The following is a 56,003-nucleotide window of genomic DNA, read 5'->3' on the forward strand; positions in this document are numbered from 1 at the left end:
CCCGCGACGGCCGGGCTTCTCGATGGTGATCGGGCCCGTTGATGGCATGGGCATGGGGAGGAACTCCGACGTGCGTACCGACTGGGAACAGGATGAGCTGATCAGCAGGTGGACCCTGGTCCTGGCACCCCGCCGCCGTACCCACTGATCAACCGAGTGGCGGCTCGCCGGAGTCCCGGGCCTGCCCGGCCGATTCCCGGCTCACCCAAACCATCCCGAATTATTCCTTGACACGAATATTCGTACTGGCGAATACTTCTGCCTATGGAGACAGCGGACGCACTTCTCATCGCACTGGCCGACCCGGCCCGCTGGCGGCTAGTGACCCTGCTGGCCGAGCGGCCCCGCTCGGTCGGCGTCCTCGCCCAGCTCGCCGAGGCGCGCCAGCCGCAGACGACCAAGCACCTGCAGACCCTCGAGCGCGCCGGCCTCGTCACCTCCCAGCGCACCGGCCAGCGCCGCGTCTACGCCCTCCGCTCCGCTCCGCTGCGCCACCTGGCAGCGGCGCTCAGCCGGCTCGCCGACACCGCAGAGCAGGTCGGCGGCCCGCGCGAGACCTACGACCGGTACGGGCTCAGCCTCCAGGCGGAGCGACTCGCCGCGGAGGAGCCGGGGTGGGCCGACGGCCGCTCGTTCAGGTTCCTCCGGTCGCTGACGCAGCGCCCCGAGCTGATCTGGCGCCACCTCACCGAGACGCCCCTGCTCGCCCGCTGGTGGACGCCCGAGGACCTGCGCGTCTCCGAACTCGTCTTCGAGGCGCGACCGGGTGGACGGATCGTCCTGGAATACCGCGACGCCGAGGACGCCGACGGTTCCGACCTGGTCGCCGGGCGCGCGCAGGGAGTCGTCGACGACGTACGCCCCGGCGAGCGCCTCGCCTACCGCTCCTCCCCGATGCTTCCCAGCGGCGACATCGCCTTCACCGCCCACGTCGCCTTCGACCTACGGCCCACCGACACCGGCACCGACCTCGACGTTCAAGTCCGGATCACCGACAGCACCGTCGACTCCGCGGACTTCATCGCGGGCATCGAGATCGGCTACGGCCAGACCCTCGACAAGCTTGCGGCGACCCTCACCACGTACAACACCAATACAAGGAGCACGAAATGACGAACACAACCGGCCGCAGGGTGACCGCGAACCTGAGCCTCACCCTCGACGGACGCTACAACGGTCCCGGCGGGCCCGGCGATTTCGCCGCGTTCGCCCCGTATGCAACCAGCGACGTCGCCCGCAACCACATGACCCGCATGTGGGAGCACGCGACGACGGCACTGCTCGGCCGGATCAACGCCGAGGGATTCCTGGGTTACTGGCCGTCGGTCGCCGAAGACGACAACGCCGATCCGCGCGACCGCGGATACGCCAAGTGGCTGGTCGACACGGAAAAGGTGGTCTTGTCGACCACCCTGACCGACGCACCGTGGGAACGCGCCCGCGTGGTGAACGCCCCCGCCGCAGACGTCGTCACCGAGCTCAAGACCAGCGGCGAAGGCGACATCCTCGTCAACAGCAGCGCCAGCATCATCAAGCCACTCCTGTCGGCAGACCTGCTCGATCGGCTCTACCTCATGATCTTCCCCGAGATCGCCGGAGGCGGGCAACGACTGTTCGACGACGGCCTGCCGGCTACGAAATGGACGCTCACCCGCCAGGAGACCGGCGAGCTGGGCGAACTCGCCATGGTCTACGACCGAGTCCGCTGAGCCGGCACGTCGGCGCAGCCCGTAAACAGGCTGTGGGAACGGTCAGCTCTCCGCCGAGCCAACGTTCGCGGCCACCTTGGCGACCACTTTCTCGACCGCCTTCAGCGCGGCGGCCAAGCGCTCACGATCGCCCGGTTCCAGGGCGGCCTCGAGGCCGGCCGACTGTCTGGGCATGTCGTGTGGTGGCGCTGCTGGTCGCCGTTGGGCGGGTTGCCGTTAGGGTTGCCGGGGACGTGGCGGGCATGTCGTCGTCGGCGGACGTTGTGGGAGGCCCACGTAAGCACCGGCGAGCGAGCAGGGCGAGTGCGGCAAGCAAGCAATGGCGTACCGCTGGTAGTGGCGCAGCTCGTTTTCGATAGTGGCCAGGTAGTGGCCGACGTAGTTGCCGAGGCTTGCCGATACGGCGACCCAGAGTGCGGCACCGAAGTCGTTGTAGGGGCTCGGTAAGAGATTTGGAACGGAATCCGGCGCAGCGCGGTTCCCGCTGGTCGTGTAGCTGATCCAGTCGTCCTTCCCCGGCAGCGGTAAGCGCCGAATTCCGTTCCAGCGCACAAGGGCATTGAGCTGAAGGCGGGGCCAGCCCGGCCGGGCTTTCGGCCCTCATGAGCTGAGAAGGGGAGGTCCGCTGCTGTGGCACTTGCCGACGCGCTGGGCCGTACAAGGTCCACCGCACCCCGGACGCGACGACGGTCCGTTCCAGTCGCGGGTGCTGTTCGCCAGCTCATCCAGGCGTGGAGAACGCGACCGGTCGGTCAATCGCGAGGCTTCGGCTCCCAGTGTGTCCGTCCGGCGGATCACGCTCAACTGCCGCCGGTCTTGCTGGGGGTCATGCTCGGGATGTTCTGCGGCTGGTGCTGCTTGCAGGCCTCCTCGGCCTTCTTGAACTGCGGTGTGTTGTCGTCGAGTTTGAAAGCGCCGCTTGTGTCGGGGTCGGGGAACGACGGCACGCCGTTGCTGCGCATGCACACGGCGTACGCCGTTCTCGCGGACGCACTTGGCGAAGGCCACTGAGTCGGCCTGCTTAAGCATCGCGGACGTGCCGGATTCCTGGTCGCTCCCGCAGGCCGCGCCGGCCAATGCGACGGCGGCCAGCGCGACGGCCGGCGCGATGCTCCTGCGCGAGCGCTTCTGATTCGCGGCGTTTTCCATGTCGATCTCCATCGTGTTCGTGTTGGGGTCGTCCGGACGCCGGGGGCTACCCGGGTGGGGCTGTTCACTTCTTGGGTACGGGTGTGCCGTCGCAGCTGCTGCCGATGAGGCCCGTGTTGCAGTACGACACGGGTTCAGTGGCGCAGTTGGGCACGCGCGGGACGGATCCGCGCACGTAGGGGTCCCGGTAGCAATGAAGAAATTTTCAACGAAGTTGCGTCTGACCTGCAATAACGCAAGCTCCTCCGACTGGCGTCTCGGTTTGATCACGGTGTTGGATCATGACGCTAAGGACGGTTTGCGGCTCGGGTATCGGCCAGGGACTACGGCCGTTCCTTCGCATCGTCGGCTCCGGCGCCGCACAGGATGTCACGGCATCCTCGCCATCGATACGAGTCGCTCCCTTAAACGGGGTTAAAACACCAGGTCAGGAGGGATGAACCTCCTCGCGCGGCCCGTCTCTGGCGTATTCCGGCCGCCCCCTTGTAGAGGTGGAGGTAGTCGACGTAGATGTAGAAGAACATGAAGCTGGTCCAAGCTGCCGTGAGCTTGGCCTGCACGGGGATCGGCGGGTTGTCGAGCACGCTCGGGGTGTTCGTTCGGATGGTCATCGGTTCTTCTTTCAAGAGGAGCGGTCTCCCCGCCGGAGTGGCGGCAGGTTTGGGCGTGAATACGCACGGGTGGTCGAATTCGAGGCTGTGGCTGCCATCCCCGGGCGGCCCTCCACGGAGTCCTCGCCAGCGTGCGCAACCTCGGCGCCGCCCTCATCTCGGTCACGACCGGACGAGGCGCACGCCGGTCGCGAGCAGCCCGACGAGCCAGGCGACGAACCCTAGGAGCCCGACGAAAATCAGCGGCGAGCCGTCGGCGATCGCGAGGTTGCCCAGCCCCGCGGCGAGCAGCAGGCTCCCGCCCACCATGCCCAGCAGGCGCTGCCAAGCCGGAGTCAGCCCGCTCGCGTGCGCGGCGAGGGCCGCGCCGATGCAGGTGGTGCCGAGCATCGGCAGCGCCAGCGCGAACGCCGCCGCGTGAATCTGCCAGACGAGCCCGAACGCGGGCGTCGGCTCAGCGAGCCCGCCGGCGGAGAGCGCGAGCCCGATCTGCAGGACGTTGACAAGCACGAAGATGGCCGACAGCGTCGCGCCAGCGGCCAAGGCGAGGCGCGACCAGTCAGCGCCCGCTCCGCCGCGCCGCTCCACGAGGCCGTGCAGGGCCGTCACGAACACGAGCAGCAGCGGCAGGTACAGGGCTACCAGACCGGACACGATCGCGACCGCGTCGCGGTTGGCCGCGTAGTAGGCCAGCACTTCCTCGATCGGAGCGCCGTAGGGCAGCGCGCCCGTTACCGCAAACAACACGTTCTCTATCACCACCAACACCGCGAACGCGATCGCCGCGGCACCGACGAGCCGGCCTCGAACGAACCAACTGCGGGCTGGCGTGGTGGCGGTGTTCTTCGGTGATCTCATCTCTTACTCCTTCGTTGCGGTCGGATGACCGGCGGGTTGTCGAGCAGGTTCGGGGTTTTCGTTGGGATGGTCATCGGTTCTTACTTTCGAGAGGAGCGGTTCGTCCGCCGGAGTGGCGGCAGGTTTGGGCGTGCACACGCATGGGTTGGGTCGTTCTCGTCGGTGCGGTCGTCAGACGGTGACGACGACCTTCCCTCTGGTGTGGCCGGCCGCGATGTAGCGGAGGGCGTCGGCTGCTTCGTCGAGGGGGTACGTGCGGTCGATGGCGGGCGTGACCTGCCCGGTCGTGAGCAGGTCGGCCAGGGTGAGCAGGTCCTGGCGCTTCCCGGCCGACGTGAAGGGCTTCAGCTGCTGACGGGTGAACCCGGACAGCACGCGCGCTTTGACGATCCGGCCGAGGGGGCCGAGCCAGCGGCCGCCGCGTCCGCTGTTGGGGATGAGGGTGCCGGTGGGCGTCAGCGCTCGGCGGACAGCCGCCAGGGGCTGGGCTTCCACGTTGTCGAGGATGACGTCGTAGCGCTTCTCGGTGCGGGTGAAGTCGGTCTCGGTGTAGTCGACGACGTGGTCGGCGCCGAGCGACCGGACCAGGTCGACGTTGCGGGTGCTGCACACACCCGTCACCTCGGTGCCGAAGGCCTTGGCGATCTGTACGGCGAAGGAGCCCACGCCGCCCGACGCGCCCGTGATCAGCACCGTCTGGCCCGGTCGAACGTTCGCGATGTCGCGCAATGCCTGCAATGCCGTCATGGCCGACGTGGGCACCGCTGCCGCGTCCACGTCCGACAGGTTGGCAGGCACGGACACGAGGTGGTCCGCCGGGACGCAGGCGTACTCCGCGAGCGTTCCTGTGGTGCTCCAGCCGAACACCTTGTCGCCGGGTCGGAGAGCGGTGACGTCCTTCCCGACCGCTGCCACCACGCCAGCGAGGTCCCTGCCAGGGATGCCGTGGCGCGGCCGGCGGAGCCCGAACACCAGGCGCACCACGTACGGCTCACCGGTCATGACGAAGTAGTCGCCAGGATGTACTGAGGTCGCGCCCACCTGGACGAGCACATCGCCTCGACCGGGCAGCGGTAGCCCGACCTCGGACGACTTGAGCACCGAGGGCGGGCCGTAGCGGTGCTGGACGGCGGCCCGCATCGTCGCCGCCCCGGCCGGACTCGCCCCCGGCACCAGGCCGTCTCCGGTATTCGATCGCTGTTCGATCCCCACAGAAGCCTCCTCCTCCGAACCGCGACACTCGCTGACTCGTACACCGTACGTCGTACGCCGTACGAGTGCGTCTGCTGTACTGTGCTCGTACGCTGTACGATTGTCAATCTGTACGAGCAAGCGAGGAGACCCGTGTCCGGGAGGGAACAAAGGCAGGTCGCGTCCGACGCGGGGCTGAGCAAGCAGCGGGTGGTGGTGGAGGCGGTCCGCCTCGCCGACCGCGAGGGGGTCGACGGGCTGAGCATGCGCCGGCTGGCTCGCGCGCTCGGCGCGGGCGCGATGTCGCTCTACTACTACGTGGCGAGCAAGGACGAGCTGCTGGACGCCATGATCGACGTCGTGTTCGAGGAGATCGAGCTCCCGCCCGAAGGGACCGACTGGCAGTCGGCGATGCGACGGCGGGCGGTATCCGCCCGACAGGTTCTCGCACGCCACCCGTGGGCGAACGGCCTGATGGAGTCGCGGACATCGCCCGGGCCCGCGAACCTCCGCCACCACGAAGCGGTCACCGCCTGCCTGCGGAGGGCCGGCTTCTCGGCCTTGATGGCGACGCACGCCAACTGGTTGCTCGACAGCTATGTCTACGGTTTCGCCCTGCAGGCGGCCAGCCTGCCGTTCGACACCGCCGATGAGTTCGCGGACATCGCCGAGGACGTCTTCCTGCCCCAGCTCCCTCCTGACGAGTTCCCCTACCTCAACGAGTCCGCCGCGGCGCTCGTCTCTGCCGGCTTCGACCCGGCGAAGGAGTTCATCTTCGGCCTCGACCTCGTCCTAGCCGCCCTCGAGTCCCTGAGGGGGCCAGACCAAGTACGAGAGAAAGGGGCAGCGTCCCCTCCCACTCGGAGAAGTTCCTGATCAGTGGGTACGGCGGCGGGGTGCCAGGACCTCGGTGACCTTGGCGATGGCTTCTGCGCCGGGTTTGACGTAGCGCAGGGCGGTGCGGGGGTTCTTGTGGCGGGTCTTGCCCATGATGAGCTGCAGCGGCACTTCGGCCTCGCCGAGGTGGGTGGCGGCGCTGTGGCGCAGCTGGTGCAGATCGAGCCCGGCGTACTTCTCCAGCAAGACGCGGGCGCGGTCGTAGCCCAGGCGGGCGCGGCCGGTGTGCGGGCAGATGTCGGCGGCGGCCGGGCGGCGGGCGGGGACCGGGCGCCGCTCGGACAGAAACAGCGGACCGTGCGTGCGCGTGCTGCCGTCCGGTAGGCGTAGTAGCCGGGGCAGCAGGTGGGCGGTGCCGCGGTCCCAATACACCCACTCGGTGGCCCCGCCCTTAGAGCGGACGGGGGCGCGGCGGTGCTCCAGGTCGAGGTCTTCGACGTTCAGCGCCAGGATCTCCGCTGCCCGGGCCGCCGTCTCGTACAGCATCCGCCACAGCGTCTTCTCCCGGAGCGGGATGTCGCGGCGTGACAGCAGCTGGTGGATGGTGGTCTTGGCGACCGCGCGGGTCTCGTCGGCGCTCTCCTTGCGGCGTTCGCTGTCGGCCGGGACCGAGGGGGCGGCCCAGTGCTTATTGGTCTGGCACCAGGCGAGCCAGGAGGTGATGGCGGCGCGGTTGCGGTTCCAGGTCGCCGGCGCGCTCGCTCCCCACAGTTCGGTGAGCGCGGTGCCGATCTCGGTGTCGGTGACGTCGGCGAGCGGCCGGTCGCGGCCAAGGAGTGTGGTGACGCGGTCGATGGCTGAGGCGTAGGCGCGGTGGGTGTTGGGGTTGGCCGTGTGCGGGGTGGCCAGGAAGGCGTCGGCCGCCGCGGCGAGCGTGACGTGCCCACCGCGAAGGGCGGTGATCTTCGGTGCGGCGCTCATGCCGCCCCCCGCGCGACGCCTGCGGCGATGTACCGGATAACGTGCCGGAGTCGCGCGCCGCCGCGGCGGGCAGTTCGCCTGGTCGCGCCGCCGCCGTGATCGCTCATGTACGTGATAATAGATGATTATCACGTACATATGCGTGACCTGGGATGGGATCGATAGCCGGTCTGGCCTGCCTGGAGGCCTCACGCCACGTGGGGGCCATTGCCGTGCCGGCGCGGCGGCCGATCAGCGTGCGGGACCTGCTCACCTCCACCAACGGGCTCGGCATGGACATGACCGCGCCGGGCACCCCGATCATGGGCGCGCTCTTCGAGCGGGGTGTCTACGGCCAGGAGGACGGATGGCTGCTGCCCGCGCCGGACCCGGACGAGTGGATGCGCCGCCTCGGCACGTTGCCGCTGATCTGCCAGCCCGGCGAGCGGTGGATCTACAACATCAGCAACGACGTGCTCGGCGTGCTGGTGGCCAGGGTCACCGGCCAATCGTTCGAGGAGTTCCTGCGCGAGCGCATCTTCGACCCGCTGGGCATGAAGGACACCGGCTTCCACGTACCCGCCGACAAGATCGACCGGCTACCGCCGCTGTACGCCCCCGACTGGCAGACCGGCGAGTTCCACGTGGAGGACCCAGCCGAAGGGGGCCACCACAGCACACCTCCGGCGTTCCAGTCCGGCGGCGGCGGACTCGACTCCACCGCCGACGACTACCACGCCTTTTTCCAGATGCTGCTCAACGGCGGGATTCACGACGGCGAGCGGATCCTGTCCCGGCCCGCGGTCGAGCTGATGACCACCAACCAACTTCCGCCCGAGCAGCTGGCCGCCCGGGAGGCCTTCGGCCGCGACTCCGTCCATCGGGGGTACGGCCTGGGGCAGCACGGCGGCTGGGGGTTCGGCATGGCGGTGCGCACCTACCGGGGCGACTACGCGCCCGTCGGCCAGTTCGGCTGGGACGGCGGCAGCGGCACCACCGTCTACGCCGACCCGCACCACCAGCTCGTCGGCATCCTGCTCACCCAGACCGGCATGTCCACCCCGGATTCGGCGCGGGCCATCCACGACTTCTGGACCACGCTCTACCAGGCCATCGACAACTGACAGCCCATCCTGCCTGGTCGAGTCGGTCCAACAGAAAGACTTGACCAGGCTCCGGCCTTCGAGCGCGCACCCTTGTTGGTCATGTCCGGAAACGGGGAACTGTGACTCAAACGATCAACAAGTTGCCGTCATACGCCGCCGAGCCAGCCGAGACCACCGATGCTCAACCGGGCGTTCAGGTCGAGGCGGACCTCGCCGTACGGGCGCACGTGCAGCCAGAACAGCGGGGTCAGGCCACGCCGGTCGACCGGGGCCCTGTCATCAACCGCCTGCGCCACCTGTCTGCAGGGAGCGGGGCGCCGAACCCGTCAGGGCATCAGCCCCAGCTCACGCAGCTGTGCGGGCCGCAGCGGCCGCCAGCCGCTGGTGTCGAGCTTGGCCAGCTCCGCCTCGACGTCCACATTGATCACGCCGAAGAAATTGATATTGTCGCTGTGCCCGGGCGAGATGTGCGACAAGATCTCATCGGGCACATCCCGGCCCTGCGAACGCAGCTCCAGCACCGCCCGAGAATAATATTCGGTCGTCCACGCGACCACCGAATTGGTCAGCAGCGTCAGACACCACGCCTGCTCCGTCTGCTGCTCCAGATGCGGCCGAGTGATCGTGCCCTGCTGTGCGTAGTGCAGGTCACGGCGCAGCGCGTGCAGGCTTTCGCCCTTGTTCAGCTGCCGCGAGATCTTCCTCCTGAAGGCCGGGTCCGACAGGTACTTGGCCAGGTGCACGGTCCTTCTGAGCATGCCCCACTCCTTCAGCGCGGCGGCCAGGGTGTTCTGCCGCGAGGCGGCCGACCACTTGCCGACGATCAGCGAAGCGGTGGCCTGGCCGTACTTCAGCGACCCGGCCATCCGCAGCAGGTCCGGCCAGCAGCCGGCCACCAGGTCCTCGTTCCAGCGCGCGCCCAGCAGCGGCCCGGCGTGCGGGTAACGCTTGGTGATCTCGGTCGGGGTCTCGTCGCGCACCAGGGTGACTCGGGTCAGATCCCGCAGCCGCGGGGTCAGCGCCTTGCCGACCAGGTCGAACAACGCAAAGTTGATCAACGTGGCGCCGTGAGTATCGGTCGCATGCTCGGCGATCGGAAGGTCGGTCGTGTTGCCCAGGAAGTCGTCCAGGACGAAGTGCGCCTCCCGCGCCGTCGGCACGATGATCTTCGTGCCGTACGTCGACCACTGATCGGAGACATGGGTGTAGGTGGACAGCACTTGACCGCCGTGAATGACCATGTTCCGGCCGGTCACGGTCTTGCCCCGGACAGGGAAGCGCTGGCCGTCGGAGGAGCTCATGGTGCCGCCGCCGAACACCTTGGCCAGCTCCAGGCCGTAGTGGTGGTCGACGATGACCGTGTTGGCCTCGCGCAGCGTCTCCTCCCGCACGTACCACTCCATCGTCCAGGCCAGCACGTCGTAGGACACCCCGCACGCCTCCGACATCCGGGCCAGGCCCAGGTTCGTGGACATCGCGATGAGCACGGCCAAGATGTTGCGCTTGGTCTCCACGGACGTGCTGAGCTTGCGCCCGCCGGCGTGGGTGAAGCAGTCCAGGAAGTGCGTGCGCGCGTCCAGCTCGATCAGCAGCGAGGCGATCGGCGCGAACGGCAGCATCGCGGCCAGCTCGTCCTTCAGCGCCTTGGCCTCAGCGGGCACGTCCTCGGCCGACAGCGGCGGCACCACCAGATGCTCGTCCTCATCCAGCCGGACCATGCCGGTGTCATCTGGCAGCGCCTGGGCCAGCGTCTTCTCCAGCTCCTGCAGAGCCTCGTGCAGTTCCTCCTTGCCCTGCTCCAGCGCCTGGGCCGCGTTCGACGGCTTGCCCACCAGGCGGCAGTACTCGGCGCGCCGGGGCGCCCACTGCTCGGGCGTGTACAGGTAGGTGGCCGGGTCGGCGTAGCGGCGCGAGCCGGGCACGAACACGTCCCCGCTGCGCAGCCCGTCCCGCAGGGACAAGATCACGCACAGCTCCCAGAAGTGCCGGTAGGCGGTGTCCTCCCCCGACTTGCTGCGGGCCTTGGCCAGGTAGTCGGCGTACTTGGCGGGCACGAAGCCGGTCGGCGCCCCCGCGGGCACCTTCCGGCCGCCGAGCCGGTTCATCTCCTTCAAGAGGGCCACCGCCTCCATCAGCTCGCCGGTGCCCGGCCCGCCCTGGAAGTCGATCGCGGCCAGCACGTTCGGGGTGAACTGGCGCAGGTAGGTGTAGGAGGACTCCAGCTCCGACAGCCGGCCGTGATCGCGGGGCAGCGGCTTCCACGCATCAGAGGTGATCTCCCGCAGCCGCTGCATGCCGATCCGCTCACGCAGCATCCCGCCCACCTCATCGTCCGGGATCGACGGGTCGGCCAGCACCGGCAGGATCAACTCCATCACCAGTTGCCGGGCCTCGCCCTTCTTGGCCCGCTCGACCAGCGCCTCATCCGTCTTGGACTTCGCCCGGGACTCCCGCGCGCTGACGGCCTGGTCGAACAGGGCCACCACCTCATCGAGCTGGTCGACCGCGGCCTGGGCCACAAACGCCAGCAGGATCGGGAACTTACGCTCCTTGCGCCGCTCCAGCCCCTGGTTGGTCGAGCGGCGTGCGACCTGGGCCAGGAACCGACGGCGCTCGTTCGGCAGCACCGACACGTCCATCTGGTGGGCGTCGATCGCGCGCAGCCAGGTCAGCTTGTCGATCGCGGTCTTCACCGACGTCGCTGAGGCGTCCCGGGCCGGGCTGACCAGCCACTCCAGCCGGGTCATCCCCAGCCCCGCATCCACCACCAGCATCCGTTCCAGGTCAGCGCGGACCTCAGCTGTCAGCAGGTGCCCCACCAACTGCGAGGTCAGATCGGCGGCACCCTTGCGCGCGGTGCCGACCATCTTGGCCAAGATGAGCACGCCGGGCCGGATCACCTTGGCCGCCATCAGATACTCGCGCGCCAGGTTGAACAACAGCGTCGGCGAATCGTGCTCCATCGCCCGGTCCAGCAGGAACTGCTCCAGCTCCTTCATCGCCTGGCTGCCCGCCGGGGCCGTCTGCCACTCCAGATACTCGGCGACCAGGCCCAGATGATCCGAGCGGGTCTGATCGCGCTTGCCGTACAGCCGCAGCGCCGCCAGCGCCACGCCCAGCCGCTCCGCGACCCGGGCCACGGCCGCCGGCGGCGCCGAGGCCACATCATCGGGCACGAACCCGAGCCACGGCAGCGTACAGAGCTGGACCAGCATGCCCAGCCGATCGACAGGGCCCCGCCCACCGGGACTCACGAACGCCACGTCCGCCGCCGTCGGCGTGAAATACCGGATCAACTCATCGCCGGTGATCTCCGGGAACGAGCGCAGCTGCTCCAACTACTCCTCGGAGAACATCTTCTCGGACAACACACCTCTCCACGTGCCGTACCGGACAAAACCGGAACGAACGTAGCGGCGGTGATCATCAACTCGCCACCGGAGGTGGACTTCTCTATTTCCGCAGGTCAGACGCTACTTCGTTGAAAATTTCTTCATTGCTACCGGGACCCCACGTAGCCGGTGGCGAAGACCGTGCCGCCGTTCGCGGCGTGCACCTGCTTGGTCCACAGCCAGACCGCTTCGTAGCAATGTCCGGCCGGCACCAGGGATCCGCCGGTGTGGCGGACCTTGGTCTTACACCTGCTGGTTGAGGTGGGTCATGCGCCGAGCCGAGCCGGCTGCGGTCCTCGTTGGAGAAGACAGTCTGGCCCATGATCGTGTTGAACCGCTCCGGGGTGTCGGCCGGTGGGCCTTGGAGCTCCCTGCCCGAGCGGTTCCTTCAGGGCGGTCGGCGCCCGGTGTCGCTCTCTTTTCGCGTCTTCTGAGCCTGGGCGAGCTGTGGTCAACATCCCCTGGTGGCTTCAGGCAGCGTGTCGGGCATCAGGATTGACCGCAATTTTCCGGGCAGAGCTTGACCTCCGGGTACCGCGTTGACGGCTTGTCCAGGAGTGGCTGCCGTCGCGCCTTTAGGTGCTGGTCGAGGAAGGCTGCCACGTATGTGCGGGCGATCTCGGCGCTGCGCTTCGCGGGCAGGACACCGTAGACGGGCTTGATGCCGAGGGAGGGCCCCACCAGCGGAATGTCGGTGAACGCCTGGTGGTCTGTATCCGTCACCACGAACCAGCGCTTCCACCCGGTCAGCAGCTTCCAGTCACGGTCCCACGAAGAGTCGCTGCCGCCGGGGACGTGCTGCTCCGAACCGATGAACATGAACGGCCGGGAGAATCCGCTCTTGGGGATCCGGGCGTAGGTGCTGCCATCCATGTCGATCCCGGCGCGTACGCGGGAGTCCTTCACCATGGCCGCCATGGCGGCGGACCCGCCGATCGACTGGCCGACCATCGCGATCCTGGACCTGTCGATCAGGCCGGAACCGTCCCACTTCGCTGTCAGCTGGTCGAGCACGAAGGAGACGTCGGCCGCGCGGCCCTGGACCACCCTCGTGCCGAAGCCAGGGTCGGTGTCGCTGTCGCACGCGAGGCACTCGGCGACCCGCCCAGCGGACAGGGTCGTGACGTAGCTCTCGTAGGTGTGGTCGATCCCGGCCACCGCGTACCCCCGGCTGGCCAGCTCCTCCGCCAGGGATGTGAGTGAGCTCAACGGCTTGGTGAAGCCGGGAGAGAGCACCACCAGCGGAAGCTTCTCCCCCGCGGGTTCGGCGTCCTTGATGGCGTTCGTCCGCGTCTTGCTCAGCGTGTCAGACGGCACGCCCGCGATCTCGGAGCCCTTCAGGAAGAGCTCCGACTCCTTCGGCGTCATGTACGGCGCTCGCTCTCCGTCCTCCTGCTCGGTCGGATACCACAGGGTGACCTTGAGCTCCCTGGTTTCGACGTTGAGGTTCCAGGGATCGGGGCGGGAGGTGTCGTTCACATACAGGATGGTGGTGCCGACCGGATGGTCGCCGGTAGGCGCGGGCAGGACGGCCGGGCCGGTGGGCGTGGCCGACGGGCTGGTAGCCGACCGGGGCGGCGTGGGCGCGGAGCAGGCGGACGCGGCGAAGACGACCAGCCCTGCGGCGACTGCCAGGATCTGTCTCATCGAGAGGTCCATTCACTTCTCCAGCAGGGTCAGCGCCTTGGCCAGGGCGGGGTCGCGCCCGGCGGCCGCGTCCTTCGGGGTCAGGGGCACGTAGTGGTCGGGCGGCACGCCGATCCGGTCGAGCGTCTCGCGGTTCGGCCCCAGGTGGTGCCTGGTGGGGAAGGCCAGCATGGTGTTGTTCCTGAGCTGGAACGGCTCCGAGGGGCCGGAGATGGCACCGGCGGTCCTGATGCCGACCAGCCGGCCGATGCCCATGTCCTTGACCGCGGAGCTGAAGTGCTCACACGCCGAGGCGCAACTGCGGTCGGTGAGCACCGCAAGCGGCAGGTTGAGCAGCTCGACGGTGTCGTCGGTCCGCAAGGCTTCGCACTTGGCGTCCACAGTGCACAGGTAGGCGGTGACCTTGCCATGGACGAAGGCGCTCACCAGCCGGATCGCTTCGGGGGCGCTGCCGCCGCCGTTGCCCCGCAGGTCCAGCACAACACCGGTGAGCGTCCGGCCGGTGCGCAGCCGGGAGATCGCCTTGAACACCCTGTCCCCGGCGCCGGGAGTGAACCCGCGCAACCGCACATAGGCGATGCCGTCTTCCAGCAGCTTCGACGTCACCCCTTGCAGGGCGGCCAGATCCCGCTCGTAAACGCCGGGCTTGAGCGTCACGCTCCAGCGGCGGCCGGTGCTCTGCCGCAAGAGCCGCAGCTTGACCGGGCCGGATTCGGGGTACTGCGGGTAGAGGGCGGCGATCGCGGGGGTGGGCTTCCCGTCGATGAAGGGCGCCGATCCGTCGATCGATTCGATGATGTCACCCGGACGCACTCCAGCGGCCTGCGCCGCGCCGCCCTCCACGGTGGTGACGAACAACGGGGGAAGCGCGGCGCCGGGGTTGCCGTTCACCTGAGCTCCGTTGACGCTCGCCTGAAGGCCCAGGCCGTAACCGTCGCCGTCATAGTAGTCGGGGGGCGCCCCTCCGACGTCGTGCACCCACCTGGCGTGATTGTCGCCGAGGGCGGCCACGATGGCCTCCAGGGTGACGACGGCCAGCTTGTCGCTCAGGTCGGGGACCTGAGCGGTGACCTTCCGATAGACGGCCTCGAAAGCGGTCCAGTCGGCTTCCCGGTCACCGGTCAACGCCGGCATGGTCGCCTCAGAGACATCACGCCCGCTGAGGTTGAGTTCCCGCGTCAACGCGATGAACCCGGCGGTCAGCAGCGAGCGGGCGTCCATTGTGGCGCCGCTGTAGTAGTTGCCGAGGATGCAGAAGTACGTTTGCTCGATGACGTCGATCGTCGTGGGCGTCTGCGCCGGGAGGCGGCCCTGAGGCTGTGCGCAGACCGTACTGCCTGCCGCGCTCGCCTCGCTGCGCGGCGCCGTCGGCGCCGTACAGGCCGCGGCCAGCAGGAGGGCGAGCCCGGCGGTCGCGGTCCTGATGACGGTCATGACAGGCGCCGCCGGATCCACCAGAACGACAACCACGTCAGGCCGACGGTGAGCAGGGCGTAGATTCCGGTCTCGATCCACTGGAACAGCCAGAAGCGCTCAAGGGGCTGGTAGGTCACCTGCTGCCGGTAGCCGAGGCGGTTGACCTCGCCCAAGCAGCCGTCCCCGGCGCCCGCCGCCGCACTCCCCGGTGCGCAGGGTCCCGACGTCGAGGAGACATTGATGACGGCTCCGGCGCCGCTGCTGCCGCCGGAAGTCACGCGTCCGGATGGGTCGAGCAGTTCGTTGGCCAGGACCCAGGAACCCGGCTGGCCGGGAACGGCCTCCCTCAAAAACAGCCGCGGGGCCGCGCCTCCCTCCTGGGGGATGCTGAGGCTCTCCATGTTCGCCCTGCCGAGCTCGAAGGTCGCGGTCACCGGGGCCATCAGATGGGGACGGACCATCGTCGGCAAGGCGAGTTGGATCGCGGCGAAAACGGCCAGCGTGAGGGCCATGGCGGGCAGCGTGCGGCGCACCACCATACCCACGGTCACGCCGAGCACGAAGGCGAAGGCCGCGTACCCCATGGGGGCGATGCCGCGCGCACCGAACACCAAGGGAGCCATCAGGGCCATGCCCTCGGCGGCCGACTCGTCCAGGGGGTCGGACCACCAGGTCACCATGAGGCCGCACAGGCCGGCGGCGGCCACGGCCACCAGCCCGGTGAGCCCAAGCTTGACCGCCAGCCAGCGGCCGCGGGTGATGCTCTGGTTCCACACCAGCAGGTGCGTGCCCGCCTCCAGCTCGCGGGTGATCAACGGTGCTCCCCAGAAGAGCCCGACGAGGGCGGGCAGGAGCAGCACGACGAGGGTCAGGGCCATGAACGGGAGGTTGTACTCGCCGAAGAAGCGGTTGTAGAAGTTCTCGCAGGTGTTGTCCGTGGTGCAGTCGGCGATCCCTGCGGAGTAGGCGGAGGCCAGTCCCGGGCCGGTCACGGCCAGAGCGACAGCGAGTACGCCGAGTACGGCGGCCATCATCGCGGCCGAGCCGCGGAACTGGCGCCAGGTCAGCCAGATCATCGCTGCACCTCCAGCGCGGCTCGCCGGTTGTCGGCGGTCTGCTTTTCCATATAGGCCAGGACGAGGTCCTCCAGGCTGAGCCGGCTGACCGTCCAGGCGGGGTCGTGGATCGGGGCGTCGGTACGGACCACGTACGTGCTCTGCTGCTCGGTGTGGCGCGCGGAGATCACGTGCTGGTCGGCGGGCAGCCGGTCGCGATCGCGGCGCGGGCCGGTGAACCGGTGATGGGTGCCCAGCAGCTTGTCGACCTCCCCGGTCACCTGCACGCGCGAGTCCACCAGCACGATCAGGTAGTCGCAGACCCGTTCCAGGTCGGAGACCAGGTGGGAGGAGAGCACCACGCTGAACTCGTGCTCGACGGTGGCCTCCATCAGCCCCTGCATGAACTCCCGGCGGGCCAGCGGGTCGAGCGAGGCGACCGGCTCGTCCAGGATCAGCAGCTCGGGCCGCTTGGCCAGGCCCAGGGTGAGGGCGAGCTGGGCGCGCTGGCCGCCCGACAGCTTGCCGGCCCGGTGGGCGGGATCGAGGCCGAGCTGCGCGATGCGCTCCCGCGCCATGGTGGCGTCCCAGCGGGGGTTGAGCCGTGCCCCCAGTCGCAGGTGATCGGCGACGGTCAGGCCTGTGTAGACGGGAGTGTCCTGGGCGACGAATCCGACCCGGGCCAGCTGCGCGGGCGTGCCTGCGGGCCGGCCGCCGAGCACGGTGATGGCGCCCGCCGTCGGTTGGAGCTGGCCGCCGGCCAGCTTCAGCAGCGTGGTCTTGCCGGCTCCGTTGGGCCCCACCAGCCCGACGACGTGGCCCGCCGGGATGTCGACGGTGCACTCGCGCAGCGCCCAGCGCTTGCCGTATTTCTTGCCCAGCGTCTGGGCCTGCAGGACAGAAGTCACGAGAGCTCCTTCGGAGCTTTCATGACTTGAGTGCTGTGCTTATTGGTGCCCTCGCTTCGCTCGGTCACGCTATGTCCTCCTGAGCGGTGGTCCGAAAGGTGGTCATGAAGAGGGCCTCGATGCTTTCGTCGTCGAGGCCGGCCCGGCGGGCCTTGATAGCGATCACATCTATCGGCCGGCGCTTATCGGTGGGCGATCGGCGGACCATATGTGTTCCATATGCGGGTGTTGCGATACTGCCCGGATGCGTGTGCTCCTGGTCGAAGACGAGCAGCCCCTCGCCGGGTACATCGAAGCCGGGCTGCGCAAGCACGGCTTCACCGTCGACGTCGCCCTCGACGGCCAAAGCGCGCTGGACAAGTGCGAGATCACGCCGTACGAGGTGGTGGTCCTGGACCGGGACCTGCCCCTCGTGCACGGCGACGCGGTGTGCCGCCGGCTCGTCCAGCGGGGGGTGTCGCGGGTGCTGATGCTGACCGCGTCCGACGCCGTTGAGGACCGGGTTGGCGGGCTGATGCTGGGCGCGGACGACTATCTGGGCAAGCCGTTCGCGTTCTCCGAGCTGGTCGCCAGGGTGCACGCCCTGGTACGGCGCAGCGCCCCGGCCCGCCCGCCGGTGCTGCGCGCCGCCGGCGTGACCCTGGACCCGGCTCGGCGGAGCGCCGAGCGGGACGGGCGGCTGCTGCGCCTGACACCCAAGGAGTTCGGCGTGCTCCACCAGTTGCTCGCCGCCTGCGGTGACCTCGTCAGCGCGGAAACCCTCCTGGACAAGGTGTGGGACGAGCACGCCGACCCGTTCACCAACGCGGTCCGGATCACCGTCGGCACGCTGCGCCGCAAGCTCGGCGACCCGCCGCTGATCGAGACCGTCACCGGCGCCGGCTACCGAATTGGAGGGTGAGCCGTGGTCCGGCTCAGGATGGCCCGGTTGACCGCCCGGGCCCGGCTCACTCTGCTGCAGACCGCCCTGGTGCTGGCCGCCGGCGCCGCGCTGACCGGACTAACCTACCTGCTGATGCGCCGCGGCACCTTCTTCGCCCAGCTCGACCGGAGCGGAACTGGCCCATCGGGCACTCCCCCGCCGATGCCGACAGCCGTGGACCTGCAAGTTTTCGCCGACCGAGTGCAGACAGCCACCCTGTCCGCGCTGCTGCCCCAGGCCGCTCTGGCGCTCATCGTGGTGACCGCCCTGGCCGCCGTACTGGGCTGGTTGATGGCCGGCCGGGTGCTGCGGCCGATCCGCGTCATCTCGTCCACCGCCCGGCGCCTGTCGGCCGAGAACCTCACCGAGCGGGTGCCGGTCACCGCTCCCGCCGACGAGCTGTCCGCTTTGGCGGGCACAGTGAACGGGATGCTGGACCGCATCCAGCGCGGCGTCTTCGAGCGGGACCGGATCCTGGACAGTCAGCGGCTGTTCACCGCCAACGCCGCCCACGAGCTGCGTACGCCGCTGACCACCGCGCGCACGGCGATCGACGTGACCCTGGACGGGCATCCCAGCCGTGCCGAGCTGCTCTCGATGGCCGGCGACGTGCGCGGCGCCGTCGAGCACATGCAGCGCGTCCTGGACGGGCTGCTGCTGCTGGCGCGCAGCCAGGCCGGGCTCGCGGCGCGGGAGCCAGTCGACCTGGCCGCTGTCGCGGCCGCCGCCCTCAACGCCGCCGGAGCGCGGGCGGCGGCCGCCGGCGTCGCCGTACGATGCGAGCTCCGGCCGGCGCCGGTCAGCGGCGAACCGGTCCTGCTGGAACGGATGGTCGGCAACCTGGTCGACAACGCGGTCCGCTACAACGTGGCGGGCGGGCGGCTGGTCGTCGACACGGGTACGGCGGGTGGGCGCGCCGTCCTGCGGATCTCCAACACCGGCCGCCCGGTCCTGCCCGGTGAGGCGGAGACGCTGCTGGAACCGTTCGTGCACGGGCAGGGGACCCGCGTCCGTACCGACGGGCTGGGGCTGGGGCTGTCGATCGTGCGCGCGGTCGCCCTCGCTCACCGGGGACGGATCGCGGTCGCCGCCCGGACCGGCGGCGGCCTCGACATCACCGTCGACTTCCCGCAGAACCCGGTGACGAAGGACGCGAGATCACAGGACACCGATTCGCTTCAGGAAATAGCTCTTCCGTGAAGCAACCTGGTTTCGTGTCTTCCCAGAAGCCCGGCTCGGCCGTTCCGGCCGGCGGGGAGGATCGCGGCAAAATCACTTCACGAAAGGTTGTCGGCCTGCCCGGCGAGCTCGACCCGGCCGACGACGATCTCGGCGTGTGGATCGAGCGCTACCTCGACCTCGCGGTGCGCGGGGTGCGCTCCGCCGAGGTGAGCACGAAAATCAGCCGCCACCTGGAGAGGCTGTGCGCCTGGCTGGCCGCCGGGCTCGGGCACCCGCGCGTCTCGGCGGTCACCGCCCGCGAGATCACCGCCTGGCGCGATCACCTGGCCGCTGCCGGGTTGCGGCGCAAGGACGGCAGCGCGGCCGCCATGGCGCCGGCGACGGTCAACAATCATCTAGTACTCCAGTGACACTTCGGGATCTTGAGGGGTCGGGGTCACATGGCTCGGGGTCATGGCCCTCCCGCCCGCGATGGACCCGGCGGCTCACCTGCTCAATGCCCTGAACGGCGTCATGCTCCGCCAGCAGCCGCCGCCACGGCCTCGGGGCGTCCAGCAGGAGGGGGTGCGCCGGAGTCACCAGGGCGCCGGGCGGCGACTCGTACGGGACGCCGTCTGCCGTCCTGACGCTCACCCGCCCGTCCTCGGACACCTCCTCCAGCGGCTCGGCCCGCCCCTCTACGCGGACCACCAGGTGCCGCAGGCAGGCCCGCCATCAGGGGTTGGGCCACACCCGGCGAGGAGCCCAGCAGCCCGTTCAGCATCCATGGCTCTAGGGTGGCGCGGCACTCCTTCTCGTGCCCGTCCAGGTGCTCAAGCAGCGCCGCGAACTGCTCACCGACCCGGTTGGACCGCACGGCCCTGGGCACGGACCCCAGCAGTTGGCCGCCGGTCTTCCGGCAGCGCAGGGTCATCCCGTCCAGAGCCGGCTCGTGGCCGCGGACGGCGCGGACCCACGTGAGGGGAATCGCCATGGCGACGACTATGTCAGCGGGCACCGACAATCGTCCCGGTCTCGAACGCCGGAGGGTGCTTGATCACGGTTTGGTGTCGCGCGATCGGATGATCTTGACGTGGGAGCACCCATGAGACGTTATTAGAACACATGTTCACATACCGGCAGGAGACTCTTGTGTCCCCATCCCTGCTTCGCCGATTAGCCGCTTACTGCGGCGCCGCCGGCCTGATCACCGGCCTGCTCACCGTCACGGCCCCCGCCGCCTCGGCGGCCGGCACCACCACCGACCTCGGGGTCACTGACTCCTACGCTGCCGACCTGGCCGTCGGCGGCGGCCGGGTGTTCGTTCCCGCCAGCGACCGCATCATCGTGGCCGACACTGACGGAAACCTCACCGGCGGCGTCGTCACCGGCCTGCCCGGCGTCCAAGAGCTGGCCGTGAACGCGGACGGCACCCGCCTGTACGCGGCTCTCACCGGCTCGAACGAGGTCGCCGAGATCGACACCGCGAGCCTCGCCGTCACCCGCCGGATCGACCTGTCGGCCCACCCCTGCCCGTCCACCCTGGCGTTGCTGGGCGAGCGGTTGTGGGTGGGGCACGGATGCGACAACGGCCCCGGCGGCGTCGTCGGCCTGGATCTCAGCGCGAGCGCCCCGGCGCCCGTGGCGGTCGGGGGCGAGCACCTGCGGCCTCCCGCGCTCGCGGCCGCCGGCGACACGCTCGTGGTCGGCCAGACCGCCCTGCACCACGCCGACATACTGGTCTACGACCTCGGCGACGGCGCCCCCGCGCTGCGCGGCACGATCGACGGCGAGGAGTGGCGCATCGACTCCCTGCGCGACCTCACCCTGAGCTCCGACGGCGGCACCCTGTTCAGCGCGGCCGACACCCCCGGTCACTTCACCAGGTACGACACCAGGACCCTGGCGGCGACCGGCACCTACGGCGACGGCTGGGACGGGTACCCGTCCGCCGTGGCGCTCGGCTCGGACGGCGCGTACGTCGCGGCTGGACGCCAGTGGGGCAGCACCGACCTCACCCTCTACGACGCGGCGACGGGCGCGGAGCTGTTCACGGCCGACCAGCCGGACGCCGAACTGCTCCCGGACGGCGTCGCGTTCTCCGGCACGGACGTCTTCGCACTGCTGCGCAGCTCCACGGACCGGCTGCTGCTGTGGCGGGTGACGGGTGTCGCGCTACCGGCCACCAAGCTCACGGTGACGGCCCCCGCGGACGCGTACGCCGGCTCGCCGATCACCGTCGAGGGGCGGCTCACCCGCGCCGACGGCGAGGCGCTCGGGCTCAAGCCGCTCACGGTGATCCAGTACCTGCCCGGCTGGACGAAACTGCCGATCACCGGCGTGACGACGCGGCAGGACGGCACGTTCACCTTCCAGGACACGCCCGTCTTCGAGCTGCCGCCGTACATCGGCGAGGTGATCTACTGGGTGTTCTGGGACGGCGACGACGGCCACCGCCGCAGCAGCGCCTCCGTCACCGTGACGGTCAAGCGCGAAGCCACGCTCACCCTGACGGGGCCACAGTCCGGCGTCGCCGGCACGGCCGTGGAGCTGAGCGGCGTCCTGACTGCGGGCGACAGGCCGCCCTCTCCGGGGTCCACGCTCACCGTGCAGCGCACCCTGTACGTCAAGGGCACCAGCGGTAAGACCGTCAAGCTCCCGCCGGTGAGGGTGAACGCCGACGGCACGTACACGTTCACCGACACGCCCGCCAACGCCGGCAGGTACAGCTACCTCGCGAGCTATGCGGGGGACGGCGGGACCGGACCGGCCCAGGCCACCCATCAGATCGTCGTCAAGTGACCCGATGACCGGTGCCCGGCCGCCGGGCCGGGCACCTCGGCCGGGATCCGGTGGTAACTCACCAGGCCCCGCCGACGTGTTCCAGGAGCCAGGGGACGAACGCCAGGTACGCCTGGATCAGGAGCGCCAGCACGTCCGCCGAACGCGGTCGCCAGTCGTCGCTCATCGGCTTCCTTCCCGTGCGCGGATTCACGCTCGTAGCGCTGGGCGGAGGGCCGGGTAGGTCCCCGCCGTACCAGGGCTCGCCCCCAGGGCCGCCGGTGCCGGCGAGTCCGGGGACGGTCCGCTCGGCTGATACTCCAGTGACATTTCGCGATCATGGGTCGGATCTGTGTTGGTAGTGGCAGTGCCGGGCGGTGGCTTGGTGGCGTCGGCGCCAGTGTGACCAGCGCAGGATGTCCGTGAGGGGGCGGTGCCGGGTTAGTACGAGTGCGGCGAGCAGCCGGCGGATCTGGGGCAGGGTCAGTGGGATGCGGTACTCCCCGACCAGCGTGGGCAGACCGCACCACCGACCCTAGGCCACCCTCCGCGATCAGGTCTGGACCGGACGAGACCAGTGGATTCCGGAATGAAAACAACCCCGCCGGAATGATGCTCTTCAAGCACGAAGGGCGTCGATCAGGGCGTCGACGGCGGCGAGCGCGGCGGAGGTGTCGAGTCCTGCGCGGGAGACCAGGGACAGGCCTTGGACGGTGAACAGCGCCAGCTGCGCCTGGGCCTCGGGGGTGGCGGCACGGGTGACCTCGCCGCCGACCTGCGCGCGCCGCAGGGCGTCGGCGACGATCTGGGTGAAACGGGCGTGCGAGCGGGCCACGATGTCGCGGGCCTCGGCGTCCTGCGGGACCAGTTCGGCGGTGGTGTTGCCGATCATGCACCCTTGCGGAACGCCGGCGTCGGAGGCGTGCTCCTGTGCCCGGGCCGGGTTGGCGAGCACCTCGCGCAGCGCCGGCAGCACCGGCCCGGCCTCCAGCGCCGCGATCAGCTCGCGCTCGTAGGTGTCCCAGTACAGCTGGACCGCCGCCAGGTAGAACTGCCGCTTGTCGCCGAAGGCGCCGTACAGGCTGCCCCGCTCCAGATCCAGCGCGTCGACGAGGTCCTGGACAGAGGTCTCTCCGTAGCCCCGGGACCAGAACAGCAGCAGCGCGCGCTCCAGGGCCTGGTCCTTGTCGAACGCGCGGGGGCGTCCTGTGCGTGCCATGTTCCCAGGTTACGACTTTTTGACCGCTCACACAAAAGTCTGTACGTTGATGGCCGGGCAACTTATTGAACGTTCGCATAGAAGTCGCTGGCGAGCTCGCGCACCAGCGGAGAAAGGCAGGACCACATGGACTTCCACGGCAAGACGGCGCTGATCACCGGATCGGGCGCCATCGGCGGGCTCGGGCACGCCACGGCGAAGATTCTCGCCGCCGGTGGGGCAAACGTGATTATTACCGGCACCGACCCGGACCGCGGCGCCCAGGTCGTGGTCGACGTACGGCAGAGCGCGACGGGCGCCGTGCGCTTCATCGGCGCCGACCTGGCCGACCCGCAGGCCGTGCGGCGGCTGGCCGACGACGCCGGGGCGGTGGACATCCTGGTCAACAACGCGGCCGTCGTCCCGTTCAGCATGACCGCCGACCAGGACCTCACCGCCTACGACGCCGCCTTCGCGGTCAACGTGCGCGCACCGTTCATCCTGGTCGCCCGGCTCGCACCGAAGATGGCCGCCAGCGGGGGCGGCAGCATCGTCAACGTCACCTCCACCGCCGCCGGCCTGGGCATGCCGCCGATGGCGGTCTACGGCGCCACGAAAGCAGCGCTGGAATCCCTGACCCGCACCTGGGCCGCCGAATTCGCCGCCTCCAACGTGCGCGTCAACACCGTGGCGCCCGGCCCGATGACCACCTCCAAGGTGGTGGCGGCCATGGGCCCGGACCTCGGCGGCATGGGACTGACGACCGCGCTCAAGCGCGCCGCCGACCCCGCCGAGGTCGCCCGGGTCATCGCCTTCATCGCCGGCGACCAGGCCAGCTACGTCACCGGCGCCGTCGTGGCCGCCGACGGAGGCCGTACCGCCATCTGACCCCCGACGCGCCGGCCAGGGCCACGTCCGCGGTGAGGAATCCGGCGTCAGGTGGGTGTCTCACGATGGCGGGGATGGCCCGTCACCATCACCACAATCACGCGCCTTGGCGCGAGTCAGGAGAACGAGTTCCATGGGTCGTCTTGCAGGAAAGCGCGCACTGATCACGGGCGGGACGAGCGGCATCGGGCTGGAGAGTGCCCGGCAGTTCCTCGCCGAGGGAGCGGCTGTCGCGATCACCGGCCGCTCGCGGGAACGACTGGATGAGGCCGTCCGGCAGCTGGACGGCCCGGTGTTGTCCATCGTCAGCGACGCCGGCGACGTGTCCGGCCAGGCGGTGCTCGCGGCGCGGCTGCTGGAGGAGTGGCCGCGGCTCGACATCGTGATGAGCAACGCCGCCGACGTCACTCATCTCCCGATCGAGGAATGGACCGAGGAGGCGTTCGACAGGCTCGTCGCCACCAATCTCAAAGGGCCGTTCTTCCTGATCAGAGCGTTGCTGCCGCTCTTGTCACGGCAAGCCTCGGTCATTCTCGTCGGCTCGGTCTCGGCTTTCATCGGGCACGAGAACGCGGCGGTTTACGGTGCCGCCAAGGCGGGCCTGCTGTCGTTTTCCCGCGGGCTGACCTATGAGCTGAAGGAACGGGGCATCCGGGTCAACGGGCTGAGCCCGGGGCCGACCCTCACAGACACGTTCGCCTCGCTCGGCCCCGAGCGGCAGGCCGCGATCTACGACGAACTCCGGCGGACCGTGCCCCTGCATCGCATCGGCACCGCCACCGAGGTGGCGAAGGCGGCCGTCTACCTCGCCTCGGAGGAGTCCGCGTACACCGCCGGCACCGTCCTGCGCGTCGATGGCGGCATCGGAGAACTCGCCTACTAACCTCACCACCCGCCCCGAGCTCGACAGGGTCGTCGGCCTGGCCCGTGAGCTGCGCTCGGCGGGGTGGCGGTCACGCTCGTGGCGCACGACCATAAGCGACTCGGACGCGGCCTCGACCTGGCCACTCTCGCCGGGCAGTTGCGCGCGGCCCAAGCCGACCTGTAGCTGATCCACCGGCTGCTGGAGCAGGCCCGCTACGGCGGCCTCATCGAACAGCGACTGCTGACCGCCGCCGGGGAACTGCTGCGGCTGCTGCCTGCCCGACGGCCCTGTCCAGGCTGCGTTCCAGAACCGGCTGGAGTCCCTCGCCGAAAGTCCGGATCAGAGCGTGGAGTGAAGAGCACCGCAGGTTGCGCTGCGCAGGGTGCCGACCGGCCTTATACGACCTGCGCAGATCGACGTCCATGACTGTCCCTCTCTCGGAGAGCTTCCCGGCCACCTGTTTCAAGATCGCCTTCTGGACCATGCACCGAGTGGCACGGCTGGTTCGTCATCAGGCGCCGGACGACTATCGCCTCGCGGGATCCTAACCATCGCGCGTAGGCCATGACTGCCCTCGGCGGAGGCATGCCTGCCCGGCCTGCCGGTAGCGGCCGTTAATCAGCCTGCGTACTCGTCGGTGAGGTCTGCGAGCACATCTCCCGCCTCGACGGCGGTCTGGACGCCGAACACCTGCTGGCCCGCATCAACCTGGCCCCAGGCGAAGCCGCGCGGGTGCACGAGTTCCGCCGGTTGATCGCGCTGGGCTGGTTCCTCCAGCTCGGCCCCGACGGCCCGGCCACCCCGCACAACCCTGCAGCGCCAGGCCGGCAGAGTTCTTCAGCTGCTCAGCTAAGATCGCCTGCGCCGGCCGTCGGCAGGGACGTGGCGATCAGATCGACAGCGTCTGCGCGGCAGCCGGGCGCAACGGCCGCCAGCCGCCGCCGTCCAGCTTGGCCAGCTCCGCTTCGACGTCCACGGTGATCACGGCCTCGGGGATCAATGGAACCGGGGTTATCGGTGAGATTGATCATGGCTCGGGAGTCTCGGCGGCTGTGATGCGGGCGGCATAGACCCGGTACGCCTTGCGCTCGACCGGTCCGGAGGCGTAATTCTGGACCGGATCCGATTGGATCGGCGGGGTGTTTGCGCTGGTGGGCGGCGCGGCGGGATTGGATACGGCCGTGGGGGCGGAATTGGTCGATTCCGCCCCCACGGGCCGATTGGCTTCCTGCGCGGAGCGGCCGGTGACGTGCTCGTGTCGGCCAGCGGGCGCGGTCAGTGCTCGCCGAAGAAGATCTCCTTGACCTCGCGGACCGCGTAGTAGACGAGGACGTACCCGGCCAGCGGGTCGGCCCACCAGAGGCCGGCCAGGGAGTTGAGCACCAGGCCGACCAGCACGGCGGCGGCCAACAGGCCGTCGATCAGGGTGACGCGACCCTCGGTCTTCAGTACCGGGTTGTCCAGGGCCGCGCCGGTGCGGGCCTTGCCGAAGGCGAGCGCGAACATCACCGCCGCGGTGACGGCGGTCCAGGCGATGCCCAGCGGGGAGTGGTGCGGGCGGAAGCTGGCCACCAGCACCCAGGTGGACTGCACCGGCAGGTAGGCGGCCAGCAGCGCGAACCCCGCACCGAAATCGCCGTTGTAGCAGGTCAGAGCTTGATCGCCGTATCAGGCAAGTCAGGCAAGTTGCTCGACGTTGGGTAGCGCGGCGAGCCGCCGACAGGGATCAGGCCGTCGAGGACGTCGACGACGAACTGGGACGTGGGGCATCGCTTCGAACTCGTCTCGTGAGTCGTCGTTCGGCACCGTGTGCGTTTCAGGTGACGGATGCTCAGCGATGGCTGGGCCCGCCGGTCAGTCGATGCCTTCGATGATGCGGAGGTCGCGCTCGACGCCGTCGGGGAGGGCCACCAGCGCCTTCTGGTATGCCTCGCTCTCGTATGCCGCGACGGCCTGTTCAAAGCTGTCGAACTCGATCAGAACGACGCGTTGCGTGATTCCGGCCTCGTGGGCGACGACTCGACCGCCGCGGGACAGGGTGCGCCCGCCCCCAGCTCGGACAGCCGGGCCGGCCAGCTTGTCGTAGGCAGTCAGCCTCTCAGGGTCGGAAATGGCGGGGTAGACACTGACCCAGTAGCCCTTAGCCATGGAAACCTCCTGTGTTCGGCCGGACAGGTCCGACTTCGAATTGACACTCAGATCGATCGATCCCGGCGACGGGTACTGCGGTCAGTTGAATCGCCATATGCGCAGGTTAGGGCTTGATGTGCGGCCGAGGGAAAGACCGGTACGGGATAGACTCAGAACGGATCGTTATCAATCGGCAGGGAGGGCACGTGGCGCCGGATACGGTGAGCCTGCGGTACTTCCTGGTGCTGGCGCAGGAGTTGAACTTCACCCGCGCGGCCGCACGGATCGGTATCGCACAGCCCGCACTCAGCGCCCGGATGCGCCGATTGGAGGCGGAACTCGGTACGGCCCTGCTGGTCCGCAACACGCGTACCGTCGTATTGACCACGGCCGGTGCGGCTTTGGCGGAGTCCGCGCCGCCCGCGCTGGCGGCGCTGGACCGGGCATGGGACACCGCCCGGAGCGCGGCGGCCGGTGAACTGGGCACGCTGCGCATCGGATACAGCCTCAGCGCCGGGGCCGAGACGGCACCGGCCCTGGTGGACAGGCTGATTCGCGGCAACAGCGGACTCGAGGTCGGCGCGGTCCCGATGGCGACACCGGAGATCTCCCCCGCGGTCGCCGACGGCCGCATCGATGCCGGGATCACCCGCGGTGAACAGCCGGGCCGTGGCGTGCGCCGGTTCCTGCTGCGGCGTGCGCGCGTCGGGGTCCAATTGGCGCAGCACCATCCGCTGGCCGAACACCCGGAGATCGAGATCGCCGACGCGGCCGCGTATCCGCTGCGACTCCCGGACCGTGCGGCCAACCCCGTGATCCACGATCAGCTGTCCGCACTGTTCCGAGACACCCGACCAAACCCCCGATTCCACACGCCCGCAGTCTCTTTCGACATGTCTCAGCGCGACCTGCGCGACGGGGTCACCCTCGCCCCGGCCGGAGAAGCCGCGGCCACGGCACAACCGGCCGGTCTCACCTGGCGACCGCTGCGGGGCGCTCCCAGCCTGACGTTCCACCTGGTCCTCCCACGCGAGCAGTCGCCACTACACCGCCGCATCCGTGCCGTCGCCAAAACCCTGGCGCACGAGCTGCACTGGCTGCCGGACTGACGCGCAAGAGGTCAAGCGAGACGGACGCCTGCGGTGGCGAGGCCCAAGACCCTGTGCCGGGCGTACTTCGCGGTGATGACGACGACGGCGGTCTTGCTGAATGTCCGACACGACCTCGCTACGCCGGCGGATCAGCATCCGATGATGGCCCCGGATCCGGTCCGAGTCGTACACCGCGGCGACGTCCTCGCCCAGCCCGAGATCTCGGCGGATGTGGGCCACCACTGCCTCCGGGACGTCATCCAGCCGGGGGAAATAGCCCATCCGGTTGAAGCACTTCAGCTGCACCATCAGTGCCAGCAGGTGGTTGTCCGACCGCACCTGCCCACTCGCCCACGCGATCTCCTCCGTCTGCGGCGTGTAGAACACGTGCAACTCCCGGGCCGATCGTTATCTTGGGCTCTTGGCCCATTCTCGCAGGTCATAGCGCTATGATCTTGTTAGGCATGTAAGGCACGGTGCCGAGCCGGGCAGCCATAAGCGATCGCCGCCGCCCGCGACCAGCTTTCCGCGCTACTTACCTTGAGCAAACGGGTACGGGGCGCCGGGAACCCCCAGGCCCTCGTCGTACGGCATAACTTCGCCGTGTGGACGGGGAAGGCGGGGGACGCGGCCTCTGCCCGTGACCAGCTCGCCGCACTACTCGCTGTACGCCAACGGGTCCTGGGCGCCGGGCACCCCGACATCCTGACCACCCGGCAGGAAATCGCCCGCTGGACAGAGCAAGCGGAAGAAGCGAAAGGCTAGGCCGGCCTTAATCGACGGTCTGGGAGTCAGGACGCGCACGCTCCTTGCCGCTGCCACCGCCTACAGCTGACGACTTCGTGGTTTATCTGCATATCGACTTCGACGTGCTCGACCCGCGGTTCTTCGAGAGCATGGGATATCCGACGCCTGACGAGCTCATCTCGCTGATCACGGCGGTGGGTGAGTCGGTTCGAGGTCGTGGGGATCGGGCTCATGGAGTACGAACCGGGGAGGGCGGAAGATCAGGAGCCGATGGGGACGATGGTGGCCGGAATCATGGAGGGATGCGGCCGGGGGTGAGGCCACAGCCGACGCCCATCCCCGGCGACAGGGAATGGGCGTGAGGGTGCCTGGGCCGCCCGGATATCGGATCAGCTAATCATCCGAATTGTCTTTGGCCCAGATATAGTTCCCGTCAGAGTCGGTCTTGTCAGGATAAACCCACTCATATCCCGACACCTTCTGGAAAGGAATTGGAGGTTCGGGCTTGTCCCAGTAAGGGTTGTAAATCCACGGGAAATCATCATCATGGGTGACCACTGTCACGGCATGCTCCTGCCGCCACCATGACGGAATGTCGCCTCTCAGTGCCTGCAGCGCGACCTGCAAGACTCCACCGGCGGTCTCCGGCGACGGCGACCCAATGATCACTCCCGCCTTTCTGTTGCGATCGCCCTCGAGCTGGTCCTGATCTAAGAATCGCCCGACACCTCGCAGGTTCCACTGCCATTGGTGCTTCGTGCCCGCACTGCGCTCCAGCAACAGCGCGGAATCTTCGTAATCCTCGAAGGCGATAGCCGATGGCCCGGGGAATCGAACGCACAGAGCATAAAAATCGCCCGTTCGCTCGCCGATGTCCTCTACCCCATCTCTCCAATCCACCTGGGACTGAAGGTCGCGGGGGGCACGGGAGAGAGTGTCCAGCATCTTCTGGCGCGGGTCGTCGGTGACCAGGTCCGACGCCCGGCCGTAAGCGTTCACGTGCGCGGCCACTGCCGCTCGGGCGAGCGGTCCGGCGCTGTCGCGGGAAGGGTCGAGCGGGTCCAAGAAATCGTCAGCGCTGAGGCCAAAGGATTCACCGACGGCCCACAACATGTCCAGCATCTGCGCGGCGGCGAACTTGGCGCTCTCGGTGTACACCACGAAAGGGGGATCCCGTTCGTCGTCGTAAAGGGAGTCAAGGGGCGAGGATGCCGTGGCCTGGGCGATCACATCGCGCGCCTTGTCGCTGGCCGGGGCGGCGCTCTCATCGGTATACGCCGGCATCGCCTCAAGGTTCGGGGCACAAGGGCGTCCTGCCATGGAGGTGTTGACCTGCCCATTGAATATGGCGGTGACAAGAGGGTGTGGCCGCCCCGACAGGCCCCTGATCTCCGAAGTATCGAAGTCGTCGGCGACGAGCCCACGCGCCTGACCGGCAGCCCACATCGCTTTCAGCAGCTTAACGGCCGTGTCCTGCTGTGCTTTGACGATATTGTCGAGCTCCAGCGCCTTGTTTTGGTATGGCGTCACATCACCGCCGTACCAGTGCGTTTCATGCTCGATCATGTCCGCTGCCGCGTCGCTCATGCCGGTCCCCTACCTCCCGCAGTTTGGCGAGCAAGCCGGGAAGATCCCCGGACTTCATACATACCGCGCGAATACCACCTGCGGAAGTCGTTGCCCGGCCGCACCTCGGCGCGCTCGATCTGGCCGCGTCGCGGTGACCAAGGACGGATGCGCACGCCGTTGACTTAACGTGCAATTGCGTTCAATCCACATCGCAGGCCGCATCCCTACCGTGTCGGCATGACTGAACCCGCTTCCGTCCCCCTTGGCCTGACCCCCGCCATGATCGAGCCGCTCGGGGGCGTGCTGGCCGGCGACGCCGTACTGACGGTCGCCGACCTCGCCGGCCTCGGCCTCGACGCCCGGCTGGTGATCCTCAGCGCCTGCGAGACCGCCGTTCCCGGCACCATGCTGCCCGAGGAGGTGATCGGCCTGCCGACCGCGATGCTGCAGGCCGGCACCGCGGGCGTGGTCGGCTCGATGTGGGCCGTGCTCGACAGCCGCGCCCTTCTCCTCATGGCCGCCTTCTGCGAAAAGTGGCGCGGCGACGGCCTGTCGCCCGCCGACGCCCTGCGCGCCGCGCAACGATGGATGCGTTCGACGTCCGACGGCGAGAAGTTCGAGAAGTTCGACGCCTTGCGCGGCGGCACGGAGTGGCTGCCGGCCGAGACGGCCCGCGCCTGCTGGAACGCGCTCGTCCTTACCGAGCCGACCGGCCGGCACTACGCCGACCCGGCCGGGTGGGCGGCTTTCTGCTACATCGGATGCTGACGGGGGGACCCATGGAGGATGGCGCCACGATCGAACTCGCCGACCGGCTGCTCGCCGAGCTGCCTGCGCTGCTGGACCCCGGCGACGTGGCCGCCACGGCCGAGGAGCTGTCCGCCCTGATCGAGCGCGGACGCGGCGGCGAGCCCGTCGATGAGGAGATCCTCAGGTTCCTGCGCCGCCATCCGCCCCTGCGGCGGCGCGCCGCCGAGCTGGTCGACAGCGAGAGCAGCCGCGGCGTGCAACCGCCCCCGGGCCCCGGCCGCGCGCCGATGCCGCCCAGGTACGTCTGCCCGCAGGACGGCTACGAATGGTTCCATCTCGACCTGGCCAAACCCGTTCCCACCTGCCCTAACGACGGCGCTCCCCTGGTCCGCGACCACGAGGGCGGGACCGGCCCGTGAACCCGATCGGCCAGAGCCTGGGCACCAACCTCGTCGAACAGCTCGCCCCTCGCGTGCTCACCCCCGCCTTCGGCTTCTGGGCCGGCGGCCTGCTCGCCCTGTGGACCTCCGGCTACGGCAGGACCTGGGCCACCGGCCTGGCCGCCCTCCCGACGGTGCTGCAGTTGCTCCTGCTCGCCGCGGTGCTCATGCTCGTCGCGGCCTCGGCGGTCATCGCCGAACACCTGACGCTGCCCGTACTCCGCCTGCTCGAGGGCTACTGGCCCGGGCGCCTGGGGGCCCCGCTGCGGAAGCGGACCGTACGCCGGCGCGAGCGCATCGAGCGGAGCCTTCAGGAGCTGACCGCCAAGGCGTTCCACGGCGAGGCGGGCCCCGAGGACGAGCGCCTGCGCGCGATCGCCGAACAGCGGCTCTTCGACCTCCCGGCGGAAGCCTCGTCCGCCATGCCCACCCGCCTGGGCAACATCCTGCGGGCCGCCGAGGACCGCCCCCGCGCCCGGTACGGCCTCGACCCCGTCCTGTGCTGGCCCCATCTGTGGCTCTCGCTGGACAAGGAGCCTCAGGAGGAGCTCACCCTGGCGCGCAAGGGCCTCGACGACGCCGCCCGGCTGTGGCTGTGGTGCCTGCTCTTCGCCGTCTGGACGCCCTGGAGTTGGTGGGCCCCGCTCGTCACGCTCCTCGGCTGCCCGGCCGTCTACTACGGCGCCATGCTCGCCAGGGCCCGCGCGTACGGGCTGCTCATGCAGTCGGTCTTCGACCTGTACCGGCGCCGCGTCTACCGCGGACTCCGCTGGCCGCCCCCCGCGGACGCGGCCGGCGAGCCCGCCGCGGGCCAGGAGGTCACGACGTATTTGTGGCGCGGCATCGCCCCACCGGGCATGCGCTTCGCCACGGAGGACGAGGACTGACCTCGGCCGTTTCACGGGAACGTCAGGTGCGCCGATCTCGCAGGGCCTGCAGCAGGTCGGCGACCCGGGCCTCGGCGGCTGCCGCTTGAAGGTCCGTAAGGCGCGTCAGGCAAGTAGGGCGCTCGCGTTCGATGCACCGTTATGATGCGGACGTGGCGGTGATCTTCATAACCGGTATGTCCGGCACCGGGAAGTCGACGGTTCTCGGTGAGCTGGCGAGGCTTGGCTATCGGGTTGTGGACACCGACTATGGCGATTGGATGGAAGACGTTCCAGCTCCTGACGGCACCGGCACTGAGCTGCAATGGCGTGAGGATCGCATCACCGAGCTGATCGCCGAACACGAAGTCTCAGGTGTGCCGCTCTTCATCTCCGGAACGTCCCGGAACCAAGGCGAGTTCTATCCCAGGTTCGATCAGGTCATCTTGTTCAGCGCACCCCTCGAGGTGATGCTCGAGCGTATCGCCGCGCGTGAAACCAACCAGTTTGGCAAGACCCTCGACGAACGCGAGAGGGTCATCAAAGACACGGCCGAGGTCGAGCCGCTGCTCCGCGCATCGGCAACGATGGAAATCGACACACGTCAGCTGCTCACCGAGACTGTAAGTCAGTTGAGGGATCTCATCGGCCAGGTCAAGACCGGTAAGCCTTAACGAGGCTCAAACAGGAGTCCCCGCCTTGCGCAGCTTCGGGAAGGTGCGCAGCTGCTCGGCCTTGCCCGCCCGCTCCGCGCGCGCCAGCAGATCGAGCACGTCCAGGGCGTCATCGACCGAGGAGGTCTCCAGGTGCCGGACGGTGGCCAGCAGCGTCGCGCCCTGTCGGTGCTCGGCCAGATCCCGAAGGGTGGGCGCCTTGGCCGCCAGCCCGTATCGGGCCAGCGCCCCGAGCCTGACCGCCGGCACCGGATCGGTCGCCACCACCCCAGCGCCGAGCCGGGCGATCTCAGCCACCCGGCGCAATTCCTCGGCCATCACCCGGCCCGAGGCCTTCCTCGGCGGCGTACGCAGCCGCTCCAGCTCCGAACGACGCTTGCCGTCCGGCACCGCCAGCAACCCCACCAACGCGGCGCGCATCTCCTGCGATAACCGGCCCGACAACAGCGCGTGCAGCCGCTCGTTCTCCGCCCGCCGGACCTCCCCGACCAGCCGCACCAGCACGGTGATGCCCGGCAGCAGGATCCGCTCCTTGAGCAGGTGCACCCGCGTCCGGTCGAACAACGCCCGCGGCCCCTCCACCGACGCCCACACCCGCGCCGCCACGTACTGGCGCACCTCCTGCTCACATACGCCGAAGTCGCGGTAACCGAGCAGCTCGCGGATCTGCCACGCGTGCTCGTAGGCGGTCTTGGGCCGCTGCCTGTAGTCGGCGAAGCAGGCCGGATCCAGATCCAGCTGCTCGGCGACGAAAGCGACCGCCCCGGACGGGACCGCGAGCGGGTTCTCAGTCAGAAAGACCCCGAGCATCCGCACGGTCGTCCACTGCACGGCCAACCCCAGCCGGGTGGCCGGCGGCGTTTGTCGGCCAGCGCGTCCAGCGCCGCGCGGTCCAGCCGGAAGAACTGCTCCAACTCCGATGCTGTCGGCTCCTCAGGGAAGCGGCCGTAGCGGGCTACTTGCTCATCTGAGAGAAATTCGAATGGCATGAGCCAGGACCGTAAGCCCACCCACCAGGGCAAACGGTCCTCGTCATTGAACCGAAACGAAGATCAAGTTTCTAGCGCCAATTTCTGCACCCAGGCTCCGAGTAGTCGCTATTGCAGTTGGTGGAATCTCCGATCACCTGACACCTCGCCTGTCGCCCGGCCGGGATTGCGATCAGGGTGTGGCAGCTGCCTCGCGTTCGGCGAGGTACTCGTCGAGGAGGTTGAACAGGGCGTCGATGACGAGTTCTTCCTGCTCGGCGGACAGCTCCCAGCGGTCCCAGGTGGCGACGGCGATGTGGCGCACCTGTCCTGACCAGTGGTGACCGCAGGTCTCGCCGCGGCGGGCGATGAGCCATTCCGTCCATCCCTGCAGGCCAGGACCGCCGTGGCGCTTGGCGTGCTGGTCGTAGCCTTCAAGGAATGCCTCCAGGCCTGCCAGTCGACCGCCGATAACGAACATCCCTGGTCGGCGTCTGATGGTCGCGAAGTACTCGCGCTCGCTCATCTGGGTCAAGGGCGTGGTCATGATCGATGTTCCCACCTGCGTACTTGCCAGGCGATTACCTCTGATGAAAGATTCCTTCGTTTGATGTAACCGAACGGAGGGTGACGAATCGTGAGCCGGGACGGGGCGGTGCCGGGTCCGGCGAGCTTGCAACTTGTGGCTGGAACGGTGTTGCTGCGCCCGCACGAGCAGGTGGCTGACGCCATGCTGGACGGATGGCGCAACCAGCAGCTCGCGCGCAACCTCGCCTTCTCCACGATTGAGGGCAGACTGAACGCGGTCAGAGCCTTCGGCCGTCATGCCGACACTCATCCCTGGGAGTGGACGCCGAAAATGGTCGACGACTGGCTCGGCGACCTACGCGCGGTCCGGCATCTGAAGCAGTCGACCCTGCGCAATTACGCTGAGGCCGTCCGGTCATTCTGCGCCTTCATCACCAACCCGGCCTACGGGTGGGCGGCCGAGTGCGAGCGCCGGTTCGGCACACACCCCATCCAGGTCTGCCACGAGTGGAACACTGCCACCCACCTGCAGGAGTCCGAGGCCGATCCGGTCAAGCGCGCCTTCACCCGCGATGAACTGCAAGCCTTCTTCGACCATGCCGACGAGCAAGTCGAGCGGATCAGCGGAGCCGGCCGCAAAGGCTGGCTGCCCGCCTTCAGGGATGCCACCTTGTTCAAGACCGCCTACGCCTACGGTTTGCGCAGACGGGAGACGCGGATGCTCGACCTGGTCGACTTCGGCCCCAACCCTCACGCTCGCATGTTCGGCGACTTCGGGGTTTGTTACGTCCGCTTCGGCAAGGCCATGAAGGGCTCCCCGCCCAAGCGCCGCAGCGTGCTGACCGTCGGCCCGCGAGACGGTGTCGGCGGCTTGGACTGGATCGTGGAGATCCTCTCCCAGTGGGTCGAAGAGGTCCGCCCGGCCTTCGCCAACGCGCACGGGCTCGCGCTCTGGCCCTCCGAACGCAGCCTGCGCATCGGGTTCTCCCAGATGAACACCCGCTTCGCCACCTACCGTGACGCGCTGGGACTCGATCAGGGCCTGGACTTTCACTCCTTCCGCCGCTCCTACGTCACCCACCTGATCGAGGACGGCTGGGATCCCCGGTTCGTCCAGGAGCAGGTCGGTCACGAACACGCCTCCACCACCTCGATCTACACCTGCGTCTCCTCCGACTTCCGCACCCGCACTCTGCGCAAGGCGATGGAGAGCACGGTCGACGCGGCCCTGCGCACCGGAAGGAAGAACCGATGAAACGCCAGGTCAGCTACCAATGGCGGCTGCGCGAGGTTATGGCTGCCCACGGGATGTTCAACGCCACCGATCTCGCCCAGCCGCTGGCCGACCGAGGCATCACCCTGTCGTCGGTGCAGATCTGGCGCCTGGTCACCCAAAGCCCCGAACGCCTGTCGCTCCCGGTCCTGGCAGCACTCTGTGACATCTTCAACTGCACCCCGGCCGACCTCATCGCCACCAGAGCCGAGGATGCCAGGCCACGCCGCACCGCCACCGGTGAAAGCGGAGGCCCAGTGACCGATCTGGCGGCCATCCGGCCCAAGCGCGCCCGCATCCGGGCCCAGGAATGAGCACATCCTCCGCGCAAGAGAAATACCAGCGCTGGCACATGGGCGAGTGCGTCCGTTGCGGCCGTCGGGCGTCCAAGGCCGCCAACTGGGAAGGGCTGATCTGCCGGACCTGCTGCGAGAAGGCGGCGCGCACCTACGGCATCTGCCCCGGCTGCGGCACCGACCGATTGCTGCCGGGCCGCCACAACGGCAAACCGGTCTGCCGGGACTGCTCGGGCATCACCCGCGACTTCCGCTGCGCCCGTTGCGGCATCGAAGCCCACCTTCTCGGCGGCCGTCTCTGCGAACGCTGCACCCTGCAGGACCGGCTCGACACACTCCTCGAGGACGGCACCGGACGCGTCAGCCCCGGGCTCGTCCCGCTGCATCGCATGCTCATCGGCATGCCTCGACCGAAGAGCGGGCTGGCCTGGCTCAGGAGTGTGAAGGTTCAGGATCTGCTGACCGCCTTGGCGGCCGGGGCCATGCCGCTCTCTCATGAGGCGTTTCACGAACATCCCGATTGGCGGCCCGCTGCCCATCTTCGCGATCTTCTCATGTCCTGCGGCCTGCTCCCCGAGGTCGACAAGCATCTGCTGCATGTCGAAAGTTGGCTGCAACGGCGCCTGGCCGAGCTCGCCGATCAAGACCGCCTACCGGTGCTGCAGCGGTTCGCGACCTGGCACCAGCTGCTCAAGCTCCGAGAGCGGGCCGCTCACCGCCCGCTGGCCGCCAGCACGGTGGTCCACACTACCCAGGAGTTCAACCGAGCCCACGAGTTCCTCCTCTGGCTCATGCAGCGGCACCGCCCCCTCGACCGGCTGGGCCAAGACGACGTCGACCTCTGGCACGCCACGCACAAGCCTCACGAGCATCGTTCCCTACGCGCTTTCCTCACCTGGGCGATGCGCACCGGGCGCATGCCACGAGGGCTCAGCCTGCCACGGCTCAATCGGGTGGAAGCACGACCGCTCACCCAGCATCGGCGGCTCGAACTCCTGCGCCGAGTCTTGGATGAGGCGGCCGGTCCGGTCCGTTCACGGGCCGCGGCCTGCCTGATGCTGCTCTACGCTCAGCCCACCAGCCGCATCGTCCGGCTCACCCTTGACGACATCGTCCACGAGGCCGACGGCCAGGTCCTCATCCGTCTGGGCGACCCACCCACTCCGGTCCCCGCCCCCTTCTCCGACCTGCTGCTCCGTGCAAGAGCCGAGCGCACCAACATGAACACGGCCGCCAACGCCGATGCGCGATGGCTCTTCCCCGGGCGCCGGGCCGGCCAGCCACTCCACCACCGCAGCCTCGCCGACCTGATCCGCGGCCTCGGCATCCCTGGCCGAGCCGCCCGCACCGCCGCTCTCCGGCAACTGGTTCTCCAAGCCCCCGCTCCCGTTATCGCACAGGCCCTCGGCTTCCACGACAAGACCACCACCCGACTCGCCTCCGAAGCGGGCGGGACATGGAGCCGCTACGCCCCAAACGATCACACTCAGTGAACAGAGCAGAGAGGGGAACAGGAACTCAGATCACACGATCATCGATCTTTACCAGTCTCGCCCCCGGAGCAGGAAGCCGGCCGGGAGCGCGCCGCCCGCGAGGACCTGGCCACCCAACTCCGTGCCACCCGCTCGTCGCTGTAGGAGGAGAGCATCAAGCAGGCCGCACTGAACACAAAGGTCACGGAGTTGCGCGCCGGACTGGAGCAGCCTGCGCGCCGCCGAGCGCGGCCGCAGCAAGGGCAGGTAGAGGAGGAGTCCCACGGTTGTGGGCCGGTGACAAGGCCCCAGCCGTAGGCCATACGAGAATAGGGTCGTTACGCAGGGCTGCACGCCACCCGGCCGCAGCCACAGGACAGAAGGGAAAATCATGCTCGAGATAAACATTACCGCATTCGACTTCGATCGCCTCATCGTGGGCTGGGGTAACTGGGACCTACTAATTGGGGGGGGGCAGTGAGTGGGAGAACAACACGCCTGGGAAGAAGCCGACGGATCCTATAGCCGATTGGAGCATGTACTACGACATGGGCCTGAATTGGGCAGCCGTCATGATGGCGCGAGCGTTCCTGACGGCGAACGGTCATGACAGCGAGGTGATATATTATGATTTTAGGAATCAGGATGGGAATTTAGTGCCGGATTCATCTAGCTACCTCATCCTGTCCGACTACGGGTCAGACCCGGACTCGGGCGGCGGCGCGGACGGAAGGGTTTCGCTACCGAACTCAAAATGGCGCCCGATGAGGTGAACGACCGCGGTCCAATCCCCCTGGAAATCCGAGAAGCGTTCGAAGCCTGCCATTCACCCACGAACGCCCCCGGCGAAATGGGGCGTCGTTGTGCCTGCTCAGAGCTTCGCATCCGAGAGCACAAACCCACAGAACGTGCATTTTGTGCCCTGTCGGCCGAGCTGGGCGAACGTGCTCGTTTGGGCTCGGTGACGTAATTCCTTACCGACACCCCCTGGCAGGGGCGCTTCGGGTCTACTCGTCAGGCGGGCCGTTGCTCCACGAGCGCGAGCGCCCGCGCCGTGGTCGCTGCGGCCAAGCCGGGGGGATCAGCACGGCGCCGAGCATCTGCTCCAGCAGCAAGACCGCCTCGATCTCGCTCGGGGGCGGCTCGCCCGCTGGCGGGCCCGGGTCGTCGTCGGGGGGACGGCACGGCCCTCGATCTCGTCGGTGGGGCCGGTCGGCCACTGCACCGCATCGGCCTCTGTGCGGGGCTGAGAACGATCTTGGCGGCCGTTCCCCGCGCGGGCGGGCCGATCATCGTCCGTCGCCGCCGGGAGGCTCCAGGAGGCGATCACATCCCACCACTCCTCGCGCTCGGCACGGTGCTCGGCCAGCGTCGCCTGATACTCGTCCTCCCTGCCGGTCTCGATGGCCACCTCCTGAAGGGGTCGTCTCGATCCGGCCGCCGCGCCACATCCGGCGGCGAGCGGGCGCAAGGCTGGGCTGATGGAGCCCGTGCCGTCGTCGAAGACGGTGTGGATCAGGTCGGTCAGGGTGCATCTGGTGCAGAGACGACCTGTATAGAGCTGGCCTTCATGTCTGCAGCGAGAGCAGGAGAACGAGCGGGTGATGCCGGCGCAGTCCCGGCAGATCGCGAACTCCTCCGACGCGCGCTCAGCGACGAGAGACTCGCCCTCCCCACCCGCGCCTCGGCCTGCCTCATGCTCCTCTTCGCCCAACCGATCACACGGATCGTTCGCCTCACGCTCGACGACCTGATCTCACTTGACGGCGAGCTCCACGTTCGACTCGGAGACCCGCCCACATCGGTCCCCGAGCCCTTCGCAAGCCTTCTACTCCAGCTGGCCGACGAACGGCCCCATCTGAACACTGCCACCAACCCCGGTGCTCGCTGGCTCTTCCCCGGCCGCCGAGCTGATCAACCCGCCAACCCCGGCACGCTCCGCGAACACCTACGCCTCGCCGGATTCCTCACCGGCACCGCACGACCAGCAGCACTCCGCCAACTCGTCCTTCAGGCCCCCGCACCGGTCATCGCCAGAGCCCTCGGCTTCCACGACAAGACCACCACCCGAGTCGCCGCCGACGCAGGCGGGACCTGGAACCGCTACGCCCCGAACGACCACTCACAGTGAACGTCCTCAGCGTGACTGGCTCGATTACAGACCTCTTGAGCAGCGACTCCTACCATCTGCCCCTGATCGACTTGACGGGATGCCACGGAGCGCGAGATCCACCGCAAGGGCGCGGATCGGGTTGTGCACGGCCGCCCTGGTGGCCGAGCACCGTCACAGACCAACACCACCCGCCCCGCCAAGCCTGTGGCGGTAGACGTTTTCCAGAGATTGCCATTCACTTCTGATCGAGCGGTCGAACGATTAAATCGGGGCTGCACCCGGATCTCCTGAGCTCAGCCCAGCGCGTCCATCAGGGCGGTGACATAGGCATCCAGTCGCTCCTCCACGGCTCGCGTCGTCAGCTCTGTCCTGCCTGCCTCCCGCCATGGCTGCGACACTAACTGTACTTCTTCTGAGCAGGCCAGCCCGTCCCGCACCTGCCAGTACAGCCGCTCGCTCGCGGCCGCGGCCAGCACCCCGCCAGCCTCCTCGTACGCCTCAGCGAACCGCAGGCCCCACGCCGGTCCGTGCAGCAGCGCGAGATTGGTGGAGCAGTGTGCGACATCGAGGTCTGCCGGGCCCCAACAAGTCCCTGCCCAATCGACGACGCCGGTGATCCGGGCACCCGTCGGCGTTGAGGGCGGCACGTCGAACAGCACGTTGCCGGGTTGGAAGTCCCGGTGCAGGAATCGCCCTTCATAGGACGGCGCGGGCTTGCGGATCACGTCGATCGCCGCGGCCCATGCCGCCGCGTCGGCACCCTTCGGAACCACGACGGTGTCGGCGGTCGTCAGCGTCACATACTTCCGGGGCCGCTCGGCGGGCCGCAGCGCATGGATCGCCACGAGTTGACGGGCCAGCAGAGGGACGCGCGTTTCCAATCCCTCATCGTCGAGGACCGTCCGGCCCGTCAGATGTGTCATCAAGAGCGATGGATACTCGCAATGCGCGGCGGTCGGATCCACCGCGACCAGCCCAGGAGCCGGCACGCCGGTCCCCGCGAGCAGGGACAGAGCGCCGGCCTCCCCGTTCAGTCCGTCCTCGGCGCCCCTCACGTAGAACGGGTCGACGAAGCTCCGCAGCACCAGGTCACGGGTGCCTCCGTCCCGCGTGCCGATGGTCAGCCTCCGCATCTCGGCAGTGATGCCGCCGTGCAGCGCCTCGGTTTTGACGATCCGTTCACCGACCTCCAGGTGCCGACTCACCCAAGCCAGTGTTAACGGTCGGACAGCCGCCTCATCGTGGTTGATCACCGTGCCACTTCATCATCCCGACGGTGGCACGCGCCAAGGCTTTTTGGAGGCGATGGCCGCGCTGCTCAAGCCCCGCGCCCGGCGCGCGTTCCAGACAACCGGGGCGGTGGCTGAGCCGCCGGTGCTCATCCCGTCATGTTGACCAGCGCTTCCTCTGTCACGTCAGCTTTCGGGGTGGGTGGCGCCACGGTCAGATCAAAGCTGCACGCGTCCTCCAGGCCCCACACCCGTCATTGCCAGGGCCATCGGCTTCCACGACAACACCACACCCGAGTCGCTGCTGACGCAGGGGACACCTGGAACCGCTACGCCCCGAATGGCCACTCACGGTGAACGTCCTCAGCGCGACTAGCTCGAATACAGACCACTTGATCAACGACTCCTACCAGTCTCGAAGGCCTTTCTTACCGGCACCCCAACCAGCGGCCCGCCAGGGCCTGTCGGTAAATCGTCTAATGACGACACCCATGATCGGCTACTTGCGGCGGGGTGCCAACAATCGCCAAGGAGGGCGGCACGCCGGGGCGGGTAGACGACCATGGAGACGGTCGTGCCGCTTCCGTGGGTTCGGCGCTTCCGGTGTCGGCCCTGCGTGCGCGGTCCTGTCTGATGAGGAAACCGGATGGCGCGTCGGGTCGATGAGACTGGTGTGACTGGGGTGGCTGAAGAGACGATTGTGACGTCAACTCAAGGTCCTGCGGTGGTCGTGTGCCTCAGCGTAGACCCTGGTCGTGTCGAATAAATCTCCGGTGTCGGCTCCGGCCATCAGCAGCGCCAGATGGAACCGGCTGCGCGCCCCGTACTTCTCCATCAGGTCCGCGACCGTGTAGGTGATGGTGCGCCGGCTCAGGCCCAGCTGCTCGGCCACCGTCTGGTCGGTGCAGCCCTCGGCGAGCAGCGTCACCACGGCGCGCTCCCTGGCCGACAGCCCCGCCGGCCATCGCACCGGCTCGGCCGCCTGCCCCCACAGCCGCTGGTACATCTCGACCAGGGCGCGCACCAGCGGCTTGGCGGTGATCTGCCAGACCCCCTTCAGCGGATCCTCCGGGTCGATGGGCGTCATGACGACCGCCCGGTCGATGATGACCATCTTGGCCGGCAGGGCCGGCAGGATCCGATGTTCGGCGCCGGCGGCGATCAGGCGCACGTCATGGCCCGACGGGGCCGACCCCAGCCAGCGCGTACGCACATCCGGCGGTACCGGGAGCGTCCCCAGCAGCGGGCGCTGGGACGACGCGGGAACCATGACCAGCCGCTCGCTGCGTTCGACGGAGACGATCTCGGCGAACCGGGCCACCACGACATCGGCCCCGAACAGCGGGCACACACCGCGCCCGGCCCGCAGCGACTTCAACCACACCGCCTCAGACATCGCCGGCCCCCTGACGTCCCACCCCGTGCATCCGCATCCTGCCCCAGAAAACCGAGCGGTGGCAACGCGGAGCGGACACCGTTGCGACTTTGCGCAACAACGAGGCAGGAGTGATGCGCGCCTCCCGCTGCGCCCCGCATGGTTCCTTCATCCACCAGCCCCGAAAGGACACCTCATGAACTACGACCTGCGAACCCTGGCCGACCGGGCCGAGCTGCACGACCTGCTGCTGCATTTGGGCCGGGCCCTGGACGAGCACCGCTTCGACGACCTGAACACCGTTCTGACGCAGGACGCCACCGGCACGACCCGCAACGGGACCGGTTCCGGCCGCGACGTCCTAAGCGCACAGATCGAGGCCGGCAACAAGGACTACACCCGCCTGCTCCACCGGTTCAGCAGCGTGCTGATCGACGTCGACGGCGACACCGCGACGATCCGCGCCTACATCACCGCCCTGTCCGGCCACGCCGACAGTCTCGTACCGGCCTCCCGGCGCTACGGGCTGGCCCGCAACAAGGCCGTCCGAACGCCCGACGGTTGGCGGATCAGCGAGCTGAACGTCGAGCCGGTGTTCGTGGTGGAGCAATAACGCTGGGACCTACGACCTATCGGACACCCATCGCCGCTGGTAGTGACTGGAGGCCAACGCCTCCCGCAACGGTCACCTGCCCCGGCGTCCACCGGGCGTCGCCGGCGGGCGTCAGCGGCCCGCTCGGGGTGGACTCGGTCGGCTTGAGGTAGCGGGTCTCGTGCTCGACCCCGGCGTAGATGCCGACGACAGCCCACGTCTCGTGTGAGTGCACGTTGGTCCGCTGGCCCACGTCCCAGACCACGGACGCCATCGACCAGCTGTCGTCGGGGGCGATGTACATCGGGTACGTCAGGTGACGCGCGGCCGAGGCCCGCGTCAGCTCCGGCGGCAGCCGGTACCCCTCGGCCAGGAGCGCCGACATCAGCTCGCCGACCCGTGCCGTGATCTCGTGCTCGTCGCCGGTGCTGTCCACCAGGAGTGCGACGTCGTCGATGAACGTCTGGAGGCGGTTCATGACACTCTCCGGTACTTGAGGTGGGTGACGCCGGGCGCCTCGACGGCCCGTACCTGCTCAAGCCGTACGTCCCCGAGATTCTCCAGGAGGCGGGAACCACCACCGAGCAGCACCGGGACGACGTGCAGTTCGAGCACGTCCAGCAGCCCCGCGGCCAGGTACTGCCGGACGACCTGGCCGCCGCCCCACACCATGACGTCCTTGCCGTCGGCGGCCTTCTTCGCCTGGTCGAGTGCCGACTCGATCCCGTCGGTGACGAAGTGGTAGGTGGTCCCGCCCTCCATCTCCACCGGGCCGCGCGGGTGATGGGTCACGACGAACACGTCGTAGTGGTACGGCGGGTTGTCGCCCCACCAGCCCTTCCACTGCTCGTCGACCCAGGGGCCGCCACCGATGGGGCCGAACATGTTCCTGCCCATCACCGCGGCGCCGATGTTCTCGATCGACTGCTCGAACACCGGCGTGCTCGGGTTCACCTCGCCGCCCTCCTCGCCGTGGGCCCGGCGGAAGGCGGCCAGCGTGGCCACCCAATCGTGCAGCCGCTCGCCGCCCTCTCCGAGCGGATTCTCCACGCTCTGGTTCGGGCCGGCGACGTACCCGTCCAGCGAGATCGAGATGTGACACCTCAGCTTGCTCATCTGTGTCTCCTCAGTCGGCTTGTCCGCGTTCACCAACGAGCATGGCGCGGCAAACAGATGACGTCTAATGGCAATATTTCGGGACATCCATCGATATTCTCGATACATGCTGAACCTGGTCCATCTCAGGGTTCTGGCCGCGGTGGCGCACCTCGGGTCCGTGACCGAAGCGGCGAAACACCTGCACTACTCGCAGTCGTCGGTGAGCCACCACCTGGCCCGCCTGGAAGCGGCCACCGGCGTCCGGCTCATCCAGCGCGTCGGCCGCGGCATCCGCCTGACCCCGGAAGGCCGCCTGCTGGCCGGCCGCGCCACCGAGATCCTCGGCCGCGTCGACGCCGCGGCCAACGAACTGGCCACCCAGGCCAGCCTCCAATCGGGCCGCGTCCGCCTGGCCGCCAACGCCTCGCCCCTGAGCACGATCGTCCCCAAGGCGGCCGTCGCCCTGGAACAGGCGTACCCGGGACTCGAACTCATCCTGATCGACCGCCACCCCGTCGAAGCCCTGCAGATGCTGCGCCAGGGCGAGGTCGACGTCGCCCTGATCTTCCGCTACGCCAACACCCCGGTCGAGGAGGAGGACGAGGGCTTCCGCCTGGTCCACGTCGGCGACGACCCCATCTACCTCATCAGCCGCCAACCGGGCGACAGCCTCACCAACCACCGCGGCTCCCCCTGGATCGGCGGCTGTGAACGATGCCAGAACGAACTGATCAACATGTGCCGCCGCGAAGGCTTCACCCCGCGCATCGCCTCGCTCAGTGACGACATGGTCGTCGTCCAGGCCCTCGTCGCCGCCGGCAAGGGCGTCACCACCCTGCCGGGACTCGCCCTCCAGGCCCACCGCCGGCCCGACATCCACGCCACCGAGCTGACCGACTTCACCCGCCGCCTCTACGCCGTCACCTACGGCGACCCACCCGACCCACCGGCCACCGTCGCCCTGATCCAGGCCATCCAGGACTCCACCCGGTAAGGGTTCGGGCGCCGACGTCGCGGTCGGCGCCAGGCAGGTGCTCGCCGTGCTGAACCGATCACGTTGTGGGCGTCAGCGCCGTACACTGCGGACTCTTTAAGCGTCGCCGCGCGGCCGGTGGTCGACGGTGAGGATGGCGATGCCGCCGCGCTCGGCGCGCGGCAGCATCCGCCCGGGCTGTTCCTCGCGCGGCGCGATCGTCAGGCGCCAGGCGGTGCGGGCCTGCCAGGTCCGGGCCTGATCGGCGGCCAGGCTCCGGTAGTGGGCCTGGCGGCGACTGGCGCCGCGCCCCTTCTCGGGCGCGGTGACGGGGTTCTCGTCGTGGTTCACGCGTCGTCCTGCTGGTCGACGTCGTCGGCCGGGGCGGGGTCGCCCGGCGGCAGTTGCCAGGCAAGAAGAAGACCGGCCGCCCCCGCGCCGTCGGCCCGGCCGAGTTGGCCACGCTGCGCCGCCTTGTCGCCGACGGCGTCAGCATCACCGAAGCCGCCCGCACCTTGAAGATCGGCCGCTCCACCGCCTACGAAGCCCTGGCCGAGACCCATCAGCCTCAAATGCGGACAAGGTCAGGCCCTTGATCATCGGCGCTTGGGGCCGGTGACACGCTCGTTAACGGCACCCCTCATTGTGGCGGTTGCGCCGCCCCAGCGGGCGGTCGATCGGCGGCGACCGCGATCAGTGCGGCGGCCAGCGCCAGAGCCCGGGCGTCCGTGGCGGGTGTGTCGCCGAGCGAGATCGGGTCCCCCTGGTGAGACAGCATGACGCCGCCGCCGGAGTGCCGGGTGACCGCCTCGATGCCGGACCCGGCCAGGACCACGCCCCAGACTCCGTCCCCCAGGTCGCGGCTCAGGTCGATCGGCTCCGGCAGCACCAGGCCGGTCGCGACCTGGGCGGCGGCCAGCTGCCCGCGCGTCGCCTGTAGATCCTCGGTGGCGACCTGGAGCCGAGCTTGGAGGGCCGCCGCGGCCGCGGTGTCGGCCTCCGCTTGGGCCTGCCGTGCCTGCTCGGCCTGTCCGCGGAGCCGGTCGCGTTCGTCGTCGAAGCGGCGCCGCTCGGCGGTGAGTTCCGCGCGCACCGCCCGGGTCTCGGCGCGGGCCTCGGTGGCGGCGGCCGTGGTCTCCTGCAGCCGCTCGGTGGCGACGGCCAGGCGCTGGTCGGCTTGGTCGGCCCGGTCGGTCAGGCGGCGGTTCTCGCCCTGGGCGTGAGACAGCTCTTCTTTGCGGGCCTCCAGGGCGGCGGTGAGCTCGTCGATGCGGGCCGCGGCCTGGGCGAGGTCGGCGCGTAGCCGGCGCAGCTCGTCGGCCTGTCGATCGCGGACCTGTTCGGCGTGCTCGAGCTTGGCCTCGGCGGCGGCCCGGCCGCGTTCGGCGGCCGCGAGCCGTTCTCCACTCTCGCGCTGCACGCGCTCGAGATCGGCGCGCGCCCGGTCCTCGCGGTCCTCGGCCTGACGCTGCGCGGTGCGGGCCTCGCGTTCGGCGCGCTCGGCGGCGCGCCGGGCCTGCTCGGCCGCCTCGGATTGCTCGCGGGCGGCCAGCGCGTCGGCGTCGGCGGCCCTGGCTTCGGCGGTGGCGATGCGCACCAGCGCGCCTTGCTCGATTTGCTCGGTGCCCCGGTCGAACCGCTCGGCCAGGTCCTGCAGGGCGTCGGCGAGCGGCCGCGCCTCGGTGAGCACCGCCTCGGTACTGGCCACCGCGGCGGTCAGCGTCTCCCGCTCAGTGCGCTCCTTGTGCCGATAGTAGGCGTTCTTGCACCGGTCATCGCAGAACTTGCGCGGCTTCTTGCCCCGCGACAGCGGCAGCGGCTTGCCGTCATGCAGGCAGCGGCCGTGTGGCGCGGAGTCGGTGGCAGGCCGGGGCATGACCCCCCACGTGGTGCGGAAAGTATTCTTCATGGAACGCTAAGTGGCTTGACGGGCTCGGCGGGCTCGCTGGTATCGTCCGTATCGATTCGCCTGCCTGCTTCGGTGGGTAGGTGCGGGCCCCGCTTGCCGGCGGGGCCTTTGCGTTTTCCCCGCCTGGTCGGCCGACAGATCCCTCGTCATGGCCGGTTCTGCCGGGTTTCGCCGGCGCTTGGACCCGGGTCAAAGTCCGACGTTACGCATGGCGTTGTCGCGCCAGCGGTCCACGGCGCGGATGTAGCGCAGCACGACGGGCGAGGCGGGAGCCCAGCGGCCGTGCTTGGCGATGACGGCGACCGGGACGCCGGCGGCGTAGGCTACGGTGGCGCCGCCGGCGCGCAGGCTGTGCGCGGTGACCGTCTCCGCACTGGGCACGCCGGCCCGCACGGCAAGGTCGCGGACAATGGTGTTGACGGCGTCTGCCCCGAGCGAGGGCCCGATGGTGCCGTGCCGGTTGATACGGCGCAGCAGCCGCCCTGAGGTGTGTCCGGCCTGGTCGAGGATGGTGAACCAGTCGCGCCAGGCGGCGACGGGATCGGTCAGCGGGTGGCTGCCGCGCGGGATCGCGATGGTCTCGCCGGCCGAGTCCTTGTCGGTCTTGGAGGTACGAATGGTGACTTCGAGGCCGTCGGCGACCTCGCGCACGTCCTCTCTCGTGAGCGCGACGAGCTCGCTGCGGCGGCCCATCAGCGCCAGGCCGAGCACGAGCAGCAGCCGGTCCCGCCGCCCGATCGGGGTGGCCAGGTCGCAGACGCTGACCATGGCGCGCAGCGCGTCGATGGTGATGGGCGGGGCCTCGCGCTGGCCGCGGCCGCCGGTTTCGGCGCGCTGGCGTTTGTAGGCGCGCAGCGCGAGGCGGGCGGACTCGGTGGCGGGCCGTCCGGTGTGGCCGGCGAGGCGGTGCATGGTGCGCACCGCGGCGATGGCCTGCTCGATGCTGGCCGGAGCCTGCCCGGCCTCGCACAGCTGGGAGGTGTATTCGGCCAGCGTGTGGGCGGTGGCGGGCAGCGCGATCCGGCCGTGGGCAGCGCACCAGGCGGTGAAGAGCGCCCACTGGCGGGCGTAGGCGCGACGAGTGTTGGCCGGCACGCCGTCGACGATCCGCTCCTGGGTGCGGGCGCTGAGGCTGTAATCGGCGGCGGTATGCCCGCCAGTGCCCCCCGTATTTTCTGGAAGCGCGTAAATCAGCGGCCGCTCCCCCACCGCCGCTGCCGACGGCCCCGTCTCCTGGTCGTGCACGCCCGTCTCCAACCCGTTTCGTCGCCCGTCCGGCACCGTATTTCTGACACGCGATAAGGAAGGTTATCACGGGTCAGCTCACCAGGCTTGACCGTTTGCGAACGCACGGAACAATAGCGTTCGAACGATAAGAACGCTAGTCTGCGGGACTGTGGCAGACGATCAGGAAACTGTGGCGATGGACACCATGGCCGAGAGCGGCGAGCCAGGCGGAAAAGAGAAAGTCGGGCCGGTACCGGAGCTGGGATGCGCCGGTCCCGGGTGCGCCAAGACCTTGCCCGGGCGCAGCAGCCGCGCCAAGTACTGCAGCGACGCCTGCCGGGCCGCCGCCTACCGGGCGCGTACCACGGCGCATGCCGCCCCCGTGGCCAACGCCCTGCTACGCACCCAGGACCTGCTGGCACCGCTGCTGGCCGCGGGCGAGCAGTGGCAGGCCGCTCAGGACGCGCTGCGCACACAGCTGGCCGAGCTGAGCAGCGGCGCGCTCGCCCAGGTCGAGGCCGCGGAACAGGCCGCCGAGGAGGCCCGCGCCGCCGCGGCGGCCGCCGAGCAACGCGTCACGACCGCGACCAACACCGCCGCCGCCCGCATCGCCGCCGCCGAACAGGCCCAACAGCAAGCCGAGAGCGCCCGCGACCGCGCCGAGGAACGCGAACAGGACGCCTGGCGCCAAGTGGGCGAACACCAGGCCGCCCGCGCCCAGGCCGAGCAGAGCGCCGCCGACGCCGCCGCCCGGCAGCGCCAGGCCGAAACAGACCGCGCCGCCGCCCGGCAGCGGACCGCCCAGCTCACCGAGTTGCACACTGCCGCGACTAGTCGCATCACCCAACTGGAGCAGGACGCCGACGACCGGCAGCACGAGTTCGCCGGCCTGCGCCGCCAAGTACAGGCCCAGGAAGAGCGCGCGCGCGAGGCCGAACACGAACGCGACCAGGCTCGCGGTACCGCCGCGGCGCACGCCCAGGAAATCGACCGGCTCCACCAGGCGCTGGCCGCCGAACAACAGCGACGCGAGCAAGCGGTCACCGCCGCGGCCGTGGCCGAGCAGGCCCGCACCGACGCCGACCAGGCCAAAGCATCTGCGGCCATGGAAGTGGAACGGTTGCGCGAAGAGCTCACCAAGCTAACCGCAGCGCTGACGGAAGAACAACGTCAACGCGAGCAGGCGGTCACCGCCGCGGCCGTGGCACAGGCCCTCCTGCGCGAGCACGAGTGTCCCAGCCCGGCTGATCATTCCGCACACGCCCCAGCCGTTCCTGCCGATAGGACGGAGGCATCTGTGCCGTCGGAGTCATAATCCGTGGGTCGTGGGTTCAAGTCCCACCCGCCCTACTCTTCAACACCGCGTTCGACCTGGGGTTTCTCGGTTCTCGCCGGCCTCGGATCACGTTGTTGATCATGGCTGGTTGCTCGGTGGTTGCTCTTGTGTACGGACCGTGTACCGCGGTAGATCATTTAGGCCCGCCACCGTCAGCTCAGACCCCAGAGATGACCATCAGAAGATCAAGTCAGAAGGCCTGGACGGCGTCGCTGGTCAGCGTTGCTTTGATGGGCGGTCAAGCCTTGTCCAAGTCGGCTCGTCTCGCCATCAGACCGTTCGTGACCAGCAGATAAAAGATCCGCTGCTTCTCGCGGCGATCCTCTCGGCCCCGTTTACAGAACGGGCTAGGGATCGATCGGCTGCATCACCTGCACGACAGCGCTGAGGACAAAGACGCAGGCCCGCCGAAGAAACGACGGGCCTGCTGGGTTCGGTGGTTCAGGTTCTTGCGTCGCCGGTGTGGTTCGGCAAAGTGATCAGCCGGGCGGCCTGCGCGCCTGCGGCTGCGGTGTTGACGAGAGCGGCGGTCGATTCCGCAGCGGCCCGGGCCACCTCCGGGTAGACGCTCGTGTAGGTGTCACGGGTGAAGGTGGACGAGACATGGCCGAGGGTCTCCTGCACGACCTTCAGATCGACCCCGGCAGCCAGCATCAGCGAAGCAGCCCCATGGCGCAGGTCATGCAACCGCACCGGCGGCAGCCCCACCTGGAAGGCCAACTGGTAGAACTGGTCGCTGACCTGCTGCGGATGCAGCGGCCGCCCCATCTCGTCGGTGAAGACGAACCCGCTGTCCGCCCAGCCCTCGCCCGCGATCAACCGCTCGGCGGCCTGACGCTTGCGATGCGCCCGCAGCGCGGTGACGGTGTCCTCATCCAACGCAATAATGCGGTCGCTGGCCTCGGTCTTCGGCCTGCCCTGCACCGGCTCCCAGCCGAGCTGGGTGATCTGCCAATGCACCCCGGCCGTCCCGGCGGTCAGGTCAACGTCCTTCCAGCGCAGCCCGACCGCCTCCCCCCGGCGCAGCCCACGCAGGGCGATCAGCCGGTACAGCGCGGACAGCCGGTGGCCGGCCGCCTGGGCGAGGAAGGCGAAGGTGTGCGAGGGCGTCCACACCATCACCGGCGACGGCCTCGGCACGGACGCGTACACGTTGATCATGCTGGCGCGGCTGAGCCGGGCCCCGCGCCGCCGCGCCTCGGCGTCGAGCTGGTGCTGCAGGTCGCGGTTCCAGGCGGCGACCCGCTCATCGGTCCACACCAGCGCCTTGGGGCGTTCGGCATCGGGGAGTTCGACGACCGCGGCGGGGTTGAAGTCGATCAGCCGATCCTGCTTGATCGCGATGTTCAGCGCGTGCCGGAGAGTGGCCCGGATGCGGTGCATGGTGGCCGGTACGACCGGCCGCCGGTACCGGACCTTGGCCCGCTCCTCGGGATCGCCGCTGGCGCGGGCGGTGGTGATGACGTCGTTGAACTCCTCGATCGCATCGAACATGCCCGCCACATCTGATACCCGGAGCCGATCCAGCCGGATATCGCCCAGGTAGGGGGTGAAGTACAGCCGGATGTGCGCCTCGTAGGAGCGGCGGGTGGTGGCGTCGATCTTCCGCTTGCGCCGCAGGAACTCGGTCATCCACTCGGTCACGGTCACCGTGGGGTTGAGGTCCTGTCGGGTGTGGACCTTGCGCCGTACTTCTTCGATTGGCGGCAGCGCCTTGGTGTCCTTGAGCACCGACAGCAGCAGTTCGGTGATCTTCCGCTGGATGTGCGGGTCCTCATCCAGCGACAGCAGCGCCCGGGCATGCTCCAGTTCGGCCTCGACCTCCTCCAGCGTGGCAAAGCCCCGCAGCGGATTCCTCCGCCGACCGTCGGCGTGCGCGGGCAGTTCCAGCCGGTAGGCCCACCGGCCATGGGTGCTGCTCCACCACTCCCCACCGCCCGGACGGCGCAGCTTCGGACAGGCCTTGCCCAGTTTCTTGCCGCTCGCCTCGTCCCGGCAGGAACACGTCTTGAAGGTGGTTCCGTTCATCGTTGCCGTCGCGCCTTTCCCTTGTTCGCTGACCTCGCGTCGCCGACCGCTCGACGCCGCGCTTCCTCCGGCGCTCCCCATCCCCGCGACCCCCGCCGATCGCCGTCGGCGCCGGTACGACCGGGGCAGGACGCCACCGGCGGCATCGCGTACCCGGCCCATCACCGCGCGGCCGCCGTCCGGCGGCCCGGAATGGGGATTGCCGCGCCCCGGGCCAGAGGGCGGCCCCGCTCCGCCCGCACAGGCCCGTTATGGGGCCGCAGCGGGGATGTTCGGGGCCACCGGATGCCCCGGGGCGGTCGATATCGACGCCCACCTCCATCGCCCATGTCAAGCGATATCCGCTGGTCACATGTCCCGACGCACGCCCCGGCCGAGCCTGAGGCGTGCTGCTGCCTGCCTCGGTCGCAGGACGCCGGCCTCGCGCGGAGGGCTACGCCCTGATCACGTGACGGCGGTCTCCGCTGGTGGGGAAGGCACAGCATCGAGATTCGGCGAAGTGGCTGAGCTGTACAGTTACCATCGGATCCCCCAATCCGGCGAGCGAACTCATCCCTGTCACTTATCTAAATACCGGCCACAACGGCCGAGTTAGGACAGCGCGATAGGCCAACTCTTGGTCAAACCGGCATCGGACTCCACACCGAGCAGCCCGAGCAACCAACAGCGGCTCACGGTTTCGAATCCATGACATTCACGGATAAATCGCCGCCAGCACTTCATGAAGACCTCGCTGTAGTCCCGGGGAAATTTCCAACGGATTTGCCTGACCTGCACTGATGTAGGCCTGTTACGTTTGTTGATAACTTCCGCTACGGTTCGTACGGTCCTGACCGGTTCCGGTGTGGGGGTGGTCGATGTCGACCCGGATGTTCTCCGAAGACCAGTTGGAGCGGTTGCGGTCGTACCCCGACATCGGCCGCGACGATCTGATCCGGTACTTCACCCTGACACCCGCCGACGTCGCCTTCATCGACCCAGGCCGCGGTCGGGGCCGACCGACCGCCTCGGCCTTGCCGTCCAGCTCGCCACGTTGCCCTGGCTGGGGTTCGTGCCGGATGAGGTGAGCGAGGCGCCGCCGGTCGCGGTGGCCCGGCTGGCCGAGCGGCTGGGAATCGATCCCGACGTTCTGGCCGAGTACGGTCAGCGGGAGCAGACCCGCAGCGATCATCTGCGGTTGGTGGCCGGCTATCTGGGCTGGAAGAGCGCTCGGCCGGGAGCACAGCGATGAAGGAGCTGGACCAGTTCCTGCTCAACCGAGCCATGGAGCACGACTCGCCGATGCTGCTGTTCAACCTGGCGCATCAATAGAGGATTTATGGCCCGAAGTGAGTGTAGACCGCCCAAAGGGAAGGAGTCCGAGGGGAGCGGGCGCGCGCTGAGCGCACCGCGGAGTGGAGGGCGACGGGCACGTCATCAGACGTGGCATCCGCCTGGGCAAGATCGGTATAGACATCCTGTACGACCCGCGCTGCCACATCGTCGGCCGCACTCCACAGGGTGCCAACCACATGGCGGAACCCCGCAAGACGGAACGCCGCCCCCAGGTGGACCGCCTCGTCGGCAAGCCGGGCGTTGCTTCTGACGGACTCACACACGGCCAGGAACGCCAGTTCTCCCGCCGAGTTGTGCAAGCTGGAGATGCCATCGACCGTCACGCGCCCGCGATGCACCAGCAGATGGCTCTCCAACGGCTCGTCGACAACGCAGACCGCGTGACAGGCGAAGTGGACCCACGAATGGCGGGCTATCTGTGCCAGGACCTCGTCCGCCGTCGCCTGTTCGTTCACCAGCAGCCTGACCGGGCTGAACAACTCGGCCAGGACACCGGCCTCGCGCTCCGCGCCGCGGAGCGGCCCCCGCCCATCTGTGTCCGGCGTCGCCACGATCAACATCCGTGGCCTGCCCGGCATGGCGGACGGTGCACGACGTTCGCCCAGCATGCCGATGGTCGGGGTATAGGACGAGATCGCCCGATCCAGCGCCGACTCCTCGCTGTTGCCCGCGGCGTGGAGCGGCAGAAAGTTCAGCAGCCCGGTGGGGGACCACCAGATCCGGGGCCACACGTCATGAACCGGACCGTGGCAATCGAGCAGGTCGAGGACGGGCCGTACCAGAGACTCCCAAAGCCAGCCCAGTACGGCGATCACCGTCTCCTCGGCGTCGGCTTGGGCATCCGGGTCCGCATCCTGGTCCCCGGCCTGAGCCAGAGCTTCCAGGAACCGTACGGCTTGTTCCTCCACCGCCTCCGGCCGTAGCGCCGGCAGCGGGACTACATCCGTACTATTCCCGCTGACAAGAATGGCGTCGGATCTTCTGTCATCGACATTGACCAGAACAATCGAGCGTCCCTCGGCCCGCTCAGCCAGCTCCTCCGGAATCGGTGGCATGAGGAAACGGGTAAGGGGCGTACGCGCACGGATTTGGTCAATGAGTTCGGCCCGTCTCGTTATCAGTCGGTGCGTACGCTCGACGGTCCACGTGCGCAATGTCCCACCACTGATACCGAAGGTGTCGGGGGCTCTGCCGGCGTACTCATCGAGATCGTTGGTGACGCTCTCCAGGTCGTCGGCCAGCTCGGGAGCGTATGACCGGAGCGAGGTGAGATCGAAGCGTCTGTTGAGCGCATCGGCGAGAACTATTCCCCGCCCTTGTTCGAGAAAGATCAGCGCCGTTGCCACATCACCGGCGTCCAAGGCGCAGGCCGCCGCCTTCGACGCCAGCCCCGCAAATCCACCGACCAGGAACTGCTGATCAGATCTCCGCAACTGGGCCGGGACCCGCTGCACCAGCAAATCCAGCAGCGTCCGATATGCCGCCAGCGCCTCCTGCGGCTCACCGGCCTCATCGGCCATAGCGGCCCACCCGTTGCCCGCCATCGTGCGTACCTCGACATCCATCGCATCCGACCGCGCCGAGCCGGACAACAGATGCAAGGCCTCGACAAGATCGGCCGTCTCACCCCGGAGCAGATATCTGGCCCGGAGCGCCTGCCCGAGCCCGACGTTGTAGAAGGCCGTCGAATCATCGGTACGCGCGCCCGCCACTGCTCTTTCAAGACAGGCGATCGCCTGATCGAGATCGGCTGGGTCACCTGCCGCGTCATAACGGTAACGAAGCGCTCCTCCCAACGCGTTCAGCTCGGAACTGCTCGGCTCGGTCTCCGAGATATGCCGCTGCAACAGGGATACGGCTTCGTCGATATCCGCGGCGATGCCCGAGTGTGGCCACCTGATGGCCAAGGTGATGGCCAGGTGGTAGGACAGTTTGCGTGAGATCGCCGGAGCCGCCTGAGGAAACTCGCGCGCGGCCTGGAGCAGCTGAACGGCTTCGTCCAGCGCGGGCAGGTCGTAGAAGTGGTTGTGCCAGGTCACGAGAGTACGGGCGAGGTTGGCGGCCTGCTGCGGCCACACCGCCTGGCTGTTGGGATTGGCAACCGCTTCTCGCTGCAGTTCTATAGCTTCCCGCAAGTACATGGCGCTGCCGCTGCCCAGCACCGCCCGTGTGTGCAGCGCGTCTCCGAGGACGCCCAGCACGATGGGCAGGTACGGGTCGCTGCTGGGTGTGGCGGCACGAGCGTCGCGCAGGAACCCGATGGCTTCGTCGAGCAGGGGGATCGACCGCTCGTTGTCCGCCTTGGTCATCAGGGCGACGCCGAGGTTGGTCAGGATGCTCGGCCCCGGGGATGGCCTGTCGGTACGCTCCGAGACCGCCCTCCTCAGCGCGACGACGGCGGCCTCGAGCAGATCCGGTGAGCCGCCGAGGCGGTATCGAATGGCCAGGGTGGCTCCCAGCGCCCCCGAACAGTCCTGCCGGTCCGTCGCGGAAACCGACCTGGCGACCGCACTCTCCCCGAGGGCCGTCGCCTCCTCGGCATCGCTCTCGTTCCCGTACCGTTCGAATCGCAGCCGCAGCGCGATCCCCAGCTCAGACAGCGGCCACGGCTCCTCCGGCTGCTGCTGTACGGCCTGGCGCAATGTGGTTATCGCGGAGGCGAGCAACTCAGGCTCGCCCTCCTGCTCGTACTTGACACGGAGCAGCCACCCGGCCACCGCGGTCCCGGCCGATCCTCCCTCGGATTGCAGATCGGTCAGCGAGCGTACTTCCATCCGCCGGGTGACACTCGCACGCACTCCGCGCGCGTTCGCCAGGGCGGTCGTGGCCATCCCCTGCTGCGCCTCGGTCGTGGCAGCCTCGACGGCTTGCTCAAGAGTCGCGACGGCATCATCCAGCAGAGCCAGCTCTCCAGTACGCTCGAACTGCAAGGTCAAGGTGCTTCCCAGAGCCGCCAACGGGACGCAGGAAGGCTGCAGCGATACGATCTCTCGTAAAGTGTCCGCCGTTTCTTTGAGCGTCGCGGTCAGCTTCATGTGCTGGTACTCCTCGCCCAGCAGTGTGCTCAGTTCGGTGAGCGCCTTCAGTCGCCGGTCGATGCCCAGGCCGGGCTCCGTGACCAGCCATTCGCGCATGGCGGCAATCAGTCCACGCCTGGCGAAGAAGGGACGAGTCTCCGGCGGTACCGCCTCCCTGTCCACCCCGTAGACGTAATGCAGAAGGGCCAACGCCTGTTCGACTTCGTCCTGCCGCCGCTCTGACGCCTCAGGCAGCACGTAATGGCGAATCCAGTGCATGTAGCCGGCTGTTTGCACATGGTCGAGATCCAGA

56 protein-coding genes and 1 tRNA gene (1 of these 57 running past the window's edge) are annotated in these 56,003 nt (G+C 68.7%); 27 read left to right on the forward strand and 30 right to left on the reverse strand.

Annotation, left to right across the window (positions count from 1 at the left end; translation table 11 throughout):
* Positions 1-264: 264 nt before the first annotated feature.
* The gene (locus ABZX61_RS44705) at positions 265-1,113 is read left to right on the forward strand and encodes a metalloregulator ArsR/SmtB family transcription factor (RefSeq protein ID WP_355203818.1); all 849 of its coding nucleotides are present in this window, start codon (positions 265-267) and stop codon (positions 1,111-1,113) included.
* Complete coding sequence (locus ABZX61_RS44710) at positions 1,110-1,709, forward strand: dihydrofolate reductase family protein (RefSeq protein WP_355203820.1); 600 nt, start codon at positions 1,110-1,112, stop codon at positions 1,707-1,709. The genes ABZX61_RS44705 and ABZX61_RS44710 overlap by 4 nt, the downstream gene beginning before the upstream one ends.
* A 42-nt stretch (positions 1,710-1,751) precedes the next feature.
* Here the strand turns inward: ABZX61_RS44710 and ABZX61_RS44715 are convergent, their stop codons facing one another.
* The 5 genes from ABZX61_RS44715 to ABZX61_RS44735 all read right to left on the reverse strand — a co-directional run bounded on the left by ABZX61_RS44715 (position 1,752) and on the right by ABZX61_RS44735 (position 5,539).
* The gene (locus ABZX61_RS44715) at positions 1,752-1,883 is read right to left on the reverse strand and encodes a hypothetical protein (protein ID WP_355203823.1); all 132 of its coding nucleotides are present in this window, start codon (positions 1,881-1,883) and stop codon (positions 1,752-1,754) included.
* 626 nt (positions 1,884-2,509) lie between these two features.
* A complete protein-coding gene (locus tag ABZX61_RS44720; protein WP_355203826.1) occupies positions 2,510-2,671 on the reverse strand; it encodes a hypothetical protein in 162 nt (53 codons plus the stop codon).
* Positions 2,672-3,262: 591 nt separating this feature from the next.
* Positions 3,263-3,469 carry a hypothetical protein gene (locus tag ABZX61_RS44725; RefSeq protein ID WP_355203829.1) on the reverse strand — a complete coding sequence of 69 codons (207 nt, stop codon included), beginning with the start codon at positions 3,467-3,469 and terminating at the stop codon, positions 3,263-3,265.
* A 162-nt stretch (positions 3,470-3,631) separates the two neighbouring features.
* The gene (locus tag ABZX61_RS44730) at positions 3,632-4,327 is read right to left on the reverse strand and encodes a hypothetical protein (RefSeq protein ID WP_355203831.1); all 696 of its coding nucleotides are present in this window, start codon (positions 4,325-4,327) and stop codon (positions 3,632-3,634) included.
* A 171-nt stretch (positions 4,328-4,498) separates the two neighbouring features.
* The gene (locus tag ABZX61_RS44735) at positions 4,499-5,539 is read right to left on the reverse strand and encodes an NAD(P)-dependent alcohol dehydrogenase (RefSeq protein WP_355203834.1); all 1,041 of its coding nucleotides are present in this window, start codon (positions 5,537-5,539) and stop codon (positions 4,499-4,501) included.
* Positions 5,540-5,671: 132 nt separating this feature from the next.
* On the opposite strand from ABZX61_RS44735, the gene ABZX61_RS44740 reads away from it, so the two are divergent.
* The gene (locus tag ABZX61_RS44740) at positions 5,672-6,394 is read left to right on the forward strand and encodes a TetR/AcrR family transcriptional regulator C-terminal domain-containing protein (protein ID WP_355203837.1); all 723 of its coding nucleotides are present in this window, start codon (positions 5,672-5,674) and stop codon (positions 6,392-6,394) included.
* Here ABZX61_RS44740 and ABZX61_RS44745 read toward each other — a convergent pair whose 3' ends face one another.
* Positions 6,395-7,336, reverse strand: a complete 942-nt coding sequence (locus ABZX61_RS44745) for a site-specific integrase (RefSeq protein WP_355203840.1) — start codon at positions 7,334-7,336, stop codon at positions 6,395-6,397.
* A 197-nt stretch (positions 7,337-7,533) separates the two neighbouring features.
* Between ABZX61_RS44745 and ABZX61_RS44750 the strand changes: the two genes are divergently transcribed.
* A complete protein-coding gene (locus ABZX61_RS44750) occupies positions 7,534-8,439 on the forward strand; it encodes a serine hydrolase domain-containing protein (RefSeq protein WP_355203843.1) in 906 nt (301 codons plus the stop codon).
* Positions 8,440-8,567: 128 nt separating this feature from the next.
* Here the strand turns inward: ABZX61_RS44750 and ABZX61_RS44755 are convergent, their stop codons facing one another.
* From ABZX61_RS44755 to ABZX61_RS44780, 6 genes are all read right to left on the reverse strand, one after another.
* Positions 8,568-8,717 carry a hypothetical protein gene (locus ABZX61_RS44755; RefSeq protein ID WP_355203845.1) on the reverse strand — a complete coding sequence of 50 codons (150 nt, stop codon included), beginning with the start codon at positions 8,715-8,717 and terminating at the stop codon, positions 8,568-8,570.
* Positions 8,718-8,747: 30 nt separating this feature from the next.
* On the reverse strand, positions 8,748-11,759 hold the full coding sequence (locus tag ABZX61_RS44760) for a Tn3 family transposase (RefSeq protein WP_355203848.1): 3,012 nt from the start codon (positions 11,757-11,759) through the stop codon (positions 8,748-8,750).
* Between the two features lie 543 nt (positions 11,760-12,302).
* Positions 12,303-13,460: an alpha/beta hydrolase gene (locus ABZX61_RS44765; protein ID WP_355203851.1), complete on the reverse strand. Its 1,158-nt coding sequence runs from the start codon at positions 13,458-13,460 to the stop codon at positions 12,303-12,305.
* 12 nt (positions 13,461-13,472) lie between these two features.
* Positions 13,473-14,894 (reverse strand): S41 family peptidase, encoded by a 1,422-nt coding sequence (locus ABZX61_RS44770; RefSeq protein ID WP_355203853.1) that lies wholly within the window; start codon positions 14,892-14,894, stop codon positions 13,473-13,475.
* A complete protein-coding gene (locus tag ABZX61_RS44775) occupies positions 14,891-15,952 on the reverse strand; it encodes an ABC transporter permease (RefSeq protein ID WP_355203856.1) in 1,062 nt (353 codons plus the stop codon). The genes ABZX61_RS44770 and ABZX61_RS44775 overlap by 4 nt, the downstream gene beginning before the upstream one ends.
* Positions 15,949-16,839, reverse strand: a complete 891-nt coding sequence (locus tag ABZX61_RS44780) for an ABC transporter ATP-binding protein (RefSeq protein ID WP_355203859.1) — start codon at positions 16,837-16,839, stop codon at positions 15,949-15,951. Before ABZX61_RS44780 ends, ABZX61_RS44775 begins: the two co-directional genes overlap by 4 nt.
* 244 nt (positions 16,840-17,083) lie before the next feature.
* On the opposite strand from ABZX61_RS44780, the gene ABZX61_RS44785 reads away from it, so the two are divergent.
* The 3 genes from ABZX61_RS44785 to ABZX61_RS44795 are packed head-to-tail and all read left to right on the forward strand — an operon-like array spanning position 17,084 to position 19,353.
* Entirely contained in the window at positions 17,084-17,740 is a 657-nt protein-coding gene (locus tag ABZX61_RS44785) for a response regulator transcription factor (RefSeq protein ID WP_355203862.1), read from the forward strand.
* A gap of 3 nt (positions 17,741-17,743) precedes the next feature.
* The gene (locus tag ABZX61_RS44790) at positions 17,744-18,961 is read left to right on the forward strand and encodes an ATP-binding protein (RefSeq protein WP_355203865.1); all 1,218 of its coding nucleotides are present in this window, start codon (positions 17,744-17,746) and stop codon (positions 18,959-18,961) included.
* 14 nt (positions 18,962-18,975) lie between these two features.
* Positions 18,976-19,353 carry a hypothetical protein gene (locus ABZX61_RS44795; RefSeq protein ID WP_355203867.1) on the forward strand — a complete coding sequence of 126 codons (378 nt, stop codon included), beginning with the start codon at positions 18,976-18,978 and terminating at the stop codon, positions 19,351-19,353.
* Here the strand turns inward: ABZX61_RS44795 and ABZX61_RS44800 are convergent.
* Positions 19,328-19,633, reverse strand: coding sequence for a DUF4132 domain-containing protein (locus ABZX61_RS44800; protein ID WP_355203870.1), 306 nt, complete (start codon positions 19,631-19,633; stop codon positions 19,328-19,330). The genes ABZX61_RS44795 and ABZX61_RS44800 overlap by 26 nt on opposite strands.
* Positions 19,634-20,074: 441 nt before the next feature.
* Between ABZX61_RS44800 and ABZX61_RS44805 the strand changes: the two genes are divergently transcribed.
* The gene (locus tag ABZX61_RS44805) at positions 20,075-21,724 is read left to right on the forward strand and encodes a hypothetical protein (RefSeq protein WP_355203873.1); all 1,650 of its coding nucleotides are present in this window, start codon (positions 20,075-20,077) and stop codon (positions 21,722-21,724) included.
* A 598-nt stretch (positions 21,725-22,322) separates the two neighbouring features.
* Here ABZX61_RS44805 and ABZX61_RS44810 read toward each other — a convergent pair.
* On the reverse strand, positions 22,323-22,922 hold the full coding sequence (locus tag ABZX61_RS44810) for a TetR/AcrR family transcriptional regulator (RefSeq protein WP_355203876.1): 600 nt from the start codon (positions 22,920-22,922) through the stop codon (positions 22,323-22,325).
* Between the two features lie 126 nt (positions 22,923-23,048).
* Between ABZX61_RS44810 and ABZX61_RS44815 the strand changes: the two genes are divergently transcribed.
* On the forward strand, positions 23,049-23,789 hold the full coding sequence (locus tag ABZX61_RS44815) for an SDR family oxidoreductase (RefSeq protein WP_355203878.1): 741 nt from the start codon (positions 23,049-23,051) through the stop codon (positions 23,787-23,789).
* Between the two features lie 133 nt (positions 23,790-23,922).
* Positions 23,923-24,672 carry an SDR family oxidoreductase gene (locus ABZX61_RS44820; protein WP_355203881.1) on the forward strand — a complete coding sequence of 250 codons (750 nt, stop codon included), beginning with the start codon at positions 23,923-23,925 and terminating at the stop codon, positions 24,670-24,672.
* 600 nt (positions 24,673-25,272) lie between these two features.
* On the opposite strand, the gene ABZX61_RS44825 is transcribed toward ABZX61_RS44820, so the two are convergent.
* From ABZX61_RS44825 to ABZX61_RS44835, 3 genes are all read right to left on the reverse strand, one after another.
* Positions 25,273-25,461: a hypothetical protein gene (locus ABZX61_RS44825; protein ID WP_355203883.1), complete on the reverse strand. Its 189-nt coding sequence runs from the start codon at positions 25,459-25,461 to the stop codon at positions 25,273-25,275.
* Positions 25,462-25,929: 468 nt separating this feature from the next.
* Positions 25,930-26,247 (reverse strand): cation transporter, encoded by a 318-nt coding sequence (locus ABZX61_RS44830; RefSeq protein ID WP_355203885.1) that lies wholly within the window; start codon positions 26,245-26,247, stop codon positions 25,930-25,932.
* Positions 26,248-26,508: 261 nt separating this feature from the next.
* The gene (locus ABZX61_RS44835; protein ID WP_355203888.1) at positions 26,509-26,802 is read right to left on the reverse strand and encodes a DUF1330 domain-containing protein; all 294 of its coding nucleotides are present in this window, start codon (positions 26,800-26,802) and stop codon (positions 26,509-26,511) included.
* 188 nt (positions 26,803-26,990) lie between these two features.
* Between ABZX61_RS44835 and ABZX61_RS44840 the strand changes: the two genes are divergently transcribed.
* On the forward strand, positions 26,991-27,893 hold the full coding sequence (locus tag ABZX61_RS44840) for a LysR family transcriptional regulator (RefSeq protein WP_355203891.1): 903 nt from the start codon (positions 26,991-26,993) through the stop codon (positions 27,891-27,893).
* Here the strand turns inward: ABZX61_RS44840 and ABZX61_RS44845 are convergent.
* Positions 27,828-28,268, reverse strand: a complete 441-nt coding sequence (locus ABZX61_RS44845) for a DUF4158 domain-containing protein (protein WP_355203894.1) — start codon at positions 28,266-28,268, stop codon at positions 27,828-27,830. The genes ABZX61_RS44840 and ABZX61_RS44845 overlap by 66 nt on opposite strands.
* 147 nt (positions 28,269-28,415) lie before the next feature.
* On the opposite strand from ABZX61_RS44845, the gene ABZX61_RS44850 reads away from it, so the two are divergent.
* Entirely contained in the window at positions 28,416-28,640 is a 225-nt protein-coding gene (locus ABZX61_RS44850; protein ID WP_355203897.1) for a tetratricopeptide repeat protein, read from the forward strand.
* Positions 28,641-29,015: 375 nt separating this feature from the next.
* Here the strand turns inward: ABZX61_RS44850 and ABZX61_RS44855 are convergent, their stop codons facing one another.
* A complete protein-coding gene (locus ABZX61_RS44855; protein WP_355203900.1) occupies positions 29,016-30,209 on the reverse strand; it encodes a hypothetical protein in 1,194 nt (397 codons plus the stop codon).
* Positions 30,210-30,428: 219 nt separating this feature from the next.
* On the opposite strand from ABZX61_RS44855, the gene ABZX61_RS44860 reads away from it, so the two are divergent.
* From ABZX61_RS44860 to ABZX61_RS44875, 4 genes are all read left to right on the forward strand, one after another.
* Positions 30,429-30,959 (forward strand): CHAT domain-containing protein, encoded by a 531-nt coding sequence (locus ABZX61_RS44860; protein ID WP_355203903.1) that lies wholly within the window; start codon positions 30,429-30,431, stop codon positions 30,957-30,959.
* Positions 30,960-30,970: 11 nt separating this feature from the next.
* The gene (locus ABZX61_RS44865; protein ID WP_355203906.1) at positions 30,971-31,360 is read left to right on the forward strand and encodes a hypothetical protein; all 390 of its coding nucleotides are present in this window, start codon (positions 30,971-30,973) and stop codon (positions 31,358-31,360) included.
* Positions 31,357-32,268 (forward strand): hypothetical protein, encoded by a 912-nt coding sequence (locus tag ABZX61_RS44870; RefSeq protein ID WP_355203909.1) that lies wholly within the window; start codon positions 31,357-31,359, stop codon positions 32,266-32,268. The genes ABZX61_RS44865 and ABZX61_RS44870 overlap by 4 nt, the downstream gene beginning before the upstream one ends.
* A gap of 152 nt (positions 32,269-32,420) precedes the next feature.
* On the forward strand, positions 32,421-32,921 hold the full coding sequence (locus ABZX61_RS44875) for an AAA family ATPase (RefSeq protein ID WP_355203911.1): 501 nt from the start codon (positions 32,421-32,423) through the stop codon (positions 32,919-32,921).
* 6 nt (positions 32,922-32,927) lie between these two features.
* Here ABZX61_RS44875 and ABZX61_RS44880 read toward each other — a convergent pair whose 3' ends face one another.
* Positions 32,928-33,842: a DUF4158 domain-containing protein gene (locus ABZX61_RS44880; protein WP_355203987.1), complete on the reverse strand. Its 915-nt coding sequence runs from the start codon at positions 33,840-33,842 to the stop codon at positions 32,928-32,930.
* 240 nt (positions 33,843-34,082) lie between these two features.
* Positions 34,083-34,436 carry a hypothetical protein gene (locus ABZX61_RS44885; protein ID WP_355203914.1) on the reverse strand — a complete coding sequence of 118 codons (354 nt, stop codon included), beginning with the start codon at positions 34,434-34,436 and terminating at the stop codon, positions 34,083-34,085.
* A gap of 135 nt (positions 34,437-34,571) precedes the next feature.
* Between ABZX61_RS44885 and ABZX61_RS44890 the strand changes: the two genes are divergently transcribed.
* From ABZX61_RS44890 to ABZX61_RS44905, 4 genes are all read left to right on the forward strand, one after another.
* Positions 34,572-35,672, forward strand: a complete 1,101-nt coding sequence (locus tag ABZX61_RS44890; protein WP_355203916.1) for a tyrosine-type recombinase/integrase — start codon at positions 34,572-34,574, stop codon at positions 35,670-35,672.
* Positions 35,669-36,004, forward strand: a complete 336-nt coding sequence (locus ABZX61_RS44895) for a helix-turn-helix transcriptional regulator (protein ID WP_355203919.1) — start codon at positions 35,669-35,671, stop codon at positions 36,002-36,004. The genes ABZX61_RS44890 and ABZX61_RS44895 overlap by 4 nt, the downstream gene beginning before the upstream one ends.
* Positions 36,001-37,479, forward strand: a complete 1,479-nt coding sequence (locus ABZX61_RS44900) for a hypothetical protein (protein WP_355203922.1) — start codon at positions 36,001-36,003, stop codon at positions 37,477-37,479. Before ABZX61_RS44895 ends, ABZX61_RS44900 begins: the two co-directional genes overlap by 4 nt.
* A 1,237-nt stretch (positions 37,480-38,716) precedes the next feature.
* A complete protein-coding gene (locus ABZX61_RS44905) occupies positions 38,717-39,589 on the forward strand; it encodes a hypothetical protein (protein WP_355203925.1) in 873 nt (290 codons plus the stop codon).
* Positions 39,590-39,864: 275 nt separating this feature from the next.
* Here the strand turns inward: ABZX61_RS44905 and ABZX61_RS44910 are convergent, their stop codons facing one another.
* Both ABZX61_RS44910 and ABZX61_RS44915 read right to left on the reverse strand, forming a co-directional pair.
* A complete protein-coding gene (locus ABZX61_RS44910) occupies positions 39,865-40,824 on the reverse strand; it encodes an aminoglycoside phosphotransferase family protein (protein WP_355203928.1) in 960 nt (319 codons plus the stop codon).
* A gap of 682 nt (positions 40,825-41,506) precedes the next feature.
* A complete protein-coding gene (locus ABZX61_RS44915; RefSeq protein WP_355203931.1) occupies positions 41,507-42,196 on the reverse strand; it encodes a helix-turn-helix transcriptional regulator in 690 nt (229 codons plus the stop codon).
* A gap of 175 nt (positions 42,197-42,371) precedes the next feature.
* Here ABZX61_RS44915 and ABZX61_RS44920 point away from each other — a divergent pair, with 175 nt between their 5' ends.
* The gene (locus tag ABZX61_RS44920; protein ID WP_355203934.1) at positions 42,372-42,788 is read left to right on the forward strand and encodes a nuclear transport factor 2 family protein; all 417 of its coding nucleotides are present in this window, start codon (positions 42,372-42,374) and stop codon (positions 42,786-42,788) included.
* Positions 42,789-42,804: 16 nt separating this feature from the next.
* On the opposite strand, the gene ABZX61_RS44925 is transcribed toward ABZX61_RS44920, so the two are convergent.
* Entirely contained in the window at positions 42,805-43,245 is a 441-nt protein-coding gene (locus tag ABZX61_RS44925) for a hypothetical protein (protein WP_355203937.1), read from the reverse strand.
* Positions 43,242-43,883 (reverse strand): dihydrofolate reductase family protein, encoded by a 642-nt coding sequence (locus ABZX61_RS44930; protein ID WP_355203940.1) that lies wholly within the window; start codon positions 43,881-43,883, stop codon positions 43,242-43,244. The genes ABZX61_RS44925 and ABZX61_RS44930 overlap by 4 nt, the downstream gene beginning before the upstream one ends.
* 106 nt (positions 43,884-43,989) lie before the next feature.
* Here ABZX61_RS44930 and ABZX61_RS44935 point away from each other — a divergent pair, with 106 nt between their 5' ends.
* The gene (locus ABZX61_RS44935; protein WP_355203943.1) at positions 43,990-44,859 is read left to right on the forward strand and encodes a LysR family transcriptional regulator; all 870 of its coding nucleotides are present in this window, start codon (positions 43,990-43,992) and stop codon (positions 44,857-44,859) included.
* A 96-nt stretch (positions 44,860-44,955) separates the two neighbouring features.
* On the opposite strand, the gene ABZX61_RS44940 is transcribed toward ABZX61_RS44935, so the two are convergent.
* Positions 44,956-45,189 carry a hypothetical protein gene (locus ABZX61_RS44940; RefSeq protein ID WP_355203946.1) on the reverse strand — a complete coding sequence of 78 codons (234 nt, stop codon included), beginning with the start codon at positions 45,187-45,189 and terminating at the stop codon, positions 44,956-44,958.
* Between the two features lie 104 nt (positions 45,190-45,293).
* Between ABZX61_RS44940 and ABZX61_RS44945 the strand changes: the two genes are divergently transcribed.
* A complete protein-coding gene (locus ABZX61_RS44945) occupies positions 45,294-45,434 on the forward strand; it encodes a hypothetical protein (RefSeq protein WP_355203989.1) in 141 nt (46 codons plus the stop codon).
* A 44-nt stretch (positions 45,435-45,478) separates the two neighbouring features.
* Here the strand turns inward: ABZX61_RS44945 and ABZX61_RS44950 are convergent, their stop codons facing one another.
* Entirely contained in the window at positions 45,479-46,747 is a 1,269-nt protein-coding gene (locus ABZX61_RS44950) for a hypothetical protein (protein WP_355203949.1), read from the reverse strand.
* A 189-nt stretch (positions 46,748-46,936) separates the two neighbouring features.
* Positions 46,937-47,992 (reverse strand): tyrosine-type recombinase/integrase, encoded by a 1,056-nt coding sequence (locus ABZX61_RS44955; RefSeq protein ID WP_355203952.1) that lies wholly within the window; start codon positions 47,990-47,992, stop codon positions 46,937-46,939.
* Between the two features lie 178 nt (positions 47,993-48,170).
* Here ABZX61_RS44955 and ABZX61_RS44960 point away from each other — a divergent pair, with 178 nt between their 5' ends.
* Entirely contained in the window at positions 48,171-49,289 is a 1,119-nt protein-coding gene (locus ABZX61_RS44960; protein WP_355203955.1) for a hypothetical protein, read from the forward strand.
* Positions 49,257-49,324, forward strand: a tRNA-Met gene (locus ABZX61_RS44965). The genes ABZX61_RS44960 and ABZX61_RS44965 overlap by 33 nt, the downstream gene beginning before the upstream one ends.
* Positions 49,325-49,751: 427 nt before the next feature.
* Here the strand turns inward: ABZX61_RS44965 and ABZX61_RS44970 are convergent.
* Entirely contained in the window at positions 49,752-51,500 is a 1,749-nt protein-coding gene (locus ABZX61_RS44970) for a tyrosine-type recombinase/integrase (RefSeq protein ID WP_355203958.1), read from the reverse strand.
* A 707-nt stretch (positions 51,501-52,207) separates the two neighbouring features.
* Between ABZX61_RS44970 and ABZX61_RS44975 the strand changes: the two genes are divergently transcribed.
* Complete coding sequence (locus tag ABZX61_RS44975; protein ID WP_355203992.1) at positions 52,208-52,405, forward strand: DUF4158 domain-containing protein; 198 nt, start codon at positions 52,208-52,210, stop codon at positions 52,403-52,405.
* Positions 52,372-52,569: a DUF4158 domain-containing protein gene (locus tag ABZX61_RS44980; RefSeq protein WP_355203960.1), complete on the forward strand. Its 198-nt coding sequence runs from the start codon at positions 52,372-52,374 to the stop codon at positions 52,567-52,569. The genes ABZX61_RS44975 and ABZX61_RS44980 overlap by 34 nt, the downstream gene beginning before the upstream one ends.
* An 85-nt stretch (positions 52,570-52,654) precedes the next feature.
* Here ABZX61_RS44980 and ABZX61_RS44985 read toward each other — a convergent pair whose 3' ends face one another.
* Positions 52,655-56,003 carry the 3' portion of a CHAT domain-containing protein gene (locus ABZX61_RS44985; RefSeq protein WP_355203963.1) on the reverse strand. 158 nt of this gene lie beyond the right edge of the window, so only the last 3,349 of its 3,507 coding nucleotides appear in the window; its start codon lies beyond the right edge, outside the window; it ends in the stop codon at positions 52,655-52,657.

The organism is Nonomuraea sp. NPDC003709 (assembly GCF_040610775.1).
In the GTDB taxonomy this organism is placed as follows: domain Bacteria; phylum Actinomycetota; class Actinomycetes; order Streptosporangiales; family Streptosporangiaceae; genus Nonomuraea; species Nonomuraea angiospora_A.

Excerpts from the sequence above, each read along its gene's own strand:
- ABZX61_RS44915 (WP_355203931.1), bottom strand. The coding sequence starts at position 42,196 with ATGTCTGAGGCGGTGTGGTTGAAGTCGCTGCGGGCCGGGCGCGGTGTG.
- ABZX61_RS44930 (WP_355203940.1), bottom strand. The coding sequence starts at position 43,883 with ATGAGCAAGCTGAGGTGTCACATCTCGATCTCGCTGGACGGGTACGTC.
- ABZX61_RS44730 (WP_355203831.1), bottom strand. The coding sequence starts at position 4,327 with ATGAGATCACCGAAGAACACCGCCACCACGCCAGCCCGCAGTTGGTTC.
- ABZX61_RS44765 (WP_355203851.1), bottom strand. The coding sequence starts at position 13,460 with ATGAGACAGATCCTGGCAGTCGCCGCAGGGCTGGTCGTCTTCGCCGCG.
- ABZX61_RS44770 (WP_355203853.1), bottom strand. The coding sequence starts at position 14,894 with ATGACCGTCATCAGGACCGCGACCGCCGGGCTCGCCCTCCTGCTGGCC.
- ABZX61_RS44900 (WP_355203922.1), top strand. The coding sequence starts at position 36,001 with ATGAGCACATCCTCCGCGCAAGAGAAATACCAGCGCTGGCACATGGGC.
- ABZX61_RS44745 (WP_355203840.1), bottom strand. The coding sequence starts at position 7,336 with ATGAGCGCCGCACCGAAGATCACCGCCCTTCGCGGTGGGCACGTCACG.
- ABZX61_RS44820 (WP_355203881.1), top strand. The coding sequence starts at position 23,923 with ATGGGTCGTCTTGCAGGAAAGCGCGCACTGATCACGGGCGGGACGAGC.
- ABZX61_RS44950 (WP_355203949.1), bottom strand. The coding sequence starts at position 46,747 with ATGAAGAATACTTTCCGCACCACGTGGGGGGTCATGCCCCGGCCTGCC.
- ABZX61_RS44785 (WP_355203862.1), top strand. The coding sequence starts at position 17,084 with ATGCGTGTGCTCCTGGTCGAAGACGAGCAGCCCCTCGCCGGGTACATC.
- ABZX61_RS44835 (WP_355203888.1), bottom strand. The coding sequence starts at position 26,802 with ATGGCTAAGGGCTACTGGGTCAGTGTCTACCCCGCCATTTCCGACCCT.
- ABZX61_RS44975 (WP_355203992.1), top strand. The coding sequence starts at position 52,208 with ATGTTCTCCGAAGACCAGTTGGAGCGGTTGCGGTCGTACCCCGACATC.
- ABZX61_RS44970 (WP_355203958.1), bottom strand. The coding sequence starts at position 51,500 with ATGGGCCGGGTACGCGATGCCGCCGGTGGCGTCCTGCCCCGGTCGTAC.
- ABZX61_RS44775 (WP_355203856.1), bottom strand. The coding sequence starts at position 15,952 with ATGATCTGGCTGACCTGGCGCCAGTTCCGCGGCTCGGCCGCGATGATG.
- ABZX61_RS44710 (WP_355203820.1), top strand. The coding sequence starts at position 1,110 with ATGACGAACACAACCGGCCGCAGGGTGACCGCGAACCTGAGCCTCACC.
- ABZX61_RS44960 (WP_355203955.1), top strand. The coding sequence starts at position 48,171 with ATGGACACCATGGCCGAGAGCGGCGAGCCAGGCGGAAAAGAGAAAGTC.
- ABZX61_RS44725 (WP_355203829.1), bottom strand. The coding sequence starts at position 3,469 with ATGACCATCCGAACGAACACCCCGAGCGTGCTCGACAACCCGCCGATC.
- ABZX61_RS44920 (WP_355203934.1), top strand. The coding sequence starts at position 42,372 with ATGAACTACGACCTGCGAACCCTGGCCGACCGGGCCGAGCTGCACGAC.
- ABZX61_RS44855 (WP_355203900.1), bottom strand. The coding sequence starts at position 30,209 with ATGAGCGACGCGGCAGCGGACATGATCGAGCATGAAACGCACTGGTAC.
- ABZX61_RS44925 (WP_355203937.1), bottom strand. The coding sequence starts at position 43,245 with ATGAACCGCCTCCAGACGTTCATCGACGACGTCGCACTCCTGGTGGAC.
- ABZX61_RS44810 (WP_355203876.1), bottom strand. The coding sequence starts at position 22,922 with ATGGCACGCACAGGACGCCCCCGCGCGTTCGACAAGGACCAGGCCCTG.
- ABZX61_RS44895 (WP_355203919.1), top strand. The coding sequence starts at position 35,669 with ATGAAACGCCAGGTCAGCTACCAATGGCGGCTGCGCGAGGTTATGGCT.
- ABZX61_RS44720 (WP_355203826.1), bottom strand. The coding sequence starts at position 2,671 with ATGCGCAGCAACGGCGTGCCGTCGTTCCCCGACCCCGACACAAGCGGC.
- ABZX61_RS44705 (WP_355203818.1), top strand. The coding sequence starts at position 265 with ATGGAGACAGCGGACGCACTTCTCATCGCACTGGCCGACCCGGCCCGC.
- ABZX61_RS44865 (WP_355203906.1), top strand. The coding sequence starts at position 30,971 with ATGGAGGATGGCGCCACGATCGAACTCGCCGACCGGCTGCTCGCCGAG.
- ABZX61_RS44935 (WP_355203943.1), top strand. The coding sequence starts at position 43,990 with ATGCTGAACCTGGTCCATCTCAGGGTTCTGGCCGCGGTGGCGCACCTC.
- ABZX61_RS44860 (WP_355203903.1), top strand. The coding sequence starts at position 30,429 with ATGACTGAACCCGCTTCCGTCCCCCTTGGCCTGACCCCCGCCATGATC.
- ABZX61_RS44815 (WP_355203878.1), top strand. The coding sequence starts at position 23,049 with ATGGACTTCCACGGCAAGACGGCGCTGATCACCGGATCGGGCGCCATC.
- ABZX61_RS44885 (WP_355203914.1), bottom strand. The coding sequence starts at position 34,436 with ATGACCACGCCCTTGACCCAGATGAGCGAGCGCGAGTACTTCGCGACC.
- ABZX61_RS44715 (WP_355203823.1), bottom strand. The coding sequence starts at position 1,883 with ATGCCCAGACAGTCGGCCGGCCTCGAGGCCGCCCTGGAACCGGGCGAT.